The organism is Acidovorax sp. GW835-FHT14G06 (assembly GCF_058793595.1).
This window is the reverse complement of the sequence record NZ_JBXAGA010000003.1, coordinates 1-57,671: the sequence shown is the minus strand read 5'-3', so window position 1 is coordinate 57,671 and position 57,671 is coordinate 1. Positions and strand designations below refer to the sequence as shown.

General features: G+C 64.1%; 42 protein-coding genes and 1 pseudogene (1 of these 43 running past the window's edge). 22 read left to right on the top strand and 21 right to left on the bottom strand.

Going from position 1 to position 57,671, the window contains the following annotated elements; translation table 11 throughout:
* The 3 genes in view from AC1Q64_RS05370 to AC1Q64_RS05360 are tightly spaced (each overlapping or abutting the next) and all read left to right on the top strand, a layout consistent with a single transcriptional unit that may run on beyond the window.
* On the top strand, positions 1 to 305 hold the 3' portion of the coding sequence (locus AC1Q64_RS05370) for a hypothetical protein (RefSeq protein WP_492250710.1). Its footprint begins 280 nt before the window's first position; 305 of the gene's 585 nt are visible here — the last part of the coding sequence; its start codon lies beyond the left edge, outside the window; its stop codon occupies positions 303 to 305.
* Positions 305 to 1,426 (top strand): ImmA/IrrE family metallo-endopeptidase, encoded by a 1,122-nt coding sequence (locus tag AC1Q64_RS05365; RefSeq protein ID WP_288851631.1) that lies wholly within the window; start codon positions 305 to 307, stop codon positions 1,424 to 1,426. The genes AC1Q64_RS05370 and AC1Q64_RS05365 overlap by 1 nt, the downstream gene beginning before the upstream one ends.
* On the top strand, positions 1,423 to 1,902 hold the full coding sequence (locus AC1Q64_RS05360; protein ID WP_288851630.1) for a PIN domain-containing protein: 480 nt from the start codon (positions 1,423 to 1,425) through the stop codon (positions 1,900 to 1,902). Before AC1Q64_RS05365 ends, AC1Q64_RS05360 begins: the two co-directional genes overlap by 4 nt.
* Before the next feature lies 1 nt (position 1,903).
* Here AC1Q64_RS05360 and AC1Q64_RS05355 read toward each other — a convergent pair whose 3' ends face one another.
* The 4 genes from AC1Q64_RS05355 to AC1Q64_RS05340 form a co-directional block, all read right to left on the bottom strand.
* Positions 1,904 to 3,001 carry a hypothetical protein gene (locus tag AC1Q64_RS05355; RefSeq protein ID WP_288851629.1) on the bottom strand — a complete coding sequence of 366 codons (1,098 nt, stop codon included), beginning with the start codon at positions 2,999 to 3,001 and terminating at the stop codon, positions 1,904 to 1,906.
* A 544-nt stretch (positions 3,002 to 3,545) separates the two neighbouring features.
* Positions 3,546 to 5,756: a UvrD-helicase domain-containing protein gene (locus tag AC1Q64_RS05350; RefSeq protein ID WP_288851628.1), complete on the bottom strand. Its 2,211-nt coding sequence runs from the start codon at positions 5,754 to 5,756 to the stop codon at positions 3,546 to 3,548.
* Positions 5,757 to 5,758: 2 nt separating this feature from the next.
* A complete protein-coding gene (locus AC1Q64_RS05345; protein WP_288851627.1) occupies positions 5,759 to 6,619 on the bottom strand; it encodes a hypothetical protein in 861 nt (286 codons plus the stop codon).
* 426 nt (positions 6,620 to 7,045) lie between these two features.
* Positions 7,046 to 7,594, bottom strand: coding sequence for a hypothetical protein (locus AC1Q64_RS05340; protein ID WP_288851626.1), 549 nt, complete (start codon positions 7,592 to 7,594; stop codon positions 7,046 to 7,048).
* Between the two features lie 337 nt (positions 7,595 to 7,931).
* Between AC1Q64_RS05340 and AC1Q64_RS05335 the strand changes: the two genes are divergently transcribed.
* The 6 genes from AC1Q64_RS05335 to AC1Q64_RS05310 all read left to right on the top strand — a co-directional run bounded on the left by AC1Q64_RS05335 (position 7,932) and on the right by AC1Q64_RS05310 (position 20,253).
* On the top strand, positions 7,932 to 9,287 hold the full coding sequence (locus AC1Q64_RS05335; protein WP_288851625.1) for a hypothetical protein: 1,356 nt from the start codon (positions 7,932 to 7,934) through the stop codon (positions 9,285 to 9,287).
* Positions 9,284 to 18,676: a hypothetical protein gene (locus tag AC1Q64_RS05330; protein ID WP_288851624.1), complete on the top strand. Its 9,393-nt coding sequence runs from the start codon at positions 9,284 to 9,286 to the stop codon at positions 18,674 to 18,676. The genes AC1Q64_RS05335 and AC1Q64_RS05330 overlap by 4 nt, the downstream gene beginning before the upstream one ends.
* Positions 18,677 to 18,715: 39 nt before the next feature.
* On the top strand, positions 18,716 to 18,928 hold the full coding sequence (locus AC1Q64_RS05325; protein ID WP_288851623.1) for a hypothetical protein: 213 nt from the start codon (positions 18,716 to 18,718) through the stop codon (positions 18,926 to 18,928).
* A 229-nt stretch (positions 18,929 to 19,157) separates the two neighbouring features.
* A complete protein-coding gene (gene tnpA, locus AC1Q64_RS05320) occupies positions 19,158 to 19,565 on the top strand; it encodes an IS66-like element accessory protein TnpA (protein WP_233250285.1) in 408 nt (135 codons plus the stop codon).
* A 20-nt stretch (positions 19,566 to 19,585) separates the two neighbouring features.
* Positions 19,586 to 19,897 carry an IS66 family insertion sequence element accessory protein TnpB gene (gene tnpB / locus AC1Q64_RS05315; protein ID WP_108497518.1) on the top strand — a complete coding sequence of 104 codons (312 nt, stop codon included), beginning with the start codon at positions 19,586 to 19,588 and terminating at the stop codon, positions 19,895 to 19,897.
* 80 nt (positions 19,898 to 19,977) lie between these two features.
* Entirely contained in the window at positions 19,978 to 20,253 is a 276-nt protein-coding gene (locus AC1Q64_RS05310) for a transposase (RefSeq protein WP_204298269.1), read from the top strand.
* A gap of 138 nt (positions 20,254 to 20,391) precedes the next feature.
* On the opposite strand, the gene AC1Q64_RS05305 is transcribed toward AC1Q64_RS05310, so the two are convergent.
* Positions 20,392 to 21,279 (bottom strand): LysR substrate-binding domain-containing protein, encoded by an 888-nt coding sequence (locus tag AC1Q64_RS05305; RefSeq protein WP_027011074.1) that lies wholly within the window; start codon positions 21,277 to 21,279, stop codon positions 20,392 to 20,394.
* Between the two features lie 171 nt (positions 21,280 to 21,450).
* On the opposite strand from AC1Q64_RS05305, the gene phnC reads away from it, so the two are divergent.
* The 4 genes from phnC to AC1Q64_RS05285 are packed head-to-tail and all read left to right on the top strand — an operon-like array spanning position 21,451 to position 24,951.
* Entirely contained in the window at positions 21,451 to 22,290 is an 840-nt protein-coding gene (phnC, locus tag AC1Q64_RS05300) for a phosphonate ABC transporter ATP-binding protein (protein WP_060984576.1), read from the top strand.
* A complete protein-coding gene (phnD, locus tag AC1Q64_RS05295) occupies positions 22,284 to 23,162 on the top strand; it encodes a phosphate/phosphite/phosphonate ABC transporter substrate-binding protein (RefSeq protein WP_060984577.1) in 879 nt (292 codons plus the stop codon). Before phnC ends, phnD begins: the two co-directional genes overlap by 7 nt.
* Positions 23,159 to 23,959, top strand: a complete 801-nt coding sequence (gene phnE / locus AC1Q64_RS05290; protein WP_003056093.1) for a phosphonate ABC transporter, permease protein PhnE — start codon at positions 23,159 to 23,161, stop codon at positions 23,957 to 23,959. Before phnD ends, phnE begins: the two co-directional genes overlap by 4 nt.
* Before the next feature lie 8 nt (positions 23,960 to 23,967).
* Complete coding sequence (locus AC1Q64_RS05285; RefSeq protein ID WP_060984578.1) at positions 23,968 to 24,951, top strand: NAD(P)-dependent oxidoreductase; 984 nt, start codon at positions 23,968 to 23,970, stop codon at positions 24,949 to 24,951.
* 116 nt (positions 24,952 to 25,067) lie between these two features.
* On the opposite strand, the pseudogene tnpC reads toward AC1Q64_RS05285, so the two are convergent.
* The 5 genes and pseudogenes from tnpC to AC1Q64_RS05260 all read right to left on the bottom strand — a co-directional run bounded on the left by tnpC (position 25,068) and on the right by AC1Q64_RS05260 (position 30,244).
* Positions 25,068 to 26,627, bottom strand: a pseudogene (gene tnpC, locus AC1Q64_RS05280) (IS66 family transposase).
* A gap of 74 nt (positions 26,628 to 26,701) precedes the next feature.
* The gene (gene tnpB, locus AC1Q64_RS05275) at positions 26,702 to 27,034 is read right to left on the bottom strand and encodes an IS66 family insertion sequence element accessory protein TnpB (RefSeq protein WP_015912732.1); all 333 of its coding nucleotides are present in this window, start codon (positions 27,032 to 27,034) and stop codon (positions 26,702 to 26,704) included.
* Positions 27,031 to 27,369, bottom strand: a complete 339-nt coding sequence (tnpA, locus tag AC1Q64_RS05270; RefSeq protein ID WP_288851620.1) for an IS66-like element accessory protein TnpA — start codon at positions 27,367 to 27,369, stop codon at positions 27,031 to 27,033. Before tnpA (AC1Q64_RS05270) ends, tnpB (AC1Q64_RS05275) begins: the two co-directional genes overlap by 4 nt.
* Positions 27,370 to 27,532: 163 nt before the next feature.
* On the bottom strand, positions 27,533 to 28,792 hold the full coding sequence (locus AC1Q64_RS05265) for a tyrosine-type recombinase/integrase (protein ID WP_288851619.1): 1,260 nt from the start codon (positions 28,790 to 28,792) through the stop codon (positions 27,533 to 27,535).
* Between the two features lie 336 nt (positions 28,793 to 29,128).
* Positions 29,129 to 30,244, bottom strand: a complete 1,116-nt coding sequence (locus AC1Q64_RS05260) for a GGDEF domain-containing protein (RefSeq protein WP_492250709.1) — start codon at positions 30,242 to 30,244, stop codon at positions 29,129 to 29,131.
* A 326-nt stretch (positions 30,245 to 30,570) separates the two neighbouring features.
* Between AC1Q64_RS05260 and selD the strand changes: the two genes are divergently transcribed.
* The gene (selD, locus tag AC1Q64_RS05255) at positions 30,571 to 31,626 is read left to right on the top strand and encodes a selenide, water dikinase SelD (protein WP_492250708.1); all 1,056 of its coding nucleotides are present in this window, start codon (positions 30,571 to 30,573) and stop codon (positions 31,624 to 31,626) included.
* The gene (gene mnmH, locus AC1Q64_RS05250) at positions 31,626 to 32,732 is read left to right on the top strand and encodes a tRNA 2-selenouridine(34) synthase MnmH (protein WP_492250707.1); all 1,107 of its coding nucleotides are present in this window, start codon (positions 31,626 to 31,628) and stop codon (positions 32,730 to 32,732) included. Before selD ends, mnmH begins: the two co-directional genes overlap by 1 nt.
* Here the strand turns inward: mnmH and AC1Q64_RS05245 are convergent, their stop codons facing one another.
* The 5 genes from AC1Q64_RS05245 to AC1Q64_RS05225 form a co-directional block, all read right to left on the bottom strand.
* A complete protein-coding gene (locus tag AC1Q64_RS05245; RefSeq protein WP_492250706.1) occupies positions 32,733 to 35,075 on the bottom strand; it encodes a CHASE2 domain-containing protein in 2,343 nt (780 codons plus the stop codon).
* A 100-nt stretch (positions 35,076 to 35,175) separates the two neighbouring features.
* The gene (locus AC1Q64_RS05240) at positions 35,176 to 36,915 is read right to left on the bottom strand and encodes a FecR family protein (RefSeq protein ID WP_492250705.1); all 1,740 of its coding nucleotides are present in this window, start codon (positions 36,913 to 36,915) and stop codon (positions 35,176 to 35,178) included.
* Between the two features lie 75 nt (positions 36,916 to 36,990).
* The gene (locus AC1Q64_RS05235) at positions 36,991 to 37,689 is read right to left on the bottom strand and encodes a response regulator transcription factor (RefSeq protein WP_492250704.1); all 699 of its coding nucleotides are present in this window, start codon (positions 37,687 to 37,689) and stop codon (positions 36,991 to 36,993) included.
* Positions 37,690 to 37,806: 117 nt separating this feature from the next.
* On the bottom strand, positions 37,807 to 38,721 hold the full coding sequence (locus AC1Q64_RS05230) for a formylglycine-generating enzyme family protein (RefSeq protein ID WP_291437572.1): 915 nt from the start codon (positions 38,719 to 38,721) through the stop codon (positions 37,807 to 37,809).
* A 143-nt stretch (positions 38,722 to 38,864) separates the two neighbouring features.
* Entirely contained in the window at positions 38,865 to 39,125 is a 261-nt protein-coding gene (locus AC1Q64_RS05225) for a hypothetical protein (RefSeq protein ID WP_492250703.1), read from the bottom strand.
* A gap of 179 nt (positions 39,126 to 39,304) precedes the next feature.
* Here AC1Q64_RS05225 and AC1Q64_RS05220 point away from each other — a divergent pair, with 179 nt between their 5' ends.
* Positions 39,305 to 41,299, top strand: a complete 1,995-nt coding sequence (locus AC1Q64_RS05220) for a CHASE2 domain-containing protein (RefSeq protein ID WP_492250702.1) — start codon at positions 39,305 to 39,307, stop codon at positions 41,297 to 41,299.
* A gap of 56 nt (positions 41,300 to 41,355) precedes the next feature.
* Entirely contained in the window at positions 41,356 to 44,769 is a 3,414-nt protein-coding gene (locus tag AC1Q64_RS05215; protein WP_492250701.1) for a FecR domain-containing protein, read from the top strand.
* A 200-nt stretch (positions 44,770 to 44,969) separates the two neighbouring features.
* On the opposite strand, the gene AC1Q64_RS05210 is transcribed toward AC1Q64_RS05215, so the two are convergent.
* A complete protein-coding gene (locus tag AC1Q64_RS05210) occupies positions 44,970 to 46,271 on the bottom strand; it encodes a tryptophan--tRNA ligase (RefSeq protein ID WP_492250700.1) in 1,302 nt (433 codons plus the stop codon).
* Between the two features lie 63 nt (positions 46,272 to 46,334).
* Complete coding sequence (locus tag AC1Q64_RS05205) at positions 46,335 to 47,003, bottom strand: site-2 protease family protein (RefSeq protein ID WP_291437563.1); 669 nt, start codon at positions 47,001 to 47,003, stop codon at positions 46,335 to 46,337.
* Between the two features lie 237 nt (positions 47,004 to 47,240).
* Here AC1Q64_RS05205 and AC1Q64_RS05200 point away from each other — a divergent pair, with 237 nt between their 5' ends.
* Entirely contained in the window at positions 47,241 to 48,389 is a 1,149-nt protein-coding gene (locus AC1Q64_RS05200; protein ID WP_291437562.1) for a methyl-accepting chemotaxis protein, read from the top strand.
* 170 nt (positions 48,390 to 48,559) lie between these two features.
* On the opposite strand, the gene AC1Q64_RS05195 is transcribed toward AC1Q64_RS05200, so the two are convergent.
* Positions 48,560 to 49,195, bottom strand: coding sequence for an L-threonylcarbamoyladenylate synthase (locus AC1Q64_RS05195; RefSeq protein ID WP_056060901.1), 636 nt, complete (start codon positions 49,193 to 49,195; stop codon positions 48,560 to 48,562).
* 110 nt (positions 49,196 to 49,305) lie between these two features.
* Complete coding sequence (locus AC1Q64_RS05190; protein WP_492250699.1) at positions 49,306 to 50,163, bottom strand: 3',5'-nucleoside bisphosphate phosphatase; 858 nt, start codon at positions 50,161 to 50,163, stop codon at positions 49,306 to 49,308.
* Between the two features lie 186 nt (positions 50,164 to 50,349).
* Here AC1Q64_RS05190 and AC1Q64_RS05185 point away from each other — a divergent pair, with 186 nt between their 5' ends.
* Together AC1Q64_RS05185 and AC1Q64_RS05180 are read left to right on the top strand one after the other, a co-directional pair.
* Positions 50,350 to 52,098 carry a methyl-accepting chemotaxis protein gene (locus AC1Q64_RS05185; RefSeq protein ID WP_492250698.1) on the top strand — a complete coding sequence of 583 codons (1,749 nt, stop codon included), beginning with the start codon at positions 50,350 to 50,352 and terminating at the stop codon, positions 52,096 to 52,098.
* 134 nt (positions 52,099 to 52,232) lie between these two features.
* Positions 52,233 to 52,688 carry a tautomerase family protein gene (locus tag AC1Q64_RS05180; protein WP_492250697.1) on the top strand — a complete coding sequence of 152 codons (456 nt, stop codon included), beginning with the start codon at positions 52,233 to 52,235 and terminating at the stop codon, positions 52,686 to 52,688.
* A gap of 52 nt (positions 52,689 to 52,740) precedes the next feature.
* Here AC1Q64_RS05180 and recJ read toward each other — a convergent pair whose 3' ends face one another.
* Both recJ and AC1Q64_RS05170 read right to left on the bottom strand, forming a co-directional pair.
* Complete coding sequence (gene recJ, locus AC1Q64_RS05175) at positions 52,741 to 54,465, bottom strand: single-stranded-DNA-specific exonuclease RecJ (RefSeq protein WP_492250696.1); 1,725 nt, start codon at positions 54,463 to 54,465, stop codon at positions 52,741 to 52,743.
* A complete protein-coding gene (locus tag AC1Q64_RS05170) occupies positions 54,462 to 55,424 on the bottom strand; it encodes a phosphoglycerate mutase (protein WP_492250695.1) in 963 nt (320 codons plus the stop codon). Before AC1Q64_RS05170 ends, recJ begins: the two co-directional genes overlap by 4 nt.
* Positions 55,425 to 55,496: 72 nt before the next feature.
* Between AC1Q64_RS05170 and AC1Q64_RS05165 the strand changes: the two genes are divergently transcribed.
* Together AC1Q64_RS05165 and lolD are read left to right on the top strand one after the other, a co-directional pair.
* On the top strand, positions 55,497 to 56,750 hold the full coding sequence (locus tag AC1Q64_RS05165) for a lipoprotein-releasing ABC transporter permease subunit (protein WP_492250694.1): 1,254 nt from the start codon (positions 55,497 to 55,499) through the stop codon (positions 56,748 to 56,750).
* Positions 56,743 to 57,444 (top strand): lipoprotein-releasing ABC transporter ATP-binding protein LolD, encoded by a 702-nt coding sequence (lolD, locus tag AC1Q64_RS05160; RefSeq protein WP_492250693.1) that lies wholly within the window; start codon positions 56,743 to 56,745, stop codon positions 57,442 to 57,444. Before AC1Q64_RS05165 ends, lolD begins: the two co-directional genes overlap by 8 nt.
* Positions 57,445 to 57,671 lie beyond the last annotated feature (227 nt).

The following is a 57,671-nucleotide window of genomic DNA, read 5'->3' as shown; positions in this document are numbered from 1 at the left end:
GCAAGAAGATAGGCAACATCATCGTAACCGCCGACGGCTACCAGCACCCTCGGGACAACCACAAGCCGGAGTCTTTCGAAAACCGAATCAAAAACTACTTAGTGGGACAGAATCCAGTGGTGCTCGAATCCCCGCGCGAGGTTGAATTGGGACGCGAGCGGACCGTCGACATTCTTTCGAGTCTCTTCGACCGCTCGGGGCCACGCGTTGCCCAGATCGTCGGGCGCCACCGCAAGCTGACTGACGAGCAGGCGGACCGGCTGCGTCGGGAGTTGATGGACATTAAGCGCGAGGCGGCGGCGTGATGAATATCGGCGAGCACTTGGTCAGCCGGAAGCTCGCCGCCGACCAGATCGCCACGAAGGCGAATCTATCCTCCGAGCGGTTTGCGCAGATCGCCGCCGGTGCCGACGCGAGTCTGGCGGAGATGCGAGCCATCGCCAAGGCTATGCGCTTGCCTTTGGAGAGCTTGCTGGACGCGGAACCCGCTGAACCAGTTAAGGCGCTATTCCGTCACACCCTAGGGCAGCTCGAGGTTGAGGTTTCCTCGGAGATTGACGTCGTGTCCGCCCAAGTTCGCGACGCGCTGGCGATCGCACGAGGCATGCCCCGCAACACTGCGTGGCTCAATCTGTTCAGGGGCATGGAGCCGAAATTGGAGGCGGCTGAAGAATTTGCGCAACTTTTCCGCAAGGCATTCGCTGGCCTCGACGATAAGGAGCCCTTCCCGCGCCTGCCGCAAGTCGCCCACGAGCTTGGCGTCATCGTTCTCTACTCACGGGACTCGGTCATCGAAGGGGTGTCTGTCATCGTTGAGGGCTATGCGCTGATGATCTTAGGCGCGCGCGCGTTCAAGCCCCGCCTGCTCTTCACCATGGCTCACGAGTTTGGGCACTTGGTCGCGCACCACGACGATCAGGCGAGCGGCTACGCGCACCTTGATCGTCAAGAGGACTTCGATGGCATACCAGGTGGTCCGCGCAAGCTCGAAGAGAAGTTCGCTGATGCGTTTGGTTCGGCCCTCTTGCTGCCGCGTCATGGCGTGCTGCTGGCTATAAAGGCGATTCGAGAACAGCTCGGTGCCAAGGGGCCTCTAGGCGACATCGAGATCTCATGGCTGGCACACCTTTTCCACGTCAGCTTTGAGGTCGCCGCACGCCGATGCGAAGGACTGGGCTTGGTGCCGCCGCAGGGCGCGCGCGCTCTATATCAAAAGCTGCTGGACGACTACAAGAATCCTGAGCGGCGTGCCGCAGTACTGGGCATCCCACCGCGGCCGGACATCCAGGTGGACGCGTCCCCAGCGCTCCTGCAAGCGGCAGCGCGCAAGGTGAGGGCCGGGGAGATTTCGGTGGGGCGCGCTGCGGAGCTCCTCAACATCCCAGTCTCCGCGCTGTTCGTTGCCAACGCTGAAATAGCCGCGTGACCCTGATCCTGGACGCCTCAACCCTCCTGAACCTCGCCAACGGCGAAGTCCTTTCGAAAGTCCTGCGCCTCCCGGGCACATCGTTCCAAGTAAGCGGCGTCGTGCGCGACGAATCGCGCACAGTCGCGCAGGCGATCGACGCGGCTGTCGCGGCCGGGCGTCTCGCACTGGTCGACGACAAGTTGATCAGCGTCTCGCGCTTCCTCCGGGCGAAAGCGGAGTGGCAATTGGACAACGGCGAGACCGAGTGCATCCTAGCCGCATCGGAGTTAGGCTCCTCGGTCGCTTGCGACGACAAAGCGGCGCGCAAGGTAATCGTGAAAGTTCTTGGAGAAGATCGCCTCGCCGGCTCCATTGGCCTGTTGCGCGAGGGAGTGAAGGCGGGGCTACTCACTCAGGCAGAGGCGTTCGCCGCCTACTGCCTAATGCGCGAGCGGGGAGGCTTCCTGCCCGCAATCAACGCAGCCGACTTCTAACTTAGATCGTTTCAGGGCGCAGCCCCAACTTGTCGTTGCGCAAGGGGGTCGGCGCGAACTTCGCGAGAGCCTGACGCACGCCTGCAAAAGGGTTAGCGATCGTCTTCTTCAACTGGCCGCGAGCGCCGAAATAAAGTCCGCACGAGCCGCAACGATGCTCGATGTGTGGCGTGAACGCGTACTCGCCTTCGTCAAAGTGATGATCTCCGCAGCCGGGGCAGACAAGGTCCAGTACTCTGCCCTCCAGGTGCGGCATGGCCGACTGCGCCATGAAGGAGCGCACGTGTGTGGCATTGAGCACCACGCCATCGATCACAACCTCAGTGAACGTATCGTCCAAGCCACTGGGCATCTCTTCGTCGGCTGTTTTGAAAGCGTGCACGTGGATACCATCCTCCTCAGCACGCGTTGAGGTCCACAGGATCGCCGGATTCGAGCCCCAGATCTGCACGCCCCCTGGAAAGTCGCGCTGCTTGAATGTGACCTTCTTCTTCGCCGGTACGAGCTTGGGCTTCTGCGCGCTTAACATATGCCTCACGGTGGCCAAAGGATTGCCCACGCCCGCGCCGCTGTCGGAAAACTGCTTGCCGCAGCCGTGGCATTGGTGGCGACGGTGCGCATGGACGGCGAACCAGTCGCGGTCTAGGTGTGGAAAGCCGCAGTAGGTGCAGTTAACCGTGATCGGCTGGAAGCCGAACACGGCTGAAACCATGTAGTTGATGGCGTCGATTTCGTCGACCTCTGCCCACCCGTCGGAGAGCAAATCCTTCGCGAGAGGGATGCGCAGCTTGCGATACGTCCGGTCAATCACTTTCTCCCCGCCTTTTTCGAGCCGCCCGTGCACGTGAATGCCTCGGTCGATGGGTTTGTTCGTGGTGTCATAGACGGCGGGCACGGATCCCCACAATGCGATGCCACCAGGGTAGGAGCTGAAGTCTAAGTCCAGAGTGTCCTCGGGCGCGATCGGCTCGTCGTCGGCCGCTACGCATTTCTCCGCCGGAGTGCCGTATTTAGCCGTGGCGTTTGCGTGATGCCCAAGGCACCAATACCGAGTGCCGCCGTCTCGGCGCCGGCCAACAGGGACGATGTTGCAACTCATCGAGAAAGCTTACTCCACTAGCGTGTTGGTTAGCCGTCGTGCCATAGAGTGAGCGGAAGGCCCTCAGCCATTGTCGAGGCAGTTTAACCGCTGCTGAGCCGTCTTCGGAGGTTGACCGCCATCGGCTGGTCGGAGTCATTCGCAGAGGGAGGGCTGAGCGGCTGCTGCGGACGTCATCGGAAATTCGCCAGGTGGCAGATCGTACGACAGATGCGCATCCAACGCCGGGCGCTCGACACGGAGCGACCGCGGGGTGGGCATCAACTACCGGGTAGGCGCTGCCCCCCGTGGAGAGATATCCGCCGTGCCGATTCGAATGAGCAACGGCCCATTGTCGAGGACCGCTGCTTGAGCCGAATGATCTCCGCTGCAGTCGGCTCCCTGCGTGAAGCGACGTAGTCTGCGGCTTGGCGCTAATTCGTGCAGAGGGCACCGGGCCTTCGCCGGGGTTGCTTGGGGCCACCGCCAGTGCATTGGCTGCGTGATGGCACCCGGCGACTGTCCTGGTAGGCCTAAACGTCGTCTTGCCGCAGTGCCGCTGGGTTCAGCTGACGCGCCGGAGTGTGGTGTTGGCCAACGGTGCGTCGAGCAATTGGCTGGGCCCGCCGTGTTCCTTGGAACTCGACACCAAGATCGTGTGCGCTGCCCGGCTAGCGCCAAGGTAGACGCGCGACACATAGCGCCGGCGCGTGCCTTGGCCCTGGTCTTTGTCGTAGTCGGCACTATCTGCATGGATAAGGAACACGGTATGGAACTGCAGCCCCGCCACAAATTCCGGCATGCTGAAAACACACTTGTTCTTGGCGTAGCGCAGTTCCTTGAGGTCGTCTCGCGTAGTGATTGGCACGAACTTGTCCTGAACTCGGCCGGCGAGGCGGATTTTGTCGAACAGCGTCTCGCTCAGACACAACACCGCCACCTGACTGCCACCGCCATCGATGTCGCGCGCAATGCGAATGGCCTGCTCAAAGACGCCATCGACCAGCGCGATGTCGGTTTGGTAAACGGTCAGAGTCGGCGTTTCGCCGTTATCCTGCTGCGACTCGGCCACGTATGTCGCGTACTCACCCTCAAGGTCCATGGCAGGGAAAGAAGCGTCGAGATCGCGCAAGAAAGCTGTGATCTGGGGCGTGGAGCGATAGACCTGCTTGAGTTCAGTCAGCACGGATTCGCCCACGCCCGGGTTGCGGAACTTCTCCATGCCGCCGCTAATGGCGACGTCATTAGAGCTCTGCTTTATGTCGTAGGCCATGAGTAACGGCCAGCGGCCGCCGACCTGTGCACGCGTCTTGAAGAGGTTGTGGAGCAGCATGGCCTCGGCGCGCGTGAAGTAGTGGTATTCATCGACGAAAACAAGGTCAAAGCCATCTCGATCTCGTAGAGCTCCCCACTCATGCGTACCAAGATAACCGTCGAAGTCCGCGACCATCTGGTCCATGCCCAGCATCTTCTCCGCCCGCAAACGAGCCCGGTAGACGTCGTGGATTTCTAGAACCACGCGGCGGTGGGCCTCGCTTGGGAGGACCATCTGCCATGACTCCCTCGAGCCACGCGCATAGCGGTTGGCTTCGTGCGTATCCTTCTTTATTGCTTCCAGATCCAGCACACAGGCGAACTCGTTCATGAGTTCGTCAATAAGCGAGAGATCTTCTGCGCGATTCTTCAAGCGCTTCTGAAAATCCGGACAGTTTGGGAACTGATCGAACACAATTTGAGGGTCTTGTAGGACTTGGTCGATGGCTTGTTCGATGAGCATCCGCTGGTATTCGCGTCCATCACGGCCATCCAGCGATAGGGGCCTCAAACCCTTTTTCTCGTACCCCAGCTTCTCTTGCGCTAACTCGTAGATGGTGCCGATCCACAGCTTGGGCTGCCCGGAGGGTGTCTTCAATGAAGTCCAGCGTTCCGTTGGATCCAGTGCATGGAGCATGCCTCGCACACCCGAATGGGCCAATGCTGAGCTATGTGTCAGGAAAGCGAAGGTTTTGTCTCCGTCGGCGTCGGCATAGAGGTCGCGCAGGCACTTCACCACCATCGACTGTGTCTTGCCGGTGCCTGCGGCGCCACGCAGCCGCACGGGCCGGTCATGCGGCTGATCGACAAATTTGCGTTGCTCGCGGTTCAGCCGCTGCTCGTACCAATCTTGCAATGTCCCCGCACTCGCTAGCCGGACGCCTAAGGGTTCTGATAGCAGGACGCCGAAGTTTCCGACTGGTGGTGCGACCGGAGCGTCAGTCAAAAGGGCATCGCAGATGCCTTCCATGGCGCGCAGATAGAGTACCTTGTCCGCCTGCACTTCATCTAAGTTTTCGGGGTTGCTGGTGACAGCAAACGCATAGAGATTGCCGTCGTCATCTGGCGATTGGTCGAAGTAGACCCGCTGCGGGGCGTATCGCGAGGGCTGTGCAAAAACTGAAAGCCGGGAGCCGACATGATACGGCTGCCACTGAATAGGAATCGAAATACCGCGGTCGAAGTGGCGGAGCGCCACGCGGATCACCCGCTCGAAAGTCGTGCGTGGCTTGGAGAGGCTGGCCGCGGCAGCGAACATAGCAGTATTGATGACTAGGTAGCCATCATCCAGGTCGGCATCTTCGGATAGCAGATAGACGATGTCTTTCGACTTCACACGACGCAGCCCGTCGGTATTCTGCGGCACTTCGAATTTCTGCAGCCAGGCATCTTCTACGAATGCCCGATCCAGGATGCCAATGGCCTTCTGGTCGATGACGAGGGCGGATACGGTCGTCGTCATGGTCATGCCTCCTGCACGTTTTTCTTGAAGAATTCCTCGACCATGAGTTCGGCCGCTGTTTCGCAGGCGGATTCGAAGGTCTTGGGCATGCCGATGCGCGAGAACAGGAACGCCAGCTTTTGAGTGATCGAGAAGCGGATGCCGTCGTTGAGGCGCCCGAGGCGATGGAAAGCATCCGGGCGGTCGTGGATGCGGGCGTCCTGCTCGGTGAGGTACAGGTCGGGGGCCATGATGGTCCACATCGAACGCAGCATCACTACAAAGCCGATACCGGTCTGTCGTGGCAACTCCGGAAGCACGAAGTAGTCCTGGAAGCCGCCGCCGTCCTTGAAGGCACTGCGCACGCTGTCCTGCTGGTTCTTCTCTTCGATGCCGAAGAGTGCCCAAGCGGCTTTCAAACGTCTGAAAGCGCTCTCGGTTTTGTCGGCGCTCACGGTGAGCGCGAAGCCCTGGAGATCGCGCAGAGGTTTGTCCTCGGCTGTGGGCACCTTGCCGGTGACGCGCGCCAGGATTTCTTCGGCAGTCTTGCTGCGCAGCCATTTCACTAGTGACTCATGTGTCAGTGGCGCAAGGCCCTGCTGCTGTTTTCGAATCTGACCGTTGAGATACTCGCATATCGCCTTGGAACGCTTCTCGGAGAGTTTGCGCATTTGCTCCTCTGCCCAGGGACCTTCGATATATGCAGCCATGGGCACGATTTCGAGCCAGGTGTAGCGTTCGCTGGCTTTCCTTTGAGCGATATCGCAATCGGCCGTGATTACGATACCCAGCGTTGCTTCGCCGGTCTTGGGATTGAGCTTACGGATGATGTCGCCTTGGCGCACCTCTTCTGTGTCTTCGATTTGCGTAAAAAAGGCCGTCATTTATCCTGTCCCTGGATGGGGCAACAGCACCCATTTGAAAACATCATGTTACATGGCGATGCCCTCATATTGCAGCTAGGGTTGGAGGCGTGCGATGAGCAAATTTTGCGTTGAGAGTTCGAATAGCAGATACGCAGTCGCTGACGTTGCTCGACGCGCTGCGTGATAAAAGCGACTGGCTGCAGTACCTCGCACAACCGCCATTCGGGGCGGCGCATGACGTAGGGTTCAATGACTGATTCGCACCAGGCGGCGTGAATAGGCTCGTTGGCAGCTACCGCTGCCAAACCGACATCGGAGGATTGAGGGCTGCTCCAGGCCGGATTGAGTCGTTCGTGGCTGAAGGCCCGAATGACTGCCGCAGCGAACACCTGTCGTTGGGCACCTCAATGCCCATGCGCTGTGCTGCGGTTCAGCGGGACCCGTCTACCACTTGAAGTATTCATGGGTCCAGGTATCGGTGGGATGGTTCACCTCGAACCACCCGGTGCCATAGAACTTCCATGCGTCGGAGTCGAGGATGACCACGTGACCCTGGCCGTCTCGGGGCCGCAGCTGGTAGACGACGTAGAAGCCGGTGTTTCGCTCGACCGTCGATGTCGGCGCTTGCGGCGCCATGTCCGCAAACCAGCATCGCATGTCGTTGGCCCGGATGGGGCGTTTGCCGCCTGAGCCGCAATTTGGGGAGCCGCACCTAGCGGTGACGCAGTCGTGCGCAGCGGCGAGCTGGTTGTAGCCGGCGCGGATCAATGCGTCCGAAAGGTAGTGGGCACAGTTGTTCTCGTACGTGCTTTGCCGCCCGAGACACGACTTCGCGAACACTTTCGCCGCGCCTTCGATGGTTTTGCCGGCGTTGAGCAATTTCTGGTCGGCTGGCGTTCCTTCTTGGGGGGACCCCGGCAACAGCAGCGAAAGCGGCTGCGCGACGAATTCGAAGGGCTCCATGCCGGCCGGAGCAGGTGCGCTTGACTCCATCGTCTTCTCCTCGTAGATAGCGCGTAATATGACACAAGTACTGGCACAACCGCTCTTCGCGTGGCGGCGACGCCCCCTTATCGATGACCTGTCAATGTTGATAGGGGGTTCCGCCATGGCTGCATGCTACGGGTAAATGCCTAGCTGGCGTACGTCCTTATGTGAGAAAACCGAGCTCGGACGTAAGTCGCCGACTGCACAAAATGGAGTAGCGCCATGGCGATTGAAGTCACTGGTAAGCCGCACGACTCGACAGGCGCGAATTTCCCCAGAACCCGGCGCGGCGAATCCTTCTACGTTTCTCCCCATAGTCACTAGATCCTCTCGAGGAGAGTGCATGTTTTACGTATCGTGTGTCAGGTCGCCGTGCCTGCTCGGCGCCGTGCTTTTGTTGGGAGGCTGTGCGGTGGCACCCAACAGTTTCCGCATCGATGCCGCACAGAGCATCCGGGACAGCGTCCTCTATCCACCGGGTACGTCGCTAACATACGAGAAGCTCGATCTGCATATAGAGCGCACCAACTCGGAGTGCCAAAGCGCGTTGCCGACGCGCACCAGCGGGCATGTCACGGTGTCCAATCCCTACTGGCCTGCGGTGGATGCACGCGTGGTGCGGATCGAGATTGCACGAGCCGGCTTGTCGCAGGTGGTCTTGCCGCCACCCGCGAGTTGTCTGAAAACTTCGGTGCGCCCGGCGCCGCAAGCGTGCGCCCAGGACTGGATCGTCAAGAGCGTCGAAGCGGCCATCGCGAAAGACACGGCGTGGGAAAAGTGCCTGCCCAGCGGGACGCCGGGGTTCGCGGAAGATGTGGTCGAAACGCTTCCGCATCGGGCGAGCGAGTCTGGCGCTTTGCGCCTGGAGAGAACCTACACACGCCCCCTGGTGCCGCCGACCAGTCAATCGCGTGCGGCGGGAGTTGCTGCCGCGACATTTGACGTCGAGTTCGTATCACTCCTGCCTGGCGCAACGGTCTGCGTGAACAAGGACCAAACGCTCGGAACTGGTGCAGCCCCGTGGGTTTCGAGCGCGCAGTCGTGCGTGGGCCTGCTACAGGGGGCCAAGGGACAGGGTAGTGTCGTTTTGTCACGCACCGACACCGAGAACACGTTCCCGCTCGCTCGCCAGGCGTACGACATGGATGAAGCCGTCGTTTTCGACGCGCGCTCATGGCTTGCGGTGCGTGGGGCCGTCGCCGCACTCATGCCTCACGGAGCGTTTCTCTACGTGTACTACCCGGGCGAAGCCACGAACACCGCGCCGGACGGGTCTGCTCACTGGGAGTACGACAAATCCACAGGTGTGCGCAGGTACAAGATCGACAACACGAAGTCGATACTTCCTCTCTCGCCGATTCTTGTGGCGCACTCCCAGCCTTTGCAGCTGACGGCGTCGGGCGCGCCGGACCTCGATGCACTTTGCCACACGGGCGGAAATCCCAAAGTCATCCGGCTGTGCTTCGACTTTCGTGACTTCGCGGCGATCGACGTACTGCATCCGTATGTGGTAAACGGCCGGGCCGTCTACGCACCCTCGGGGACGCTAACGACAGACGTCCCGGGGATTGCCGCAGTGCCTGGTGCGCGCGCCATGCGCGTGTTCCGAGGGCGCAGTGTGCCGCTGGCCTTCGATTGGTCGAACCCGCGTAACGCGATACCGCTCGCAGCCAATGATCAATTCAAGGGAACACGATGATCAAGCTTCTAAGGGTTCACGAGCGGCTCTACGTCGCCGACGCAGCGCCAGTCGATGTGGGCAACGGCCGCGAGAAGTTCCTCTGCTTCATCGCTTCAGCGGACAGCCAGGCTCCTTTCCTCGACCTCGCGAAGGTCTTCGGGCGCGACGGGGCGGTGGCCATCGTCAGCGTGCCGCAGGGAGCGTCGTGGAAGGGCGATCGCTCGTTCATCAACAATATCTTGGGAGCGGCCGGATGCGTTTTCGCGCTCGTCCGGTTCGATCGCAGCCTGGTCCCCCGTGTCGACGTGAAGCTCTTCGCGGTGGAATCCGGCGCGAAATGGGTCGTCACGCAAAAGTGTCTGATGCGCGCCGAGTTCGGCGCCGTAGGCGCCATCATTCCGAACGGCGCAGCCTTGTCGTTGCTGGCGAGCGGCGGCGAGGTGCAGGTCGATGCCGTCGGGGCGCAGGCGATCACGCTCGAAGGCTTCGGCATGTATGGCGCGCAGAAACAGGAGACGCGCCGCGTTTTTCTGGACTTTCTGGCGGCCGATCCCGGGCGGCTGCGGTTCGAGATCGATCTGGCGGTGGTCAGCTACAACAAGGACCAGCCCTCGCTGGGCCTCCAGTATTTTCGCGCGGTCCAGGAATTCTCGGGGTCGTTCGGCTTTCAGCGCTTGCACTATCCACTGTTCTCCACGCCGACGGCAGGCGGCGGATCTGCACTCCAGCTGGCAGCGTCGCTTGACCTGCGCGAGCCGGCCCCTGGACACGTGCCGCGCGCGATGCTGCGCTCCGAAGTGCGGGTGCGCAAGGTCGTTACTCATGGCGTGCAACAGGCCGCAGTAGCCCTCAACAAGTTCGCGGCCGACGGCACGCGCCTTTTCGCCACCGCAAAAAGCGTGAGCGAGACACTGGCGTTCCATTTCGCATCCGCCCCCACGGAGATGGAGTCCGCAACCAGCGTACCCCGCTACGACGGGCTCGTGCTGCTGCCGCATGGTAGCGTGGAGATCAACTCAGCTTCCGGCGCCTTGCTGGGCAGCAGCCTTCTGGAGCGTGTCTCAGAGTTCCGTACCCTAGGTTTCAACCTCGAGCACCCAGCGGATGCGCTCGATGCCACGATGTGGTTCACAGACCCGAAGAAGAACCGGAAGACTTCGGACACCGAGGGGAATCCTCGCGCCTATCTTTCCAGGTACGCAATCACCTCGGCCGCGGAATACGGGGCCGCTCTCTCACCGCAGATAAAGTTCTCGCCCGACCGGCTAGCGCTCTATGCGCTGGGCGGACGGGCCGGGGCGTACCGGGCTATCCAGTGCGGCGTGCCCTCGCGCCTGCCGATCGCTCCGCTCGACTTCGAGGCCTCCGGCGGAACCACCGAGGAGCGGAGCCGGTTCGACGCGACGGTCATCGCGAGGCATCGGGCGGGGCTCTTGGGCGACGCGGCCATCGCGCGCGCTTCCTCACGTCAAATCTTCGCAGTGACGCAACCCGAGGAGTTGTCCACTACGCCGCAAGGCTTCAAGGTGACGGATGCGGGAGCGTCGTGGTCCGAGGTGGAGTTCGCCCGCGGCGACAAATGGCGCATTGCGCTGGCCTTTGGCTCCGACCCAGACGTAGCCAAGACATTGCAGCAAGCCTTCCTCGAGAAGGAAATCTTTATTGTCGCGCGCCGCCTTCCGGCTGCACAGCCGGGTTCCATACGCAACCCGACGCTTGACCTCGCGTTCATCGGGAGTGGATGGGAGTTCCGCACGTCGATCGTCGGGTCGACCTCCCCGGCCGTGGCAGCGCAGACGGACACTTCGCCGCTGGTGCTGATCAAGTTCGGTTCGCGGGCCGTCGCAGAGCTTGTCGGCGATGCCGAGAACTGGACAGGCAAAGAAACTTTCGTGGGCAACGCCGCTGAAGTCTCGGCCGTGAAGGCGCGCCTTAACAAGATCATCAAGGACTTGCAGACTGACCACGCGGACGAACTCGCCGCGGGGAATACGACGGATACGTTCGCCGGCCCCTTCGTGAACACGGACGCGAAGGCCCAGAAGGGAAAACTCTTCGACGCCAACTGGAACGGCGTTGTCGTCCTGTCTGTACCCATGTCGACGGCAAACAGTCCTTTCCCGCCGGACCTGCAGCCGATTCTCGACTCCTACAAGTACCGGCTTCAGGCTACCGTCCTGTGCGCCGACCTGCGGCCTGCAACAGCTAGCAGCGGTGAACAGTCGCAGGTGCTCGCACTCATCCGCTACCTGAATCCGGACAAACCGGTGATCAAGAATGGCAGCGACCCTGACTGCTCAGGCGGTTTCGACCTGCAACTGCTCAAAGTGCGGCTGCGCGCGGCGCTCGTGGAGAAGTTCGAGTGCAGGCTCTCGCTCGGGCTGGGCAAGTTCTTCGGGCAGCAGTTCGATGGCAGCGGCGTCCTCGTCGGCGCCTATGACCGGCGTGTCGAAGCCGGCGTACAGGTCGACGTCTACAGTTTCTCGCTCGTCAGCGAGTTGAAGAAGACCTGGGGCAAAGGCTCTTTCCTCAGCGAGGCCACACTGACGCGCCTGGGCTACGAGCGCGCTGAACCCAAAGCCGGCGAGCCAAGGGGCCGGTTTCTCGTCAAGGGCAGCCTCTCCTTCGACCTTGACAACGTCGGTGTGAACGGACTGGAGTTCGATCGCATGGGTATAGAGTTCGGCGCGGGGGACCGCTCTTTCCTATTCAGTCCCGGCCTGCTCAAGGTGAACGTTGATCGCGAAAAACTCGGCAAGCTGCTCGGCAAGCTGCCGTTCAAGCTCACGTCGTTCGTGTTCGGCCGCCTGTCTCCCATCAAGCTGCTTTCGCTGGGCGATCTCGGCTTCCAGCCGCTGCCCCTGCTGGGCGGCGATTCTGAAGGCGACGGAACCTTCTCGTACGCTTTCACCTTCGACCTCGACCTCGGCAGCTTGGGCGCGCTGTCCAAGAAGCTCGAAGGCTTCAAAGGTGAATTGCTCCTCGGCTGGAAGATGGTTTCGGGAACCCCGGCAATGAGCCTCGGGTTCAAGTTGAAAGGCAATAAGGGCGGCCCGCTGGACTTCTCGCTGCTTGACGTAATCCAGGTTCGCGCCAAGCAATTCGGCTTCGGGCAGCTGCGAAACGGCGAGGCTTACTATGTCTACGCTGCGGGCCTGCAACTGCGCTTGCTGGACCAGACGTTCCCATCCCAGGGCGCGGACCAGAGCATCTTCGTGTTTTATCCCTCCGCTGGCGGGTCGGTGGCTTGGCTCTATGCGCGCGTCGACGGAGACAAGGACTCGGCTGTCCCCCTTTTCGCGATTGGCCAACGCGTGGAGGTCGACAATCTGCTGAAGAGCAAGACCACGCTGGAGGGCATAACGGCTCTCAAGAAGGTCTTCAAGAACACGCTGGAGCCGGACAAGCTGCCGTACGACGGCACTTCGGATGTCAAGTACCACCCGAAGGCCGATTGGCTGCTCGGCCTTGAGGCGAAGGTGTTCGACGTCGCAACACTGCAGGTCCTTGTCGCGGAGCCGTCGCTCTACGGGGCAAGGGTGACCATCTCCAAGGACACTTTCAAGTTCCTGGCGAAGGACTGGTTCTTCGACTTGCTGTACAGGCGGCTCGATGAGGACACCGGCATCTTCTCGATGGAGGTACCGCCGCCGATCGACATGCTCGACTTCGGCGCCGTGCAGGTGATCCTCCCGACGATCCGCGGCGAGGTGGGGACACCTGGCAGCCACCTCCTCGTCGACCTGGGTTATCCGGGCAAGAAGTCGATCGCAGCCTGGCAGCGCACCGGCAAGATCGTCGCGGGCATTTTCGGTGGCGATGGCGGTGGCTACTTGGGGCGCGTGGCTCCGCGTACGTTCCCCGTTCAGTTGAAGCCCGAGTACGCGAAGTACTACGAATTCAAGAAGGACAGCTGCTTCATGGTGGGGATGGCCGGCTCGTTCGGCCTGATGAGGTACTTCAGCTCGGGGCCCATGAGCGGTCATGCTTCGCTAACGGGCTTCTTCATGCTGGAAGGCGCGCTAGCCACTCTGCGGTCGCGGGGCGCGGTGACAAGCCCCGCGCTCGAGAAGCCGCCATCCACCTACCTTATGCTCGAGGGCCAGTTCGGCGTCAAGGGGTGCATCGAAGCCTGCGCGGACTTCAAGCTCATAAAGGCCTACGTCGGCGTCGAGTTCAAGGCCTACTTCGGCTTCGACTACGAGACGTGGAAGGGCATCGTGTTCAGCGCCGGGATCGTCCTGAGCGCCTACGCACGCTTGGTCATAGCCCGCATCCGCATCCCCTTCGACGGATCGTTCGAACTCGCGCTCGAATTCCGGTTCTCGTTCGAAGCCAGATTCGAGCTGCGCCTGTCTGACGACGACCCCAGGTGGAAGCAGGTTTTCGAAAGCAACGCCATCGTGTTGCCCTCCGCCCCGCTGCTCCCCCGGTTTCCCGCGCCGGCTCAGGTCCGCGTGCCAGGGAAGCTGAAGGCGAACTGGACGTGGCCGTCACCGACGCCATCAACCCTAGGGTTGACAAAAAAAGTCCAGATCGAGTACTGGCTCGTCGCGGTTCCGACCCTTGCGGATTCGACTTCCGCCAGCGGTAGGCGGCTACCGGCCGTCGTCGGGCACCTCCTGGCCGGCGAACACCCTGTCTACACGAACCGGCCGAACTCGATCCTGGCCTTGGCCGATGCCATGCTGCGCTGGATGCTGCCGCAAATCATGGGGATGGCAAAGTGGGACGGCAATACGTTGATCGCTCCGCATGACCCATTGCTTCTCGACGCGCATCAGGCCTTACAGCCCGAGGGCAAGGACAGCCGGCTGACGCCGGTAGACATTCCAGCCGATCTGACCGGCCTCGACCCGAACCAGACGAAGAAGGGCGTGCGGCTGATCTCGCGTGAAGCCAATATTGCTAAGCCCAGGCCGGGATTCAAGGGCCTGACCGCGGCGCGCCTGCTGGAGCTCTACTGCCTCTGCTTCGACACTCAGGTGGCGTTGCCGAAGGACGGCGGCGACAAGGAAAAAGACGCGCCGGCGTGCGTGCCGTTCCCCCTGCCGCCACTCTTTGAGCTCTTGTACGTGGTGCAGAAGCCGTCGAGCGCGGGCTGGACGGACGTGAGCAAGAAAGAGCGCGACCTCGCAGTCCACCGCCTACTGTCGGAAACCGAAGTGGATGAACTGCAGCACCAACTGGACGAGTTCCATGCGCTCTTGAAGGCCGAACGTGACATCGCCGCCGCCAAGGACAAGAGCGTGCCACGCCCGATGCAGGAATGGGTATTCCTAAGCTGGCACCAGCTGTTCTGCACCGAGCTGCTTAGGCAGGCGATCGACAAGCTGGAGCAGATCGGCCCGACGACATTCGAGGGCCTGCGCGTGCAGATGGTGGCCGACCCTAAGGGGCCTGCCTACATTGCGGCGCAAGGCGTTTCGAGGTTGTTCGCCGGCGGCTTGAGGTTCAAGCACGAGAAGAAGACACAGGGAAGCTTTGCCCTTGCGGGGACACTGTTTGAAGCCCCCGAACTGGGGCCGAACGAACGGTCGCTCCTGTGCCTGAAGGAAAGTGTCGCTGCGAGCGGATGGAAACTTGACACTAAGCACGTCGCGGATTGCGGCACGGACGGTTTGCCGCAGGATACGTTGGGATTCGTGGTGACGGATCTCACCCGTGAGTCGGTCTTCGTCGTGCCGTCATTCACGCCCTCGGGGCCCAAAGGCTACGAAGACCTGCCAAGGGAGTTTCCCCTGGCGGCGTGCGCGACCCTTGGCGGCGAAGCCGTGCATGCGTTCCCCAAGGAGCTCGTCCTCGCCCTGGTGCCTTCCGAAGGTTTGGCGATCAAGTGGGAAGCACGCATGCGCAATGGGCGCAACGAGCTGGAACCCGCGAATCCGCAGCCTGCGGCACCGAGGCCCCAGAGCATGTTCAAGCTTCGCGGTATCACCGTGGCGACGAATTCCCGGTCGTTCGAGGTCGGTCTGCTGCCGTTGGCGCTGCCCGAGCGCGAACTCGTCCACGCGCTGGCTGCGCGAGTACGGTCAGACCTGCGTATCGGCTATCGCCCGGCAAGCAGTGCGCCCGAGACACCGTACACTGAACTCACGCCCGACAACCTGAAACAGGTCACCGGCTTCCGGGTCGATGTGTCGCAGGAAGAGCGCCCGACGGTGATTGCCTCGTCCGTGCAGTTGCCGTTCTACGCCGAGTCATCTAAGGAGTTGATCGGGCTGTTGTCGGCATGGGCCCGCACCGGCTCGAGGACATGCCGGCTGACCGTGCCGCTGCCGCCCGGTGGCGGGGCCGTGGCCAAGGATGTCGAAGTCGAATTGATCCTGCTGTCGGACGCCGATGCAGGCGCCGGTATATGCGCACCGGTTGGAAATGCCATAGCGGGTGTGCTGCCGGCCGGCGCGACGTGGTACGCCGTCACGACAGACCTGCTCAGGAGGGTTCCTTCTTCTCCTCCGGAAGCCCTGCTTGTCGAAGCGCGGCGCGACGCTATGCGCAACGCGATGGCACGTATGCCGGCGCGACTGCAGCCGCTGTGCGGAGGCGACGAATGGGTGTCAGTGGGCCGGCTGCGCGAACTCCGGGAAGCGATGGCTTTCGGCACATCCAGCGAATGCGCCCAGTTCCGGGAAGACTTCTACGCACAGGCACTGCAGGCGGACGCTGAAGCCAGCCACTTCGACCTTCTCGCCCTGCAGGTGAAGGTCGACGGTATCGAGAAGATTGGGTTCGAACAGGGGCTGCCGCTGATTCCGACGACCGAGAAAGCGGCGCAGAACGAGACGTACCTGAACCAGGCCCACGTGTACAGGGGGTTCGTCCCCACGAAGCTGCTTGTCCCCGGCCAGTCGCCCTACGCGCTGGTCGGCAGGCGCGTCGAGGTTCTGGGTCGCACCCGCGACCACTACGGGCAGCAGGCGCCGCATGACCCGGTGAGGGTACTGGACCGTGTGGAAGAGTATCGCGACGAGATCGTGGGGCCAGATGCATGGGAACACATCAGCGCCTCGCTGAGGTCTTCGTCGGCGGGCATTTCGCTGGTGCTGCGAGCCAACATCCGCGCGTGCTGGCTCGAGAACGCGCGGGCGGACTTTGTCAGGCGCCGCTTGGCGCTCATACGTCACCAGCTCGGCGACACGAACCTACGGGTGGCGGTCCAATGGTGCTTCGGTGACAAGACATCGACGGCCATCGACAAGCAGGCCTTCATCAACAATGTCCTAGAGCCGCTCGAAAAGTCGCTCACGGTCCAGCCGAGCGTCGCGTTCGTCGAGTTCGAGACGCTGCTCGCGTTGCCGAAGATGGCGAAGGACTGGGAAGTGGAGCCCTTCGGCGCCGTGCTGCGCATGTCGCGGCCTGCCGGCACCTGTGCGCTTGTGCGGGAAGCGACCGCGGCGCTTGACCCGGAAGGCCTGTCGATTAAAGGGAGCAGCGACAGCGTCGACAGCCTCATACGGTTTTTCGAACCCATCGTGGCGCTATTCAGCGCTAGCCTGGCGGTTTGCGACCCGACGCCTGCGCACGGCTCGTACTTCCTACTCAATCCCAAGTGCCTGTCGGGTGAGTTCGTGAAGGACGACAACGGCTTCCACTCAATCCCTCCGTTCGCGAACAAGCCCGTGTCGATCAAGAAGGCCGACTCAAGCATCGTCGACCGCGACCTGGATGCAACCCTGGCGGCTGCCTGCGAAGCCCTCGACGGATTACTGGACGAGAAGAAACTGTCATCCGTTCGGAACGCCGTGCCTGCCTTGCTGTCCTTGAAGCGCCAGTTCGCCCTTACCTGCCGCGACCGGCTCATCCCGGTCTTCACGGGGGCGAGGTCGCCCGAGGCTGCCCGGCGCGCCGTCGAAGACGCGGTTTCGCAGCGCGCTACCGAGTGCTGGCGGCTGGCCTCCGTTGCGGACCTCGTGGTCAAACCGAGGCAAGGCGCCACCAGCGGCGCTTTCAAGAAGATCGTAGGTGACTTCAAGGATTCTTCGGCGCTCCCGGCCGCCGGAGTACCCGCGAAGTCCCTTCCGGTCTCCACGATCGGCATCACCTGCGAGAACACGTGGCGCATCCCCGTGCTGGCCTGGATGCAAGCCGAGCCGGGCCTCGTCAGCGTGCCTGCCCTGGACTTCAACGCAAAACATGTACTCGTCGACTTGGCTGTGATGAATGCCCTGGCAGGCGCGGCGGGCACGGTGTGGCTACGCCTAGTGGACGTGGGTGGCGCCAGGCTGCAGTTCACGGTGCCTGCGTTCACCGCGCCCGCGCCCCTACGGCGTGTGTTGGAGACGCCGGTCGCGGCAGGCCATCAGGGTCTTGCCTCCAATCCGAAGCCACGCACAGTGGCCGAAGCAAAACTGTGGCACTACTCCGCCGCTTACCACATGCCGGGGAACGGCTTGCAGAAAGGCACCGACGCGCTTTACGTCACCATGACGTCGCCAGACGGCAGGCGCTCACTGGCCCTTTCCCAAACGCCCGAGCAAAGTCTGCTGCTCGCAGCCGATGCGTTTATCGCCTCTGCTCGCGCAAGCGTCAGCGGCACAGTCGATATCGATGCGCTGCGCAGGGACGCGATCGACTTCGAGGCGAATCTCACGGGCTACGGGTCAAGCCGCTCCTTCGGGCCGACGGCTGCGCCGATCGCGGCGGCGCGGGTTGCACACGATGGCAAAGCCTGGGTCTGCAAGAATACTGGGCAGCTCGCAATGACTGCCGACATCGCCGCCAACGGCGCGTCCGGCGAGTTCGCGCTGAAGGCCATCGACTCCTGCCTGCATCCGTGCGCCACTACCGACCTCTACGCCACGCGCAACGAAAAACTCAAGGCGGGGTTCGGTGCCAATCCGGCGGAGAGGGAGGTGAGTAAACCCTTCATTTATGCAACGCCATTGGTTGGCTTCAAGAGCGAGGTCCTGCCCACGATCGACGTCCCTGGGATGGTCACCGGCGGCATTGCGTCCGCCAAGCCTTCCGCATGGCTCGGGAGCGTACTTCAAGAGCTGCTGGGCAAGGCGAACGGTTCGCAGAAGGCGCAGCTCCTCGTGCAATGTAGGCTGGGCTTCTATCCCAACAACGTCTATTCTCTGATCAAGGAAGACAACGAGCCCGCCGCGGTCGTCATGTTGACATCGGCAGGCGAGTCGGCGGCGACCGAGATCCCGCTGCAGGCCGCCTCGGCTGCCGACGCCTGGCTTGCGGAAATGGGTAGCTCAGGCACGCTGGGATTCTGGTGCGCCGAAGTGGTCGTGTTCCGCGACATCAACGCGCAGGCGCCTGAGCGATTCCTCGCGATGCGGCGCGTGCGGGGTCCGGCCATTGCTGTTCAGTCCGTGGCCGTGAAGTCGTCTCGCCGTGTCAGAGCTGCCAGGTCGGGAAAGCACCAGAACCCGGCAGTTCGCCGACCGCAATGACCTTGTGCGGAGTCAACTTGGCAACTTTTGGAGCGGATCATGAAGCGCATCGACAAGATCGCATCGTTTTCGGCGGCTGCATTCCCGGTCGGCATCTTCCTATCGACGGGCTCGTCGAGCTTTGGTTCAAGGACGTGGAATCGCTTAATGCAGCGTTCCGGATCTGAGGCCGGTCAGGAAACTATGGCCAACGCAAAGATTTGCCTGTCTGAAATAACGGCGTTCGTGGTAGCAGAGAGGCAAGTTGTCTAACCATTAGGACTTCCCATGATGAAGCGCATGACTCTTATTGCCAAAAGGGATGGTCTGGCTACAAGTGATTTCCGTGCTTATTGGGCTCCTTGAGAAGTACATCACCAACGGGGTAGCCTATCTGATTGATCGACTTTGGATTAAGTGATTGGTATCCGTCCGGTGACCCCATATTGAAAGCGCCGTGAGAAGCGGGCATCGTGTCCACGATTGGAGGATCGTGGAGACGATGGAACAGTTTTCAAGCGAAGGCCGGCCGCGCCGGCGTGAATACAGCAAAGCGTTCAAGGCACAGTTGGTGGCAGCGTGCGCGCAGCCCGGAGCCAGTGTCGGTGGTGTGGCCTTGTCGCACGGACTGCACGCGAACATGGTGCACCGATGGATTCGGGAGGCGGGCCCTGTGCGCGCGCAACCGGGCGTCGGTACGGATGCTGAGCCCGGCTTCATCTCGCTGCCGCTCACGGCAATGGCCGCCAGCACCCATGATGAGCAAGCGCTGGCTGCGTTTGCGCCATCCCCGCCTTTACCGCCGCCATCTGCGCCAGTCCAGGTGCGCCTGCAACGCGGCGAACTGGTGGTCAGTCTGCAGTGCCCAATGGGCCAGTGCGGGGCGCTCTTGCGCGAGGTGTTGCGGTGATCCGGGTCGATGCGGTCTGGATGTCCACGCAACCGCTGGACATGCGCACCGGCCCCGAGACGGCCCTGGCCAGAGTGGTGCAAGTCTTTGGCGCGGCCCGCCCGCACCACGCTTATCTCTTTGCCAACGCACGGGCCAACCGCCTGAAGGTACTGGTGCACGATGGTTTTGGCGTCTGGCTGGCCGCAAGGCGCCTGAACCAAGGCAAGTTTGTCTGGGGCGATGAGCGCCTGGGTCCCCAACTGACGCTGAGCGCCGAGCAACTGCAGGCACTGGTCACCGGCTTGTCCTGGCAGCGCCTGGGAGAAGACGCTGTGATCACGGTGCTGTGATGTTGGTCGCCCGTGCTATGGCGTTCAATTCGTGGATATGCCAGTAGGCGGCTGCCCACCCATCGGGGATGATGACGGCCATGAACGAACCGGTGGATCTGCAGAGCATGGACGAGGCGCAAATGCGCCAGATGCTGCAGCACCTCATGAGCGAGCTCAAACACAAGCAGACGCTGCTGGACAAGCTCAGCTACGAGATGGCCATCCTCAAGCGGCTGAAGTTCGCCGCCAAGACTGAGGCATTGAACGCCGATCAGCGCAGTCTGCTGGAAGACGCGCTCGAAGAAGACCTGCAGGGAGTGCGTCCGCAGCGGCCGAAAGGGTCGACAACGGGGTGCGAATCGGCCCTCGAATGACCCGAATCACGCCGCAGTTGCCGCCATCTGAAAACTCGCGCATCTGCACTCGTCGCAACGAGCGTTGTGCAGACCTTCCCTAACGATAGGCTTGGCATGAATGATCCACTCGGGCCCTGTCGCCAAGTTCGTGAATCTTTAGGCCAGGCCTCTTCTCACCTCTTTTGCCAAGTCGAAAATCGTTGCTATCAGCGGAGCGTTCTGTCGTTCGCGACGACAGATGAAGTCGACGTGGGTGGCCATTGCTGTATCCAGAATCTTCAGCTTCACAAGACGCGGATCTGGAACATAGGCTGTCTCGGCAACGACGCCTAGTCCTATTCCTTGTGCGACTGCCTCGCGGACAGCCTCCCGGCTTCCCATCTCCAGCGCAACCTGGATGTTGATATTGCGGGCAATTAGCTCGCTCTCGAAGACTCTTCTTGTCGTTGAACCTTCCTCACGTATGACGAAGCGCTGGCTCTGAAGGTCCTTGAGCACTATCTCACCGCACCGGGCTAGGGCGTGCTCTCGGTTCGCAAAGACCACCAGGCGCTGTGACCTGTATGGCATGCAATGGAGTTCGGGGTGCTCGGCGTGATTGAGGACCACGCCGACATCACCCTGGTAGTCGAGGAGCTTTTCCGTGATTGAGCGGGAGTCGCCTACACGGACAGAGACCTCGACCTGGGGATGGCGGCTCCCGAAGGCCTTCAGAACAGGGACTACGTTGTACGGGCCGATCGCGTGAATCACAAGACGCCCGACGAATCGGTTTTTGGCTGCTGCCAAAAGGGCGTGCGCATCTTCCTCGCCGCTGAATGCCCGCCGCGTGTAGTCCAGCAGAGTCCTGCCAAAGGTAGTCAGCTCAAGCCGGCGGCCTTGACGAAGAAAAAGCTCCACGCCGTACTCATTCTCCAGGCGCTGAATATGCGCTGAGATGGTGGGCTGCTGTAGATCAAGCAGCTTCGCAGCAGCAGTCATGCTTCCGGCCCTTGCCGTCGCATCAAAGGCTTTCAAAGCCGCAAGTAGCGTGAGTCCAGACATAGGTGTTATCTATAGATACCCCTATTTTTCGGGGTGCAAGTTTCATATTGATGACACGTTCCACGAACAAACTGCACGCATGCCTAGCCGTATCGAACTTCTTTCTGCGGCAAATGTGCGTCATAAGCGCTCTCGCGCTGCTCGCAGGCAGAAACTTGCAAAGGTAACAACATGAAGTTGGAGAAAGACCGAGACGTTCTGAGTCTCAAGGGAGTTTCCGTCCGCTACGGTGACTCGACCGTGGCCTTGCACCCGACGAGTCTGGATGTGAAGCAGGGAGAGTTTTTGGTGCTTCTGGGCGCCTCGGGCGCAGGGAAGTCCACCTTGTTACGAAGCATCAATGGACTGGTGCTGCCCACAAAAGGCGAGGTATCGATACCTGGCCTGGCAGGTGGGGTAGTCAACGCAAAGACGCTGAGAGAGCACCGCAAGCGCTGTGGGATGGTTTTCCAGCAGCATCATCTGATTGGACGTCAGTCGGTCCTCAGGAATGTTCTGATGGGAAAGCTCGGTGACAGGGGTGCATTCGCTTCGCTATGGCCGTGGAGCAAGAAGGACAAGCTGGAGGCGCTCACAGTGATTGAGCGTGTCGGGCTGCTCGAAAAGGCGCTCTCCCGGGCTGATGCCTTGTCTGGGGGGCAGCAGCAGCGCGTAGGCATAGCTAGGGCGCTAATACAGAAGCCACGAATCCTGCTGGCCGATGAGCCTGTTGCCAGCCTGGACCCGGCAACCGCACATAGCGTGCTCACCTTGTTGCATGAGATCTGCAAAAAGGACCACCTCACCGCAATCGTAAGTCTTCACCAGGTGGAGCTCGCGCGCTCGTTTGCAGACCGAATCATTGGGCTCCGCCAGGGAGCTGTTGTATTCGAGGGTAGGGCAGAGCAGCTGAGTCCCGATGTTGCGCGGAACCTCTATGCAAAGCAGTCCAACGCTTCCAACACGAGTGCGTCCACTGATAGCCCCCGAACTCTTCAATCCAGTCAAACCAAGGAGCTCTTGCCATGCTGAATCGCCGTAACTTCTCTCTTGTTGTCAGCGCAGCTTCTTTTGCTGCACTCCTTCCTCTGTGGGCTCATGCGCAGGGAAAGGATCCATCAAAGCTTCGTGTCGCCCTTCTTCCAGATGAGAACGCTGCCAGCATCATCCAGAACGCGCAGCCTCTTAAGCGCTATCTTGAACAGCAGCTCAAGAAGGATGTTGAGATTGTGGTGACTACCGATTACTCCTCGATGATCGAGGCAATGCGGTTCGGTCGGATTGAGGTAGCGTACTTTGGACCGTTCTCGTACGTTTTGGCCAAATCTAAGGCGTCCGGGATTGAGCCCTTTGCGGTGGGCGTTGAACGTGGGTCGCCCACATACCAGTCGGTCCTCATCGCAACGGCCGGAGGGCCGGTGAAAACGCTTGAAGACGTGCGCGGCAAGCCCTTCGGATTTGGCGACCAGGCGTCCACATCAAGCCACCTTGCACCACGTGCACACCTGCTCAAGAAGTACAAGCTTGATGGTGAGAAGGACTATCGGCCAGTTCACCTTGGGGCACATGACGCGGTCGCACGTGCGGTGCAGTCGGGTCAGATTCCAGCCGGGGCTCTGTCCAAGCAGATTCTGGACAACCTCATCGCTCGAGGAAGCATTGATGCCACGAAGATTGTTCAGCTTGACCTTTCTGCTCCCATTCCAAACTATCCGATCGTCATGCAGGGGGACCTCAAGCCTGAGCTCAAAGCTGCCATCCGCTCTTCCTTTCTGGACATGAAGGATGCTGAGGTGCTCAAGGCGTTTCGTGTCCAGGCGTTTGCCGCCACTGATGACGCTGCATATGACGTCCTTAGGGATACCGCAACCATCCTGAAGCTTGATTTGGGCCGTATGCAATGACCTCGGCTGCATTCGAGAACATCATCAGTCGCGACAAGCGGGAGCAGTTCATTGGACTGCGCAATACAGCGTTCGTCCTTCTGGTTTGCCTTGTAGCCCTGTACGTCACGGGGTTCTTCGATGCACAGCGGTTCATCGAAGGCGCCCCGGCTGTCAAGCAGCTCTCATCTGAGATGGTCCCTCCCAACTTCGACCGCTGGGAGCACTGGGTCATCCCGCTGAGGGACACCTTGGCGATGTCGATTGCCGGCACAGCACTGACTATCGTGCTTTCACTTCCGCTGGCGCTCCTGGCGGCTCCAAACACCACCCCCAATCCTTTGGTGGGAAGAGTGGCCAGAGTCATCCTGGCGGCATTCCGGTCCGTGCCAGAAATCATTCTTGGCATTCTGTTCGTGGCAGCCGTAGGGTTTGGTGCTCTACCTGGGGTGCTCGCACTGGCGTTGCATTCCACGGGAATGGTCGCAAAGTTTTACGCGGAAGCCATTGAGCACGTGGATCCGAAGCCACTTGAAGCAGCTGCTGCGGTAGGCGCAAGCCGCTTTCAGGTCATCTCGCATGCCGTTATCCCCCAAGTCCTTCCACAGTTGGCAGACATAACCATCTATCGCTGGGAGTACCACTTCAGGGCCTCCGCAGTACTTGGCATTGTCGGTGCAGGTGGCATCGGCTTCGAGCTGATGGCAGCACTTCGCCTTGTCAAGTATGACGAGGTCTCAGCCATCCTTCTGTCGATTCTTGCCTGTGTCCTCGTGGTTGACAGCATTGGATCGATGCTGCGAAAGCGTCTCAAGTAAATCGAAAAATGAATCATCGGAAAATCGTCGTAACGCAGCCAGTTCATGAAGAGGTTCTAAGGAAGCTCCAGGCTGAGGGTGAGGTCATCATGAATCCAGGGCCTGAACCCTGGAGCCCCAGCCAGCTCAGGGAGTACCTCGTGGATGCTGATGCCATGATGGCCTTCATGACAGACAGTGTGACCAAAGAGTCGCTGCTGAACGCTCCCAGGCTCAAGACCATCTCCTGTGCACTCAAGGGGTACGACAACTTCGACCTGAGGGCTTGCGCACAAGCCGGGGTGAGCGTCACCTTTGTTCCTGACCTCCTCACAGAGCCCACAGCCGAGCTGGCCATCGGATTGGCTATTGCTGCTGGCAGGAACGTGCTTCAGGGTGACGCCGCTACAAGAGCAGGCTACTCTGGGTGGAGGCCAGCTCTATACGGAACCGGGCTTCATGGGTCGGTGGCCAGCGTGATCGGTCTCGGAAAAGTTGGGCAGGCCATATTGGCGCGACTCGCGGGCTTTGGCTGCGCGCGGCTGCTTGGTGTAGACCCAAGTGTGCGTCTAGATCAGGTCGAACTGGTCACGCTCGATGAGGCTGTCAGCACATCGGACTATGTGTTCCTGGCAGTGCCTCTTGTTAGCGATACGCGCCACCTGGTTGACTCCAGGATGCTTCAACTATCGAAAAAGGGCCAGATCCTTGTAAACGTGGGTAGGGGGTCTGTGGTCGACGAAAGGGCGGTTGTCGATGCCTTGGCGAATGAGCAACTTGGCGCGTACGCCGCTGACGTCTATGAGATGGAAGATTGGCTACTTCCAGACAGACCTCGCGAAATTCATCCGGGATTGACCAACAACGCCAGAACAGTACTCACTCCCCACATCGGCTCGGCTGTGAGACGCGTACGGTTCGAAATTGAAATGCGGGCTGCTGAGAACCTAGTCCGCTCACTCAGGGGCGAGAGTTTGAGTGATGTTGCTGTCGAGGCCAGCGCGGCAGCATAGGTATGGTTGCTCGGCGGTTTGCACGCCAGCTGAAATGGGCGCGGCTTCAAAGCCTATGTCCTATGGCTGGGTGCAACGTAAGCGTCCGGCAAACCCAGGCCTACCGAGGCCGGTGATCAGGCGTCGGCGGGTTTCCAGCGGTGTGGCAGGAGCTCGACGATGCGGCTGGCCTTGTGCGTGGGCAGTCGCGTGAGCACGTCCTTGAGGTAGGCATACGGGTCGTGCCCGTTCATACGGGCCGACTGGATCAGGCTCATGACGGCGGCCGCTCGCTGGCCCGCACGCAGGCTGCCGGCAAACAGCCAGTTGTTACGACCGATGGCAATGGGCCGGATCTGGTTCTCGATCCAGTTGTTGTCGACCGGCAGTTGTCCGTCATCCACGAATCGGGTCAGCGCATCCCAGCGCCGCAGGCTGTAGTCCAGCGCCTTGGCGGTTGCTGATCCGTCGGGCACCTGGCGCCGTTGCAGCGTCATCCACTCTTTAAGAGCGTCCAGGATCGGCCGGGTCTGCTGCTGCCGAACGGCTTGCCGTTACTCGGTGTCCAGCTCTTTGACGTCCCGCTCGATCTCATAGACCCGGGCGAACTGCTGCAGGGCGAACTCGGCGATCTGGCTCTGGTTGGCCGCGTGCAGGTCGAAGAACTTGCGCCGGGCATGGGCCAGACAGCCCACCTCGGTCACGCCGCTGGCGATCAAGGCCTTGTAGCCGCTGAAGTCGTCGCAGGTCAGGCAGCCCTTCCAGGCCTTGTCGGTGCCGTGGCCCAGGAAGCGCCGGGCGTGTTCGCCCGAGCGGGATTCGCAGAAGTCGTAGACCACAGCCTTGATGCTCTCGAAGGCCCCCGGCGCATAGGCCCAGAGGTAGGCGCGGTGCGTCTTGCCATCGCCGGGCTTGAGCATGGCCACCGGCGTCTCATCGGCGTGTAGCACCCGGTGGCTGAGGATCTCGGTCTTCAGGGCATCGACCAGCGGCTGCAGCCGCACCCCGCAGGTGCCCACCCACTGCGCCAGGGTCGAGCGAGGGATGGCCAGGCCAGCGCGGCCGAAGATCGCCTCCTGCCGGTACAGCGGCAGGTGATCGGCGTACTTGCCCACCAGCACCTGGGCCAGCAGGCCGGTGGTGGGGATACCTTTGTCGATGACGTGCGCCTCGACCGGCGCTTGTTGAATGGTCTCGCACCGGGCGCAGGCCCACTTGCCGCGGATGTGGCGCTCGACACTGAAGACGCCGGGCACATAGTCCAGCTTCTCGGCCACGTCCTCGCCCACGCGTTTCATCTGGCAGCCACACGCGCACGTGGTGGACGTGGGTTCGTGGCGGATCTCGCGGCGTGGCAGGTGCGCCGGCAAGGGCATCCGCTTGGCCTGTCTCTTCTCGGGGGTGGCCGGTGCTTGCGTCTGCGCCAGCGCGTCGATCTCGCTGGCCACGGCCGCCAGGTCCGCTTCGATCTCGTCGTCGAGCAGGCTCTTCTGCTCAGGGCTGAAGCGCTCTGATTGGGCGGCGAACTTCATGCGCTTCAAGAGCGCGTTCTCGTGCGTGAGCTTGTCGATGAGGGTCTGCTTGAAGGCAAGCTCCTGGTCCTTGGCAGCAGCGGCTTGCAGCATGGACAGCAGCGCCGAGCGCAATTGCTCGGGACTCAGACTATCCAGGGATTGCGGCTCTACGACCATGGGCATGACTGTGCCAGCGCCGGTAACGCCACGCCATTGGCACATGCACCGATTGGCAGGCCGCATGTCAGCGATCAGATTCAGAGCACGGTGATGAGGCCACCATCGCCCAGGCGCTGCCAAGGCAACCCGAGCACCAGAGCGTCGAACTGCGAGCGGCTGAGCGTGGTGGTCAACGCACCGTCACGCGGCCAGACGAACTTGCCGCTGTTCAGGCGCCGCGCCGCCAGCCACACCCCAATGCCGTCGTGCACCAACACCTTCATGCGGCTGGCTCTCCGGTTGGCAAACAGGTAGGCGTGATGCGGACGCGCAGCACCGAAGACGGCCACCACACGGGCCAGCGCGGTGTCTGTGCCGGCACGCATGTCCAGCGGCTCGGTAGCCAGCCACAGGGCGTCGATGCGGATCACTTGAGCAGGTCCCGCATCCAGGCCGCGCAGTGCTCGGCCGCGCAGACCGGCCAGGTCAGCGAGATGCTGGTAGCGCCACGGCGCAACTCGATGCGGATGTCTGGGGCCGGCGCACAGCTGGGCGCAGGCAGCGTCACCGGCACGAAGGTGGGAACTTGCATATCTGTGCTGGGGGCATGGGCCAGTCGGCGCCATTTGTGCACGACGTTGGCGTTGATGCCGTGCGAGAGCGCCATGCTGGCCACCGATGCACCGGGCTGGGCGCACTCGGCCAGGATCTGCTGCTTGAGCTCGGCGCTGTGGCGCCGACGGGTCTTGTTCTGGGCTTCGGTCATGGTGTCCACCTATCTGGTTTGGTGGACACCATCGTTGCCGCTTACGCCGCCGCCCTCAAGGGTGGGATGACCGTGCGCTTACAGTGATTGCAGCGCGCGGGCGCTTCCGGAAGCACCTTGCGTGGACATGTTGATGAGGGAAGCACGTCTCTGGGCAAATACTCTAGCTCTTGGATATGTTCAGCATCGTAGATCGTGTATCGCTGAAAGCGCCTGCGAGCGAACGCCTTGTGTCGCCAGCGCAAAACTCTGCCCAGTCTTGCATCATCTTGCGCCGTTTGTCCAATGCATCGCCGCGGCGGTATGCAGCTTCTACCTTGTTGTCCAGAACGTGAGCCAATGCTTGCTCAGCGATATCCCGAGGGTGATTGGTGAGTTCACCTGCCCAATCGCGGAACGTAGAGCGGAATCCGTGGGGCACTGCATCCACCTCCATGCGACGCAGCACAGAAGTCAATGCCATATCCGAGAGAGCTTTCCCGCTTTCGCTTGAAAAAACCAGATCAACATCTGCCTTCTTGGGGAGCTTTTTCAGAATTGCCAGTGCGAAGCTGGACAAGGGTACGCGATGCTCTTTGCCTGCCTTCATGCGTTCAGCGGGAATTGTCCAGACGGAAGCGTCAAGGTCAAACTCATCCCATCGAGCACCTCTCACCTCACCACTGCGTGAAGCGCAAAGAATCGCAAACTCCAGCGCACGCGCAGCGAGACCTTCTCGGCGACGAAGCGCATTCATGAACTCAACCATCTTGGCGACTGGAAGTGCGCGATAGTGTTCAACCTTCTGGATCTTTCCTGGAGCGGGCAGTAGCTTGTCGAGGTGGCCCTTCCAGCGTGCTGGGTTGTCGCCAGTCCGATATTTGCGAACGGTGGCCCAGTCGAGCACGCTCTCGATACGTCCACGCAGGCGCGTGGCGGTCTCGGTCTTTGTTTTCCAGATGGGCTCCAGAACCTTCAATACGTGGTCTTGTCCGACATCCTGGACCAGAAGATCTCCGAGGTGTGGGTATGCATAGGTTTCCAGGGTTGCACCCCACTGGGCTCGGTGCTTGGGGTTCTTCCAACCCTCGCCATGGGCCTCGATATAGGCAAGAGCTGCCTGTTTGAATGTCTTCTGCGTTGCCTGCTGCGCCTTGAGGCTGCTGGCGATTGCCAGACGCTGCACGATGGGATCGATACCTTGGTCAATCTGCTCTTTGGCTGCGCGGGCCTTCTCCTTGGCTTTGGCCAAAGGCACTTCCGGAAAACCGCCAAGACCCATGTGCCTGCGTTTGTTTCCCACCATGGTTCGTAGGACCCAGGACCTTGCGCCCGACTTCACTACATAAAGGTACAGGCCCGCCACGCCGCCCACGGCATGGTGTCCCACCTTCGTCAGGCGCCCAACCTCCAAGGCCGACAGTTCTTTCGCTTTGCGTGCCATCTTTCGAATCCCAAAGTCACATCCTTGATGTCAGCGAGCCCGGCAAAGAGCTCTCTGATGTCAAATTGTGCCGCGTTTTTATCCGCCATGGTATCTACCATAAAAGATCCGATTGAATCAGATTTGGCTGGACTGATTTGGACTTTGAGATCGAGTGATTTTTGGAAAAACTTATATAAATCAGCGGTCTAGGTGTTGCGCTTGGACTGATCTGGACTTCGTCGGAAGTTCGGCGGACGGACACCCTCTCCGCCAGTATCCAAAGGGTTTGCTGCTATGAAAATAGCAGCAAACCCTTTCTGGTTTCTGGGGCTGCCGTTCGGTTCGCGCGGGTTTTCAGCCTACTTGGACCCGGTTGCGGCCTTGGGCCTTGGCCTCATAGAGTGCCGCATCGGCCCTGGCGATCAGGGCATCGATGGTGCGGTCCCCGTGGCGTACTGTGGTCAAGCCGATGCTGACCGTGCAATGCGGCCGGTCTGCCGAGCCGGGCGTTGCATGCAGCGCTGCACGCATGCGTTCGGCCGCCGCTTTTGCAGCGTCGGTGTCGGTTTCGGGCAGGATCACCAAAAACTCTTCACCGCCATAGCGCCCCAGCCGATCGGCTGAGCGCAGGTGGGACTGAATGAGCTGGACAAAGTGCGCCAGCACATGGTCGCCTGCCAAGTGTCCGTGCTCGTCGTTGATGCGCTTGAAGTGGTCGAGGTCCAGGATCAGCAGCGAGAAGGGGTTGCCATAGCGCTCCCACCGCGCCAAGTCGTCGGCACAGGCCGCGAGCACTGCCCTGCGGGTGTAGGCGCCGGTCAGAGAGTCGTGGGTGGCCATGTATTCAAACTCCTCCCGCACGCGCTCACCGGCCATCAGCAGCACGCCAATGCTCACCAGCAGCGCCGAGAAGCTGAAGGTCGCGATGTACAAGGTCTGGATGGGAGACTGCGCAAAGCGCTGGGTGTCTGCCAGGTCCAGCCACAGTGTTGACAGCGCCCTGCAGATCAGCACGGCAGCCTGGCCCCACAACACCATGGCCGTGAAACGGTGTGCGAACCTTTTATTGCCATGGCGGCCCAGCAGCCTGGCATGTTCGACCACCACAGCCGCCAGCGTGCCGCTGAAGACCAGCACGCGAATTCGATAGTCGGGGTACACGTGCATGAAGAACGCCAGCACGAGCAGGGTGGCTGCTATCACAGCGGCCCAGCGGCGCCACGACGATGGCAGGCCGTGTAGCCGCTCACTGCCCCAGAGGAAAAGCGTGACACCCACCAGCAGCAGTCCATTGCCGATCAACGTCACCAGCGGGGCGGGCAGCAGGCCGTCCAGGCCGTAAAACAGTGTGGACGCCGCACAGACCAGCGGCGCCGTGCCCCAGAGCCGCATGCCCCGGATGGATGCAGGGTAGTTGCGGCGCAGTCCCAGCAGGACCAAGCCCATGACGATGCCGATCAGTCCGGCCATGATGGTCAAGGAGCGAAGGTCAAGCTGAAACATGGAATGTCTGGTTCTTTCGGGGAGTGCTGTGAAAGTGGGCGCGGTGTTGCAAAAGAATGCGAAGGCGTGACCACGGAGGTGGACGCCTGGCGCGGTGGGGCAGTGGATGCACCGGTCTGGTGCGATTTTAGGTGGGGATGTGCTCGGACTATGTCCGGTTTTGTATGGTGTTCAGCGGTTTAGACGGACTCTATCGGCTCGGCTGCAGGCCACTGGGTGATGCGCAGGCACTGCGCCTGTAGGCCAAAATGAGTGGTTGCGCAGCTTGCGTCTGCGACCCGAAGGAACCCTGCATGTCCCAAGAATTTCCAACCGATAACCCGGGCATCCGCCTGACCCAGTACAGCCACGGCGCAGGCTGCGGCTGCAAGATCAGCCCCAAGGTGCTGGACGTGATCCTGGCTGGCAGTGGGGCCCAGCACCTGGACCCGAGGCTCTGGGTGGGCAACACTTCGCGGGACGATGCTGCGGTGTATGCCCTGGATGGGGAGCGCGGGGTGGTGTCCACCACCGATTTCTTCATGCCGATCGTGGATGACCCCTATGACTTCGGGCGCATTGCAGCCACCAATGCGATCAGCGACATCTACGCCATGGGCGCCGATCCGCTGATGGCGATTGCCATCCTGGGGTGGCCGGTCAATGTGCTGCCGCCAGAGGTGGCCCGTGAGGTGGTACGCGGCGGGCGCGCCGTGTGTGATGCGGCGGGCATTCCGCTGGCGGGTGGGCACTCCATCGATGCGCCGGAGCCCATCTTCGGACTGGCGGTGACAGGCATCGTAGAAAAGCGCCACCTCAAGCGCAACGACACGGCCACGGCGGGTTGCCGTCTGTATCTGACCAAGCCGCTCGGGATCGGTATCCTGACCACGGCAGAGAAAAAGGCCAAGCTGCGCCCCCAGGACGTGGGTGTGGCGCGGGACCTGATGTGCACGCTCAACCAGCCAGGGAGCCGGTTTGGCCGACTGGCGGGTGTGACGGCGATGACGGATGTCACCGGCTTTGGTCTTTTGGGGCACCTGGTTGAGATGGCGGAAGGCAGCGGCTTGAGCGCCGTGATTGACTATGCGTCCGTGCCCCGCCTGGATGGGGTGGACTATTACATGGACCAGGGCTGTGTGCCCGGCGGCACGCTGCGCAACTTTGACAGCTATGGCGCAAAAATTGCGCCCCTCACCGACGTGCAGAAGCACCTGCTGTGCGACCCTCAGACCAGCGGGGGGCTATTGGTGGCCGTGAGCCCGGAGGGGGAACCTGAGTTTCTGCAGGTGGCCACGGAACTGGGCCTGGCGCTGCAGCCCATTGGTCAGCTCACCCCGCGACAGGCGTTTGCCGTCGAGTTGCGCTGATGCCAACTAACCTGACGGACTACCGGCACATCTTCCTGAACGATGTGCCCATGATGGATGTGCGCGCCCCGGTGGAGTTTGGTCAGGGCGCCTTTCCTGGGGTCGCCAACCTCCCCTTGATGGACGATGGCGAGCGCCAGCAGGTGGGCACCTGCTACAAGCACAAGGGCCAGGAGGCCGCGATTGAACTGGGGCATCAGCTGGTATCGGGCAGCACTAAGCGCCAGCGTATTGAGGCCTGGGCGCAGTTTGCGCGGGCGCACCCGCAGGGCGTGCTGTATTGCTTTCGTGGAGGGCTGCGCTCGCAGATCGTGCAGCAATGGTTGCTGAACGAAGCGGGCATGGACTACCCCCGGGTGGTGGGTGGCTACAAGGCCATGCGTGGGTTCCTCATCGGCACCACGCAGGCTGCGGCGGCGCAATGTGGGTTTGTGGTGCTCAGTGGCCTGACGGGCACTGGCAAGACCGAGGTGATTGCGCAGCTGGCCAACGGCCTCGACCTGGAAGGGCATGCCAACCACCGAGGTTCCAGTTTTGGCCAGCGTGTCAGCGGCCAGCCCACGCAGATCGATTTTGAGAACCGGTTGGCCATCGATGTGCTCAAGAAACGTGCTCGGGGCCACGAAACCTTGGTGCTGGAGGACGAAGGGCGCCATGTGGGCAGTTGCTCTGTGCCCCTGGAGCTGCGGCAGCGGCTGGAACAGGTACCCATCGTCTGTCTGGAGGATTCTTTCGACGCCCGTGTTGAGCGCATCTTGCGAGACTATGTGCAGCAGCAGTGCGCGGATTTTGTGGCGGCCCATGGCGAGGCGGCGGGTGCCGGCCTGTTTGCAATGCGGTTGCTCGACAGCCTTGAAAAACTTGCCAAGCGCCTCGGGGGCGACCGCTACCAGACGCTGCGCACATTGATGCAGGCAGCACTTGCGCAGCAACGGAGTCAGGGCGACTTGTCGTTGCACCGGGGCTGGATTGCGGCACTCATGCGTGACTACTACGACCCGATGTATGTCTACCAGCGGCAAAGCCGGGCTGACCGCATCGTTTTCCAGGGCGACCACCGGGCGGTGCTCGACTTTCTGCAGTCGCAGTCGGCCCCTCGCTGCTAGCTATGCCGCGTCGTCGTCATCGTCCGACGGCGCATTCAGCCGCTGCGGCAGCACCAGCCGGAACTCGGCCCCGCGCCCTACGTCGCTGTCCACCTCCAATGCGCCGCCGTGGCGTAGCACCACGGTCTGCACCAGTGCCAGGCCCAGGCCAACCCCTGCGATGGTGGGGTGGCTGTGGTCGTGCAGCCGCTGGTACGGGGTGAACAGGCGGCCTTGCTGCTCGGGCGCAATGCCGGGGCCATGGTCCCGCACCGACACCACCCATTGCGTGCCGCGCGCCACGATGGCGCATTGCACCGCTCCGCCATCGGGGCTGAACTTGATGGCGTTGTGGATCACATTGGTCAGCGCACGGGACAGCAGGGAGCGGTCGCCCAGGCATGGCGCGGTGTCCGGGGCAGCCACCGTACGCAGGTCCACGTTGCGGTCGCGGGCCAGGGTCCAGAGATCGTCGGTGGTTTCGGAGAGCAGGGCGGCCAGGTCCAGTGGCGCCATCCGGTATTCCTGCGTCTGCGCGCTGGCCAGTTGCACAAAACTCTCGGCCATGCCCAGCGAGGCCTGCGCGTAACGCTCAATGCGCTCCAGCAACTCCTGGTCCGACAGGCGGCCGGGATAGGCGCGCTGCATCTCCAGCAGCGTCAGGATGGATGCGTTGGGCGCGCGGATGTCGTGCGAGATGAAGTGCATGGCCTGGTCGCGTTGCTGCAGCGCACGGCGCATCTCGGTCAGGTCCACCAGGGTCAGCAGCCAGCCTGCGTTGGCCAGGTCGGTGAAAGGCTTGCTCTGCACCAGCAGACTGCGGCCCTGGGCGTCGGTGCCCTCTGCCTGCCCGGGCAGGGCGGCGCTGCGCAGGCTGGCCTGGGTGATGATCGGCTGCTCTGTGCCCACCTGCACCAGGTCGGCCAGCAGGTCCACCACTGACAGGCCCTGCAGGGAGGGCTGGGTGGGCCCGCCCAGGTGCTGGCGGGCTGCCTGGTTGGCCAGCAGGATTTCGCCCTCGGGGGCGCAGACAATGGTGGGCGATGGCAGCTGCTGCAGGCTTTCGCTCACGAAGTGGTGCAGGTCGCGCAGCTGGCGTGAAGCGCGTTCCACGGCATTGATGCGGCGCTCCAGAAAGTCAGCAGAGTCTCCAGGCCGTCTGCGCAATCGCATGGGCAAACCCTGGCGCTGCAGGTTCTCCATCTCCAGCCGCAAGAAGTGCGCGGCCGCGCTCAGTCGCCTCCAGCTCCACAACGGGTAGGCCAGTGTCAGGCCCAGCAAGGCGGCGGCCGGGGCGAACTGCAGGCCCGCCCACCAGGGCAAGGCCATGCTCAGAAGCAACGTGGCCACGGCCAGCCCGGCGCTGGTCAGCAACGCGGCCAGGGGGCCGATGAGCAGCAAGGCCAGCAGCGCGCAGGCCACCGGCACCAGGTTGAAGGCCATGTTCAGTGCCTGCGGTGCGCGCACGATGTGTTCGCCGGCCAGGCGGGCATCCAGCACATGGGCAACCACCTCCACGCCCGGCATCAGGCGCGACTGCTGGCTGACGGGCGTGGCAAACATGTCGCCCAGGCCCGAGGCCGCAGCGCCCACCAGCACATACTTGCCCTCCAGTGCTCCGGCGGGCACCTGGCCACGCAGCACATCGATGTACGAGTAGGTGGTGAAAGGCGACGGCCCGGCCGCATATGCGATGAGTGTGGGGTCGGTGCGCTGCCAGGGGCTGGTGTCAGCCTCGCTGACGGGCGAGGGTGCACAGGTGGTGGCGGGCTGCCGGTCTGCCACGCACTGCAGCGCGCTGCTGAAGTGGTGCCAGGGCGCTGCTGCCGGGCCTTCAAGCAGGTACAGGCTGCGCACCACGCCATCGCTGTCGGGTGCTACATGCACATGTCCCAGGCCGGCTGCAGCGCCCGCAAAGGCTGGCCAGGGCATGTCGGTCTGGTTGTTGACAGGTCCATAGCCGCGTCGCAGCACGGGCAGCACCACACGCGCGCTGCGCCGGATGGCATCGGTCAGCAGCAGGTCGTCTTCGGGGTAGTCCAGGTCGGCTTCGTTGAACAACACGTCCATGCCAATGGCGCGTGGGTTATGGGCGGTCAGCCGTGCGATCAACTCGGCATGCAATGCCCGGCGCCAGGGCCAGCGGCCGATGTCGGCAATGCTGGCATCGTCGATGGCAACGATCACGATGTCGGGGTGCGCGGGCCGTGAGACCAGGCGCATGCCCGCGTCCTGCACCAGGTGGTTGACGCGGCCCAGGCTGTCGGCGGTGCTGAGCCAGGCCACCAGCGCCATGAGAGCACAGGCCAGCAGCACCCATTCCAGGCGTCGGCGTCGGCGGCGCAGGTGGGCAATGGTCAGCATGACAGGGGTGGGCTGCGAAGCGTCTGCTCAGCGCGTGCCAGGGCTGCCGCGCCTGCCGTTGTGATGGACAGGGCTGCGCTGGATGGGCTCCAAGCCCCGCTCAAGGACGCCCCACGGGCGTGCCGCTGCTGGTGGACACCGGCAAACCTGCGCCGGTGCGGATGCCTGTGCCCACGCGGATCTTGCGCGGTGGAGAGAAATCGCTCTCGAGCCCGCTGGCATCCAGCACCTTGATGCGTACCAGGTACTCCCCTGCGGGCAAGTTGCTGGCCGTCCAGGTGGGGGCGTCGAGCACGGTGTCCTCTCCAACCTTGGCAAAGTCCAGATCGGTGGCCTCGGTACGTTGCAGCCGGAAGCGCTGGCCGGCCTGGGCGGGCCAGTGCAGGCGCACGGTAGGGTCGCCGTCCTCGGCCTGCAGCGCCTGCAGTGACAGAGCGGTGGGCCGGTCGGCCACGGTGAAAGGTTGTGGCGGCGCAAACGGCCCCTGGTCTGCCTGTCCATCGGGCAGCGCCAGCAGGCTGGCAATGCGCCAGAAGTAGCTGCCTGCAGGCAAGGCGCCCAGGGGCAGTCGGCATTCGGCCAGGCGCTGTTCATCGCGCAATGGCTGGGTGAACTGGGCGTCGGCCGACACCTGCACGCGGTACCAGCGTACGCCGGGGACTTCCGTGCAGCGCAGCTCGGCCGCGCCGCTGGGCACAACCGCACCGGGCGCAGGATGCTGGTACAGCGGCGCCACCGGGCGGGTCTTGACGATGAATGGTTGCACGGCGGGCAGGCCCGCAATGCCTGCATCGTCCAGCGCCCGCACGGCCAGGTAATAGCGGCCGTCGTCCAGTGCCTTCCAGCGCAGGCGGCCGTCGGAGAAGCTGCCATGGCGCAGCACCTGTGTGAATTCCGGGTCCTGCGCCACCTGTGCCACATACCGGGTGGCGCCAGAGGCCATTGGCAGGTCGATGGCAAGCAGGCCCGCATCGCCCAGTGTGGCGGGCATGCCGGAGGTATCGGGGGCGGGCAGCAAAGGGCGGGGGGCGCCCACCGTGCCATCAGTGGCCACCGCCAGGCCCTGCCCCGGAGCGAGCAGCGCAGTCGGCGCCTTCAGTGCGGCGCCTGGCTCGCTGTCGGTGTCGCGCCGCGATTGCACCGCGACCGAGCCGTGTTCTACCGACGCCGTGGTCTGACCCGACTCGGCCAGGGCCACGCTGAACTGGGTGCCCCGCACGCTGGTCACCGCCAGCGGTGTGCGGATCTCCATGCGGCGCAGGGGCTCGGTACTGGGCGGCACGGTCGATTCCACACCGCCCTTGTGCATCTCCAACACCGACTGCACACTGCCTGCGCGCCCCCGCCGCCGCAACTGGCGCAGCTGAAGCTCGGACTGCGCCTGCACCCGCACCACGGTGCCGTCGGCCAGTTGCACTGCCACGAATGATTCTGGACCCACCTTCAGCTCCGTGCCTTCCTCCAGCTTGCTGCCGGTTGCAATCGGGGCGGCCGTGCCGCCCCGTGCCTGCGCCGTGACCTCGCCCTGCACAAACTGCACGGTGGCCGATTCGCTGGGCTGCAGCCGCACGGGGATGAAGATCAACGAGCCTGGTTGCAGACGCTTGGGGTCGGCCACCTTGTTGCGTGCCTGCAGCAAAGGCCACTGGCGCGGGTTGGCCAGGTAGCTGCGGGCAAGCCCTTCCAAGGTGTCACCTTCCTTCACGGAGTGGGCAATTTCATCGCCTTGCCGGGGTGTTGAAGGGGCAGCGACCGGCTGCGCTGAGACGGCCGTGGTTGCTGCCAGGCACAACAAGGCTGCAGCACTGGAGGGCATGCGAAACGGCAGGGGGGTGATCAAGTCATGTCTCCTTCATGGGGCACGGAACGGGCAGGCTTGCTAGTGGCAGAACCCGCCAGATTCTGTCGCGGCCCTTCAGCTTTTGTGCTGGGCTTCGACGGCTTCAAAACGGTAGCCCACGCCATATACCGCCGTCACGATGAAACCGTTGGCGGGGCGCAGATCGAGCAGGGTGCGCAGGCGCGAGATGTGGGTGTCCAGCGAGCGCGACATCACATCGGCCACCTGGCCCCAGACGACTTCCTTGAGGTGGTCGCGCGACAGCAGCCGACCCATGTTCTGGAACAGGAACAGGGCGAGGTCGTATTCGCGGTTCTTCAGCTCCACCGCCACCCCGTCCATTTCGATGGACCGGGTCTCCGGCAGGAAGCGGTAGCGGCCGAAATCCATCACGCCGCCGGTGTTTTCAGGGTAGGCACGGCGCAGCAGGGCGGCCACGCGGGCATTGAGTTCGCCGATGCGCACGGGTTTGACCATGAAGTCGTCAGCCCCACTGCCCAGGCCTTCAACGATGTCGCGCTCTTCCTGGCGGTGGGTCACGAACAGGATGGGCACGCGGGCAGCCACGTTCTGGCGTACCCAGCGCACTACCTCGGGTCCGGTGGTGTCAGGCAGGTGCCAGTCCACGATCAGCAGATCAAAGGTTTCGCGGCGCAGCGTGCGCATCAGCTCCGCACCGGTCAGGTGGGTGTGGCACACATGGCCCATCGCCTCCGCGGCCTGCTTGATCAGATCCAGCTGAAGCGCATCGTCGTCCAAAGCGGCTATGCGCATGGTTCTCCCCATCCAAAATCGAACTGCGGATTATTGGCGATAACTACCACGGCGCGGGGTCGCGCAGCGCGGGTTGAGAGGGGTTTTGACATTTATTAACCCTTCTGTGCGCAGCTGTCAGTGCGCGGGTGACGCCGCCGCGATCTCGCGCACCAGCCGTATGCCGACCAGCGTGTAACGGGTCTGTGGACTGTTCCAGTTGCGATAGCCGCAGCGTGCATAAAACGACCAGGTGTGCCACGAGCCACCCCGGCGCACGCGCACGCTGCCCTCTGCCGGTCCGGTCGGATCGGTGCGTGGGGACTGGGCGTAGTAGGTGTCGCCGTGCCAGTCGCTCACCCATTCCCAGGCGTTGCCCAGCATGTCTTGCAGCCCGAACGCGTTGGGGGCGTAGCGGCCTACCGGCGCGGTAAAGGCGTGTCCGTCGTTGCTCGCCAGTGCATGCTGGCGCCAGCCTGGCCACAGTGGGGCTGCTGCCTGGTCAAAGGTGTTGGCGGTGGTGGCCAGCTCCTGGGGGTCATCGCCGTGAGGGTACAAGCTGCGGCTGCCTGCGCGGCAGGCGTATTCCCATTCGGCCTCGGTGGGCAGGCGGTATGGGTGGCCTTCGGTGCGGCTGAGCCATTGAGCCAGCGCCTGGGCATCGTTCCAGGTGACGTTGACCACGGGATGGTCCGGGCCCTGCGCAAAGCCGGGGTTGCGCCACGAATAGCGTGGGTCCCTGCCCTCGAAGGCATCGCCGCGCCGCGTGGTGGTGGGGTCGTAGGAGGGGTTGTAGCCATAGCCGCCTGTGCCATCAGCCTCGGATTCGGGCTGGTAGCCAGACGCTTCGACAAAACGCTGGAACTGCCCCACCGTGACCTCATGCTGGCCCAGGTAGAACGCGCGGGTGATGTGTACCTCATGGGCAGGGGACTCGTCCGCCAGGTCGGTGAAGCGCTTGCGCTCCAGCAGCGGAAAGGTTTTCTCCAGCGTCTCGACGGGCGGCACACCGCCCATCCAGAAGGTTCCCGCAGGCACACGGACAAAGGCCATGCCCAGGCTGTTGACCCAGGGTGATGCAGTCGTCGCAGTGCCTTTCGAAGGTAGCTGGTGCTGGCAACCCGCCAGCAGCACCGCCAGTACCAGGAGGCCCCCACAACCCACAGAATCTTGGGGCGCGGGGTGGGTGCGTGGCCTCAAGGCTTGTCCTGCAGCTCGCTCACGCACTCGAACACCAGGCGCGAGCCGTCGTTGCGCAGCAGCTTGGGGTGCAGTGCCATGCGCTGGCATTCGCGGGTGGCAGCAGCATAGGCCTGGGAGGTATCAGGCCCATACACCGGCACGCTGAAGGTGCGGTCGCGGCCCGAGGCCATGGGGCCCGATGGGCCGTAGGGGTTGGTTGCATTGCAGCCCGCCAGCAAGGCCAGCACGGACACGGAGGCACACAGCAGTTTCATAAAAGTCTCCCAAGCCGATCAAAAGGCCAGTTTACGCACATGCCCGGTGGCTGCCCATAGGTGTTGTGCGGGGCGTCCGTGGCGTGGGGCATGCGTGTAAGCCCCCACTGTGCATGCGCAGGCACAGCCACTACAGTGGGCGCTGCATGCACGGCTGCATGCAGCGGTGGAGGGGCGGGATGGCAAGTAAGCGAGCACCGGTCACACAAGACGCCTGGCGGCCCTGGGCGTTGCGGGTACTGCTCGCGCTGGGCTTGCTGGCGCTGCTGCCCGCCTTGCCAGTGTGGACGCCGCTGCAACGGCTGGAGCATGACCTGCTGGCCAGCTGGACCGCTGCGCCGCCGCCCGATGTGGGCGTCCTGGTGGTCGGGCTGGACGAACCCAGTCTGGCGGCGCTGAACCTGAACCCGCCCCTGCCGCGCCGCCTGCACGCGCAACTGGTCCAGGCCTTGTCTGCGGCAGGCGCTTCGGCGCTGGGCATCGACATGCTGTTTGCCGCACCACAGTCCTCTGAGGACGATGCCGCGCTTGCGGCGGCCCTGCAAGGGCGCATGCCAGTGGTGCTGGCGGCAGCCGATGTGGCGGTGAACACCTCGCAGGTAGCCCAGTACCGGCAGACCGTGCCCTCGGTCTTCCCCATGGCACGCCAGGGCATTGTGGCCGTGCAGCCAGACGATGACGGTGTGCTGCGCCTTGCGCCCACCCAGGGCGATAACCTGTGGAAGGAGCTGGCGCGCAGCGGCGGGCGCAGTTTTCAGCCCCCACCGCCGGGTGCACTGCTGCGCTACTACGCCCCAGAAGTCCCGCTGCCCTATGCCCACTACACCCAGGCGCTGGAGGCCGGCCAGGCGCTGCCGGCTGCGGCCGTTCAGGGGCGCCTGGTGCTGCTGGGACAGAACACGCCGGTGGATGGCGTGGATCAGTTCGCCACGCCCCTGCGTGCACTGGGCGCGGGCACGCAGTCCGGCGTGCTGGTGCATGCCACGGCCCTGGTCAACGGCTTGGCGGGGGACTGGGTGGTGCCCGCCCACCCGGCAGGCCCTTGGCTGCAGGCCATTCTGGCCGTGGGCTGTGTGGCCGCTTTGACCCGGCGCTGGCGCGGTGGGCGGGCGGTGCTGTTCAGCGCAGCATTGGCAGTGCTGGCCCTGCTGGGTGGGCTGTGGGCCTACCTGGCAGGGGTGTGGTGGACAGCGCTGCCCACGCTGGCGGGCGTGGCGCTGCATTTGAACGTGGGTGCAGCCGACAGCTACTGGCGCGAGCACCGCCGCCGCGAACAGCTGCGCGCGGACTTTGCCCGCTACGTGCCTGCCGCTGTGGTCGACGCCCTGGTGGCCGACGGTGCCCAGCCGCAACTGCATGGCGAGCGCCGTGTGCTGACGTTGCTGTTCTCTGACCTGGCAGGCTTCACCGCCGCCAGCGAGCACTTGCCGCCCGAGGCAGTGGCGCAGGCGCTGAATGCCTACTTCTCCCGCATGACCCACACGGTGCACCAGCACGGCGGCACGTTGGACAAGTTCATCGGCGATGCCGTCATGGCGTTCTGGAACGCGCCGGTGCCCGATGCCCTGCATGCCGACCGCGCTCTGGCGTGTGCGCTGGCCATGCAGGCCGACATGGTGGACCTGCGGGCCCAGTGGCAGGGCACACCCTTCGCGCAGGTGCACCTGCGCATTGGCCTGCACACCGGCGAGGCCGCTGTGGGCCACCTCGGATCGCATGAGCGGTTTACCTACACCGCCGTGGGCGATGCGGTGAACACGGCTGCGCGGCTGGAGGGTGCCAACAAGGCCTTTGGTACAGGCATTCTGCTGTCGGGCGCCACACACGATGCGCTGCAGGTGGGCAAAGCCCTGGACGTCCCGTTGATGTGGCTGGACACCGTGGTGCTTGCCGGGCGCAGCACCAGTGTGGACGTGTACACGCCGTGTGACGAACCCACGCTGGCATCCATCAGCCACACGCTGCACGGCCACTTGCAGGCAGCGCGCTGGGCGCAGGCACTACAGTGCTGTGCCGATCTCTGCGCCCAGGCGTGCGCGCAGGCACCACAGTGGCGGGAGCAGGCTCTGCGTCTGCAGGCCCGGGTGCAGGCACAGGCAGACAGTGCCCAGACGGGCGGCCCTGCGACCCATGCCGTACCCGGATTTACCGCGCAGGTGCTGGACAAAACCTGAGCACAAGAGACTTTGAACAGGCTCTACGGCGTACGACTCCCCCAAAGAGGCCCACCATGCCCACCCCTCAGCTTTCGTCCCCATCGCGCCTGGCGTGGCTTACGCCTGTAAGTGTGGCCTTGTCGGCGTGGAGCGCTACCGGCGCCAGCGCGCAATGTGCCGGTGTGCCCCTGGCGCCTGAGGCGGTGGCGGCGCAGATCGTGGCGCTCAGCGGTCAAGGTGAAACCCGAGCACCTGGAACCGGGCCCTGGGGGCCTGCCACCCTGGCCCAGCAACTGGGCGCGGGGGCAGACATGCGCACACTGGCGTTGTCATCCGCCGCATTGCTGCTGGTAGACCGCACGCAGATCCGCATGTCGGCCAATGCGCAATTGAGGCTGTGCGAGGCCCAGCCAGCGCGCACCCTGCTGGAACTGGCCGCGGGCCGGCTGTGGGCACGCACCAAGAAGGCCCCGGCCAATCTGCAACTGCAAACGCCTGCAGCGCTGGCCGTGGTGCGGGGTACCGACTGGGACGTGGAGGTGGACGGAGCGGGGCGGACCACGCTCACCGTGCTGTCCGGCGCTGTGGAGTTGCGCAACGACCTGGGCAGCGTGCAACTGGGGCCCGCCGAGCAGGGCGTGGCCGAGCCCGGCCAGGCGCCCGTCAAGCGGCTGCTGGTCAACCCCCGCGAGCGGGTGCAGTGGGTGGCCGCCTACCCAGGCGACCTGGCGCGGTGGGCCGAGTTCCAGCCTGTGCATATTGCACCCGCCTTGGCTGCGGTGCGCACCGCGTTGCAAGCCGGGCAGTGGGCGCAGGCGCGTGCGCTGTTGCTGACGCTGTCTGCGCCGGATGACGGCGTGACGGTGGCGGAGCTTGCCTTGGCGGACCTGGAGGTGCTGGACGGCCAGCCCGACGCTGCGCAGCAGCGCCTGGCCCTGGCCTGGCAGCGCACGCGAGACCCTCGCACCGCTGCAGGCCGCGCCGACCTGCTGATGGCACTGGACCGCCTGCCAGAAGCGCGCACCTGGCTGGACACCACGCGGGCCGCGTCGCCCGGCTTTGCGCCATTACTGCAGGCAGACGCCGACTGGCACCGGCTGCAAGGGCAGGGTGATGCCGCCCTGGCCTTGTACCGGCAGGCGTTGACCCACGCGGAGGGCGATGCACAGCGGGCTGCCGCCCTGGCAGGGCTGGGCCGCGCATTGCAAGAGCGTGGAGACCTGCGCGCGGCCCGCAGTGCCCTGGCCCAGGCCGTGGCCCTGGCGCCAGACCAAGCGGCCTACTGGGGCGAAGCCGCCACGGCGGCCATCGAAGCCCTGCGCTTGGCCGATGCGCGCACCGATCTCGACGCCGCCCTGGCCCGGTCGGGCGACGACTACGTGGCCCTGGCTGCTGCCGGACTGCTGGCCCTGCGGCAGGGCGATGCCGAGACCGCCCGCACCGCGCTGCTCAAGGCTCTGGTGATCGAGCCGCGATACGCCCGCGCACAGGTGTGGCTGGCGGTGGCCGAATACACGCTGGGCGAGCGCGCCCCAGCGCTGGACGCGCTGGACCGTGCACGCCTGGCCGACGCGCGTGACCCGCTGCCCTGGCAGGTGGAGGCCATGCTGCGCAACGACAGCGGTGAACCCGTGGCGGCCATGGCCGCAGCGCGCGAGGCACTCACGCGGCTGCCCTACCTGAAGTCGCTCAACCCGCTGGCCTCGGACAGCCAGGGCTCGGCCAACCTGGGCAAGGCACTGGGCGACTTTGGCATGGAGCACTGGGCGCGGGCCTACGCCAGTGCGTCGTACTACCCGCTGTGGGCAGGCAGCCACTTCTTTCTGGCCGACCGGTACGAGAGCGACTTCAGCCGCCGCTCCGAGCTATTTCAGGGTTACCTCACCGACCCCACCGTGTTTGGCGCCAGCGACAAGCGCGCGCCGCTCCTGCTGTCTGCAGGCAGTGAATGGTCGATGGGCGCAAGTGCTGAACGCAACCCGCTGCGCCACAACGCCACGGCCGATGTGGGCTACCGCGGTTTTGCCGCCAGCAGCGTGCCCGTGGCCTGGCTGGTGCGGGCCAACGACGTGCAGATGTGGCCCCGCGAAGGCCCCGCCCTCACGCAGTACCGTCTGTCGTCGCCCGCAGCGGATCTAGCGCTGGGTGTGCGGCCCAACGAGAGCCTGTCGCTGTTTGCGCTGCATGGCGATACCACCTTGCGCTACCGCTTTCCGCAGGGCCTGGACTTTGGCAACGGCATCGCCTTCACCGGCGGCGCCGAGACGCGCACGCGCCGCACCGACCTGGGCGCCGCGTGGCGATGGTCGGCCGACAGCCAGACCTGGTTCAAGGTGCACAGCGGGCGCCAGACCTCCGGCTTGGTGCTGGACGATGCGCGCTGGGGCCCCCAGGACTACCGCTATGCCAGTGACGAGCAGGGCCTGTTCCTGCGCCACACCATGCTCTGGGGCGTGCACCGCCTGAGCATGGGCTGGGAGCGCGTGGACCGGGACACCGTCAGCGCGATCTCCGACCCCGGCATCACCACGCCGCGCACCAACACCGAGCGCTACCACATGCCCTGGGTGGCGGGCGAATGGCGCAGCGGTGCCTGGACCTGGATGGCCGAGGCGTACTGGCCCCGGTTCACCACCCGGCAGCGCGACCGTTATGCCGACACGGCGACGGGACAAGACCTGCTGCCCGTGCAGGACGACGGCGCGGTGCACCGCCACCGGCTGCTGCCGCGCCTGGGCGCCAGCCTGCGCCTGGGCCCGGGCCGCGCCCTGCACTGGGCCTGGCAGGAGAGCGTGCGAGCGCCCGGCACGCATACCCTGTCGCCCGTCGCCACGGGCGCTATTGCCGTGGACAACCAGTACCTGCTGGCGGGCAGCTACGTCCGCAAGCACGCGGTGCAACTGGACTGGGAGGCCAGCTCCACCACCTTCTGGGGCGCCAGCCTGTCGGGGCAGCGCATCAGCAATCTGGTGGCCGCCAACGGTCGCCTGTTTGCACAGAACACGGGGGCGCTGTTCGACAACGTGGCCACCATCGCCCCCGTGGTGCTCAATGCCCAGACCACGCTCAACACCTATGAGGAAACGCCCGTCTTCGGGCAGGGGCAGCTGGCGCAGGCCACGGTGTCCGTCAACCATTTGCTGGGTCCGCGCTGGAGCGTGCTGGGCAGCTACATCCACACCACATCGCGCAACACCGGGGCGGGTCTGGAGGGGCGTTGGCTGCCCGGCCTTGCCCGCCACGTGGTGCTGGGCCAGACCACATGGCGCCATGAGGCGCGCAGCTTTTCGTTGCTGCGCCTGACATGGCGTGGCATGCGCTACCGTGACGAGGCCAACACCGTGCAACGCGCCCCGGGCTGGAGCCTCGCCCTGGCCCATGGATGGGAGTCGCAGGACCGGCGCTGGAGCTTTACCGGCACGGTGCAGACCGGGCTGCGCACCGGGGAGCGGCCCACGCTGTGGGCCCTGGTGCGGTACCGGGACTAAAGGGGCACCCAGTGTGCAGAGGGGCCTTTACCGGGTGATGGAAGGGTGTTTGAGGCCTTTTTGGCCGGTAGCGCTAGTGCGATATGCCCAGATAGCTATCAAAAATGTAGCGCCTAGGCGTTGAAAGGCGTACAAAAAAAGCCCGCAGCCTTGCGGCTCGGGCTGTGTGTCTTGCACGCGGCGCTCGGTGGCGCGCCGGCTTATGCTGTGGCGGCCTCGGCCAGCGCCTGCAGGGCGGCCGTCACTTCGGCAGCTTCCACGCCGTCCACGGGCGCCAAACGCGGGGCCAGGGTCTGCAGGGCTGCGCTGTCCTTCTGCAATTGGGCAATCGCCTGGCCGGCCTCCTTGGGAGCGTCAAAGCCCGTGCTCTGCAGCAGCAGGCGGCCGTCGGCCGCCACGAGCTTGAAGTAGAACTTGCCGTCGGCCTCGCGGTACTGCTTGAAAGCGGGCAGTGCGGCCTTGGCGGCCTTGGCCGGTTTGGCGGCTGTGCTGGCTTGCACCAGGCTGCGCAGGCCCACGGCGCTGCGCAGTTCGCGGATGAACGGCGTGGCCAGCGCGCGGGCGCGCTCGGCACCGGCCAGCAGGGTCTGTTCGATGCGCGCAGGGTTGTGGATGAGTTCTTCGTACTGCGCGCGCATGGGGGCGATCACCTGGTCCACGCGCTCCAGCAGCAGGTGCTTGGCGTCGCCCCAGGCAATGCCGTCGGCATAGGCCTTGCGCAGGGCCTCGGTCTCTTCGGGCGTGGCAAAGGCCTGGTAGATCTGGAACAGAGCCGAACCCTCGACCTCCTTGGCCTCGCCGGGCGCGCGCGAGTCGGTAAGGATGCCGCCGATGAGCTTCTGCAGCTGGGCACGCGAGCTGAACAGCGGGATGGTGTTGTCGTAGCTCTTGCTCATCTTGCGGCCGTCCAGCCCGGGCAGTGTGGCCACGTGGTCGTCGATGGCCGCCTCGGGCAGCACAAAGTGCTCGCCGTACAGGTGGTTGAAGCTGGCCGCCATGTCGCGGGCCATCTCGATGTGCTGGATCTGGTCGCGGCCCACCGGCACCTTGTGGGCCTTGAACATCAGAATGTCCGCGCCCATCAGCACCGGGTACATGAACAGGCCTGCGGTCACGCCGTCGTCCTGCTCGCGCCCGGCGGCGGTGTTCTTGTCCACGCTGGCCTTGTAGGCGTGGGCACGGTTCAGCACGCCCTTGCCGGTCACGCAGGTCAGCAGCCAGGTCAGCTCCGGGATCTCGGGGATGTCGGACTGGCGGTAGAACGTGACCTTCTCGGGGTTGAGCCCTGCGGCCAGCCAGCTGGCCGCGATCTCCAGCGTGGAGCGCTGGATGCGCACCGGGTCTTCGCACTTGATAAGCGCGTGGTAGTCGGCCAGAAAGTAAAAGCTCTGCACGCCGGGCGTGAGGCTGGCCGCCACCGACGGGCGGATGGAGCCGACGAAGTTGCCCAGGTGGGGGGTGCCGGTGGTGGTGATGCCGGTGAGAAAACGGGTGGTGCTCATGGGAAACAAAAACTCAGCAGATCAAATGAACAGGAAGTGGCGGGCTCACAGGCTGTGCTGCGCTCAGCGCAGCAAGGCCGTCAGCGGGGTGAGCAGCAGGTTGATGGCGGTGTAGCCCACGGCCATCAGGGGGCGCAGCCACAGCGTGCCCACCACCCCGGCGATCACCAGGCCCATCACGATAAAAAAGCCCCAGGGCTCGACGCGCGACACCATATGGGCCTGTTTCCAGGGCAGCAGGCCCACCAGAATGCGCCCGCCATCAAGCGGCGGCAGCGGAAACAGGTTGAAGGCCCACATCACCAGGTTGACCATGACCCCGGCGCGTGCCATTTCCAGGAAGAAGCGCTCCTCGATCCCCGTTCCCACCAGCACCACGAGCAGCACGGCCCAGGCGATGGCCTGGATGAAGTTGGACGCGGGCCCCGCCAGGGCCACCCACACCATGTGCTTCTTGGGGTTGCGCAGATTGCCGAAGTTGACCGGCACCGGCTTGGCGTAGCCAAACAGGAATGCGCCCGAGGTTGCAAAGTACAGCAGCAGCGGCATCAGGATGGTGCCGACCGGGTCGATGTGCTTGAACGGGTTGAGCGTGATGCGCCCCATCATGTACGCGGTGTTGTCGCCAAAGTGGCGCGCCGCGTAGCCATGGGCCGCCTCGTGCACGGTGATGGCAAACAGCACCGGCAGGGCGTAGATCAGAACGGTTTGGATGAGATTGGAGGTGTCCACGCCGGGATTGTCTCAGACGCTCCACTGTCCCCGGCGTTGCCAGGGTGACGCAGCGTGTGTGCGCATACGCTGTGCCCGTGTGCTGTTGTGGGTTGTACGTATGCCGATAGGCCTCCATGCGGGGGTGTTCGTTGCTAGCATCAGCCTTCTTGCCTGCGGCCCGTGCCATTTGGCGCGCAGCGCTGCGCGGCGGTCCCTCCCACAACGACATACAACAGGCCAGGAGACATTGAAGCCATGTGGAACAACTTGAAGATCGGAACGCGCCTGTTGCTGGCGTTTGGCGGCCTCGCACTCGTCGTGCTGCTGCTGATGGTGATGGCGCTGTCCGGCATCGGCGGTGCCGAGCAGGCGCTGCAGGGTGCCACGCCCCCGGCGCAGGCAGCGCTGGCGCAGTTGCAAAGTGCGCGCACCTGGGTCATCGGCTGCAGTGTGGTGGTGTTTGTGCTGGCTTTGGTGGCCACGCTCAGTCTGCGCGCCAGCATTGTGGCGCCGCTCAACCAGGCCATCCTGATTGCGGAAACCGTGGCCTCGGGCGACCTGAGCCAGGAGTTCAGTTCCGACCTGCAGGGCGACTTTGGACGCCTGCTGGGCGCACTGGGAACCATGGAGGACACGCTGACCGACCTGGTTTCCCGCATCAAGCAAAGCACCGATTCCATCACCGCCTCTGCGGCAGACATTGGCCACGGCAATACCGATCTGTCGCGCCGTGCGGAAGATCAGGTGTCGTCCCTGACCGAGACGGCGGCCAGCATGGAGCAGCTGACAGCCACCGTGCGCCAGAACGCCGAACGCGCCCATTCGGCCAGCGGCCTGGCCGTGCAGGCGTCGGCGATTGCCGAGCAAGGTGGCTCGGTGGTGGGCGAAGTGGTGCAGACCATGCAGGCCATCAGTGGCAGCTCGCGCAAGATCGTGGACATCATCCAGGTGATCGAGGGCATTGCCTTTCAGACCAATATCCTGGCGCTCAACGCAGCTGTAGAGGCCGCGCGTGCCGGCGAGCAGGGCCGTGGCTTTGCGGTGGTGGCCAGCGAGGTGCGCAACCTGGCCCAGCGCAGCGCGGTGGCAGCGCGCGAGATCAAGGCGCTGATCAGCGCGTCGGTCGAACAGGTCGAAAGCGGTGCCGGCCAGGTGGGCAAGGCGGGCAAAACCATGGAAGAGATTGTCGGTGCCGTGGGGCAGGTCAGCGCGCTGCTGGGCGAAATCTCCACCGCCCTGCGCGAGCAGAGCGAGGCCATCAGCCATGTCAACGTGGCGGTGTCGCACATGGACGGCAGCACGCAAGAGACGGCCTCGCTGGTGCAGCATGCGGTGACCACGGCGTCGGCGTTGTCGGCGCAGGCCCGGGACCTGGAGCAGGCTGTCGGGGCGTTCAAGCTATAACCCCCTGAGCCGCTGCGCGGCTTCCCCCAAGGGGGCGCCACCGGGGGCCTGGCAAAGCCAGTTCCACGGTGGCGCTGGTTTTGGGCAGCGCCAGTTTTGGCCCTGCTACACAACAGACGGTTCAGCAGGCCCTGGGGCGGGTTTGCACAGCGCGAGGTGCCGAAGCCGGCTTACAAGCCCAGCGCCTGCAGGCTGCCCCGGCCTTCGCGCACCACCACGGGGTCGCCGCCCGTGCCCATGGGGGTCAGGTCCACCACGGTGGTGGGCTCCAGCGGGCAGGCACCTGCGTCCACGATGGCATCCACCAGTTTTTCGTAGCGTTCGCGGATCTCCTGCGGGTCATTCAGGGGCTCGGTTTCGCCCGCAGGTATCAGCGTCGTGGCCAGCAGCGGGGCACCGTGCAGCTCCAGCAACAACTGCAGGCCCTTGCGGTCGGGCACACGCAGGCCAATGGTCTTGCGCGAGGGATGGCTCACCCGGCGGGGCACTTCCTTGGTGGCTTCGAGGATGAAGGTGTAAGGGCCTGGCGTACCCAGCTTGAGCAAGCGGTACTGGCGGTTGTCCACCCGTGCGTAGTTGGCCAGCTCCGACAGGTCACGGCACAGCAGTGTGAGGTGGTGCTTTTCATCCACCTGGCGGATGCGGCGCAGGCGGTCCACCGCGTCCTTGTCGTCCAGGTGGCAGACCAGCGCGTAGCTCGAGTCCGTGGGCACGGCCACGATGCCGCCTTTTTGCAGCAGCAACGCGGCTTGCTTGAGCAGCCGGGGCTGCGGGTTGTCGGGGTGGGCTTCGAAATACTGGGCCATAGGAGCAAGTTCTCAATGATGCAGTGAGCAGCGCTCCAGAGCACGGCAAAGCGGGGCATCCTTCACAGGGCGGTTGCCGGCTGCTGGCGCGCTCGATGCGGCGCGTGGGGTCATCGCAAAATTCGGTCGGACAGCAGTTCCCACACGGGGGTCAAAGCGCCGGGCAGCAAGGGCAGCGTACCCAGGTCGGTGTGGGACTCGTCCGGGCTGTGGAAGTCGCTGCCGCGCGAGGCGGCCAGACCAAACTCCTGCGCCATGGCCGCGTAGGTCACGTATTCGGCGGCGCTATGGCTGCCGGTGACCACTTCTACCGCGCGCCCGCCATGCTGTTTGAACTCGGAGAACAGCGCAAATTCTTCGTTGGCGCTGAATTTGTATCGCGCCGGGTGGGCGATCACCGCCATACCCCCGGCTTCGGTGATCCAGCGCACGGCGTCGCCCAGACTGGCCCAGCGGTGCGGCACATAGCCGGGCTTGCCCTCGGTCAGGTATCTTCGAAACACCTCGGAGGTGTCCTTGCACACGCCGGTTTCCACCAGAAAGCGCGCGAAATGGGTGCGGGAGATGAGCGCCGGGTTGCCCACAAACTGCAGCGCGCCTTCGTAGGCGCCCTTGATGCCGACTTGGGCCAGTTGGGCCGCCATGTCGTGCGCCCGTTCGCCGCGCCCGCCGCGTGTGGCGGCCAGGCCCTGGGCCAGCTGGGCGTCGTCGGGGTCAAAGCCCAGGCCCACGATGTGGACGGTGGTGTCGGCAAAGGTCACCGAAATCTCGGTGCCGGTGAGGTAGGCCATGCCCTGGGCCCGGGCGGCAGCGGCCGCACGGTTCTGGCCTCCGATCTCGTCGTGGTCGGTCAACGCCCACAACTCCACTCCGTTGGCCTTGGCCCGCGCGGCCAGGTCTTCGGGCGTGAGGGTTCCGTCGGAGACGACGGAATGGCAGTGCAGGTCGGCGTTGAGTATGGAGGTCACCGATTCATTTTAGGGCTTGTACTGATAACACGCCCCAAGGAATCCAATAACACTGGTTACACCCGCACTGTGCCTCGCTGGCGGGTGTTCAGCCGGGGTGGACGCCGGTTGCGGGGTGGTGGTTTTCCTCGGGCAAGAAACAACAACGCGGAACCTTGGAGTTTTCGCAGAGCATCAGGAGTAACCATGAAATTCAATGACCTGCGCGTCGCCCACAAGATGTGGAGCGTGATTCTTGGGCTGCTGGCGCTGATGCTGGTGGCCGCTGTCTGGACACAGATGTATGGGCGGCAAGTGACCGCCGCAACTGAAGATGCGGTCAACAAATACGAGTCTGCCATCACCACGGCGGTCAGCTGGCGCGGCTTGGCGGAAGTGGCCGTCACCATGTCGATGGCAGGGTTTGTTACCACCGACCAGGCACTCAAGGCAGATTTCGATACCCGGGTGGCCGCGCTCACCGCGCGCATCACCCCGGTACAGGAAAAAATCAACAAGGCGGCGGTGTCCCCCGAGGACAAGGCTGCATTGGCTGCAGTGGCCGCCGCGCGTGCCGATGTTCGCGGTCAGACAGACAAGCTCAAGGAACTGACCGACGCGGGAGACGCTGCCGCCAAGCAGGCCTATGTGGAGAAAGTCTACCGTCCCAAGGTGGTGGCTTACCTGGAGTCGATTGACAAGTTCGTGGCCGTGCAAGAACGCCAGCGTGACGAAGCAATGCAGGCCGCGCGCGCCACGCGCGGCAACCTCGCGTTGATCGGAGCCGTCGCAGCCATCGCGGTGGTAGCCTTGGGCATGCTGCTGGCGGCGTTGCTGGTGCGCTCCATCACGCTTCCGCTCGATCGAGCAGTTGTGTTGGCTGAAGCCATCTCGGCCGGAGACCTCACGCAGGACATTCACGATGACCGCAAGGATGAGTTGGGCGTGCTCACCAGGTCCCTCTCGGCCATGTCAGCACGGCTGCGTGGTGTGGTGAGTGAAGTGCGCCAGGGGGTGGACTCGGTATCGTCGGCGTCGGTAGAGATTGCCAACGGCAACCACGACCTGTCGGCGCGCACAGAGCAGACGGCCTCGAACCTGGAAGAGACGGCGGCCAGCATGGAACAGCTCACGGCCACCGTGAGCCAGTCGGCCGACACGGCCCGCCAGGCCAACCAGCTGGCCGGCACGGCGGCCCAGGCGGCAGCGCGGGGCGGCGAAGTGGTGGGCCAGGTGGTCACCAGCATGCAGCAGATCACCGACAGCAGCAAAAAGATCAGCGACATCATCGGCACCATCGACGGCATTGCCTTCCAGACCAACATCCTGGCGCTGAACGCAGCGGTGGAGGCGGCCCGTGCAGGCGAGCAAGGCCGTGGGTTTGCGGTGGTGGCCAGCGAAGTGCGCAGCCTGGCGCAGCGCAGCGCCGAAGCGGCCAAAGAGATCAAGACCCTGATCAGCGCCAGCGTGGAAAACGTGGAATCGGGCTCGGCCCAGGTGGCGCAGGCCGGGCAAAGCATGCAAGAGATCGTTGCCAGCGTACAGCGCGTGAGCGACCTCATCGGCGAGATCACGGCCTCCTCGACAGAACAGCGCGACGGCATCGCGCAGGTCAACCAGGCCGTCACACACCTGGATCAGATGACACAACAGAACGCGGCGCTGGTGGAGGAATCGACTGCTGCAGCCGCCTCGATGCGCGACCAGGCCCAGCACTTGGCGCAGGTGGTGTCTGTGTTCAACGTGGGTGCGGTGGCCACCCGGGCGCCGGCAGCGGCACCCGCACCACGGCCTGCCGTGGCCAAGGCAACGGCCAGCGCGCCCCGTGTGGCGTCCGCTGCCGCCCCAAAGGCCCCTGCGCCCGCCCCGGCGCGCCTGCCTCCGGCCAAGGCATTGGCCCCAGTACCCGCTCCCAAGGCGGCGCAGGGTGGCGATGACGATTGGGAAAGCTTCTAAATCGATAGCGGCCAGCGCGCGACTATCAAGCGCTGGCGGCTATTTGGGTGATCGGCCAGTAGGCCGGTTGCACAACAAGGCAGCTTTGGCTGCCTTTTGTTTTTTGTTTGGGTGCATTCAGAACGAACTCTCCGATGCCCTTGGTCAACATCCGCCTTGCGCGCCGCGACCTACCCACTACCGCAGTCCAGAAAGCCGCCTGGATTGCGGGCGTGACCCAGCTCATGCAGCAGGTGCTGGACAAGCGGCCGGAAAGCGTCACCGTCATCCTCGACGAGGTGGATCTGCAGAACCTGTTTGAGGCATTTTCGGGGATCGCATTGGAGTGCAATCGGGATGAGTGGATGCTTCGGGTGCGCCGCATGGGCTCATGCCCATGCAAGCAGCCGGGGCATTCAATCGCCCGATTTCACTCCAACCCTTCGGGCAAGTGCCTTGCCGGGCGGTCTGCGGCGTTGCGGCGCTTGCCAATAGCACGGGCTATTGGCTGCGCACCGCGCCTTGCATCCCATCCCGGCAAGGTACTTGTGCGACCCCGAAAATACCTCAAACAGGTTCTCGTAATTGGGGGCAAGGCGGCGAGCCAGTGACCGTGATCCGCCAGCGAAGCAGGGGGCCGACGCAGGCTTGAGCTGCGGCGCGCTAAACCTGCGCGCCCTCCACCAGAAACTGCACCTTGCGCTCGCCCTTCCACTCATTCACATCCAGGCGGAAGGCCAGCAGCACCCGCGCGGGCAGCTGCTCGGTGTGGCCGAACCAGATCGCGTCCACGGGGCTGCCCTGGTGGATGAGCTTGAGCGAGAGGTGGTTCTTGGCCTCGCCCACCAAGCGCTGGCTCACGATCTGCACTTCTTCGCTGAAGGTGGGGGGCGCAAAGCCCTGGCCCCAGACCTCGCGGTGCAGCGTGTCCACGATGTCGGCGCGGCAGTATTCCGGGGCCAGCGGGCCGTCGGTCTCGATACGGCGGGTGAGTGTGGCGGCGTCCAGCCATTCCTGCGCCACCTGGGCAAACGCCTGCTCGAACACGTCGAACGATTCCTCGGCCACGGTGCAGCCCGCTGCCATGGCGTGGCCGCCGAACTTGAGGATCACGCCCGGGTGGCGCTTGGCCACCAGGTCCAGCGCGTCGCGCAGATGAAAGCCGGGGATGGAGCGGCCCGAGCCCTTGAGCTCATGCTCCTTGCCCGGTGCGCTGCTGGCGGCAAACACAAAAGTGGGGCGGTGCAGCTTGTCCTTGATCCGGCTGGCCACGATGCCCACCACGCCTTCGTGGAAGTCGGGGTCGAACACGCTGATGGCCGGGGGCGGCTCTTCGCTCTCGTCAAACAGGCTCTCGGCCATGAGCATGGCCTGGTCGCGCATGCCGCCCTCGATCTCGCGGCGCTCGCGGTTGATGCCGTCCAGCGTGGCGGCCAGCTCGGCCGCGCGGCCCGCGTCGTCGGTCAGCAGGCATTCGATGCCCAGCGTCATGTCGGCCAGGCGGCCTGCAGCGTTGATGCGCGGGCCTAAAGCAAAGCCAAAGTCAAAGGTGGTGGCCACGGGCGCCTTGCGGCCTGCGACGTGGAACAGGGCGGCAATGCCCGCTGGCATCTGCCCCGCGCGGATGCGCTTCAAGCCCTGGGCGACCAGGCGGCGGTTGTTGGCGTCGAGCTTGACCACGTCGGCCACGGTGCCCAGGGCCACCAGGGTGAGCAAGGGGTCGAGCTTGGGCTGGGTGGCGGCGTCAAACACGCCACGAGCACGCAGCTCGGCGCGCAGGGCCAGCAGCACATAAAACATCACGCCCACCCCGGCCATGGACTTGCTTTCGAACGGGCAGCCGGGCTGGTTGGGGTTGACGATGGCGTCCGCCGCCGGCAGTTCGGGGCCCGGCAGGTGGTGGTCGGTCACCAGCACCTGCAGGCCCAGTGCCTTGGCTTCGGCCACGCCGTCCACGCTGGCGATGCCGTTGTCCACGGTGATGAGCATGTCGGCACCCCGCTCGGCCACGCGGCGGGCGATCGAGGCGGTGAGGCCGTAGCCATCGGTCACGCGGTCGGGCACCAGGTAGTCCACGTTCTGGGCGCCCAGCAGCCGCAGGCCGCGCACACCCACGGCGCAGGCGGTGGCGCCGTCGCAGTCGTAGTCGGCCACGATGATGAGCCGTTGGTTCTGCGCCATGGCATCGGCCAGCAGGCGGGCTGCGGCGTCAATGCCCTTCAAGCCCTGGTCGCCACTGGGCGGCAGCAGGCGGCCCAGGCCATCGTCCAGTTCGTCCTTGGCCCGCACACCGCGCGCGGCATACAGGCGCGCCAGCAGCGGGTGCACGCCGGCTTGCTCCAGCGCCCAGGCGGCGCGGGGTGGAATGTCTCTTGCTATTATTTTCATAGCTGCACCAGCATATTCGACCAGCGCATGGGGCGAAAAAGACCTTGAATCCGCTGTGCAAGGCTGCGTGGAGCGGTGTAGAAGCCCAGCGCATTGCGCTCTCCGCACAGGGTCAGCTGCACGGCGGTGCCGCTTTCGGCCAGGCGCAGAAGGTCGGCCACGGGGCCTGCGTCCAGCGCTGCCCAGGCGCTGGCCCAGGTGCCCCAGTCGTCGTGCAAGGCGGCGTCCCGCAAGGTGGTGGGCATGTGGGGCAGTTGGAGGGATGGGGTGGCGGGCGGTGGATCGGACAGTGCGCCCGTGCCATGCACCCAGAACGAGTTGACGACGGGCAGCCCGCGCGCGGAGCGCTCGTCGTTGAAGGCGTGGGTGTACAGCAGCATCTGCATCTCGCTGTGCAGGCGGTGCAGGGTGCGGGCTTGTTTCACATCGGGCATCCAGGCGCGCACGTCGCGCAGCAGCACGCGCTCCAGCGATGCGGTGGCCAGGTCGGCCAACAGCGGGCCACTGGCCAGCCAGCGGGTGGGCTGGTCGTAGTGCAGGGCGATGCCGTCCTCGGCAAACCAGGGCGCCACGATGGCCAGCAGCGCGCGGGACGCGGCTTCGTCCAGGCCCAGCTGTTCGGGGTCGCGCAGGGTGACGTGGTCGGTGCTGACCTGCCACTGGCAGGGCGTGACGAAGGCCCAGGCCTCGCCGTGGGTCGTCAGGCCCTGCTGTTGGCGGTGCCAGGCGGCCCAGGGGATGCGGCCGTCCTGCGCGGGCAGGCCCAGGGCGCGGGCCAGGGCGCGTTCATGGGGGGCGGAGAAGCTGGTTTCTTCGCCGCTGTCGCTCTGGGCGGGATAGGGGCTGAGCCGGGCCAGCAGCCGGTCCAGGTGGGGCAGGGCCAGGCCCTGTTGGGCTTGCTGGCATCCCTGTGAGGCGCTGGCGGCGTAGGGAACGAGCAAATGGGTGGTGTCCGACATGGGCGTATTGTCCGGGATGCCACAATCGGCCCCGCCCAGCCAGACAACCTGGACTGGCTTATTCGGGTGACTATGCAAATTCCTTACGAACTGGCCCTGGGCTGGCGCTACACGCGCGCGGGCCGCGCCACGCGGCGCAATGGCTTCATCTCGTTCATCTCGGGCGTGTCCATGCTGGGCATTGCGCTGGGGGTGGCGGCGCTGATCATCGTGCTGTCGGTGATGAACGGCTTTCAAAAGGACGTGCGCGACCGCATGCTCAGCGTGGTCTCGCACATCGAGATCTTTGCGCCCCTGGGGGCCTCACTGCCCGACCCGGCGCTCACCCTGGCCGAGGCCAAGAAGAACCCGAACGTGATCGGGGCTGCACCTTTTGTCGCGGCACAGGCCCTGCTGGCGCGTGGCGAAGACATGAAGGGCGCGCTGGTGCGCGGCATCGACCCGGCCCTGGAAGGGGCGGTGACCGACCTGGCTGCCACCAACGAGAAAACGCTGAACCTGCTGGTGCCCGGCGAGTTCCGCGTGGTGCTGGGGGGCGAACTGGCCCGCGCCCTGGGCGTGCGCGTGGGCGACCCGGTGACGCTGATTGCGCCCGCTGGCCAGGTGACGCCGGCTGGCGTGGTGCCACGCCTCAAGCAGATGACGGTGGCGGGTACGTTTGACTCCGGCCACTACGAATACGACTCGGCCCTGGTGCTGCTGCACCATGAGGACGCGCAGCGCATCTTCCGCCTGGAAGGCCCCACGGGCGTGCGCCTCAAGCTCAAGGACCTGCACCAAGCGCGCGAGGTGGCGCAGGAGCTGGCCCGCAGCCTGAGCGGCCAGCTGCTGATCCGCGACTGGACACAACAAAACCGCACCTGGTTCGCTGCCGTGCAGCTGGAAAAACGCATGATGTTCATCATCCTGACGCTCATCGTGGCGGTGGCAGCGTTCAATCTGGTGTCCACCCTCGTGATGACGGTGACCGACAAGCGCGCCGACATCGCCATCCTGCGCACGCTGGGCGCCAGCCCCAAAAGCATCATGGGCATCTTTGTGGTGCAGGGCGCGATGGTGGGCGTGATTGGCACGCTGGTCGGCCTGCTGCTGGGCCTTGGCATCGCGTTCAACATCGACGTGATCGTGCCGGCCATCGAGCGTGCGCTGAATGCGAGCTTTTTGCCCAAGGACATCTACCTCATCAGCAAGATGCCCAGCGAGCCGCAGAGCAGCGACATCGTGCCCATTGCCGTCATCTCGCTGGTGCTGGCCTTTGTCGCCACCCTGTACCCCAGCTGGCGCGCCAGCCGTGTGAACCCTGCCGAGGCGCTGCGCTATGAGTAACCCCACCCCCCATACCAACCACCACCCGGTGGTGCTGGAAGCCAAGGGCCTGACCAAACGCTTTTCCGAAGGCCGTCTGGATGTGACCGTGCTCAAGGGTGTGGACCTGCAGATCCATGCAGGCGAAACGCTGGCGATCGTGGGCGCCTCGGGCTCGGGCAAGAGCACCTTGCTGCACCTGCTGGGCGGGCTGGATGCGCCCACGGCGGGCACGGTGCGCCTCAAGGGCGAGGAGATGTCGTCGCTGTCGGCCGAGCGCCAGGGGCAGCTGCGCAATCAGTACCTGGGTTTTATCTACCAGTTCCATCACCTGCTGCCCGAGTTCAGCGCACTGGACAACGTGGCCATGCCGCTGCGTATCCGCCGCCTGCCGTTGGCGCAGTGCCATGCCGAGGCGGAGCGGGTGCTGACATCGGTCGGTTTGAAGGAGCGGTTGATGCACCGGCCGGCCGAGCTGTCTGGCGGGGAACGCCAGAGGGTGGCGATTGCGCGGGCCTTGGTGACGCGGCCTGCATGCGTGCTGGCCGACGAGCCTACGGGCAATCTGGACCGGAGTACGGCTGATGGGGTGTTCGACCTGATGCTGCAGTTGGCGCGGGACCAGGGCACGGCGTTTGTCATGGTGACGCACGATGAGTCGCTGGCGGCGCGGTGTGACCGGGTGGTGAGGCTGGTGTCTGGGGTTTTGGGGTGATTTTGGCTGGATGCGCTAGTGGAATATGCGCTAGCAGCTATGCTTTTTGAAGCGCTCTACCTCCGCGCAAAGGGCCGTGTGCCTGGTTAACGGCATGCCTTGATGGAGGGCGGAGGCCGGGAGTCGCCCCGGCGGCCGAGGTACTTTTCATTGCTTCGCCAAAGAAAAGTACCCAAAAGAAAGGCGACCCCCAGTCTGCGACCCCTTCGCTGTGCGAAGGGGCAAAC

What these genes read in the sequence shown, in the direction of transcription:
- AC1Q64_RS05310 (WP_204298269.1), top strand. Translation starts at nt 19,978, where the DNA reads ATGAACGAACCGGTGGATCTGCAGAGCATGGACGAGGCGCAAATGCGC.
- AC1Q64_RS05170 (WP_492250695.1), bottom strand. Translation starts at nt 55,424, where the DNA reads ATGTCGGACACCACCCATTTGCTCGTTCCCTACGCCGCCAGCGCCTCA.
- AC1Q64_RS05215 (WP_492250701.1), top strand. Translation starts at nt 41,356, where the DNA reads ATGCCCACCCCTCAGCTTTCGTCCCCATCGCGCCTGGCGTGGCTTACG.
- tnpA (WP_288851620.1), bottom strand. Translation starts at nt 27,369, where the DNA reads ATGACCGAAGCCCAGAACAAGACCCGTCGGCGCCACAGCGCCGAGCTC.
- AC1Q64_RS05335 (WP_288851625.1), top strand. Translation starts at nt 7,932, where the DNA reads ATGTTTTACGTATCGTGTGTCAGGTCGCCGTGCCTGCTCGGCGCCGTG.
- AC1Q64_RS05230 (WP_291437572.1), bottom strand. Translation starts at nt 38,721, where the DNA reads ATGGCCTTTGTCCGTGTGCCTGCGGGAACCTTCTGGATGGGCGGTGTG.
- recJ (WP_492250696.1), bottom strand. Translation starts at nt 54,465, where the DNA reads ATGAAAATAATAGCAAGAGACATTCCACCCCGCGCCGCCTGGGCGCTG.
- AC1Q64_RS05330 (WP_288851624.1), top strand. Translation starts at nt 9,284, where the DNA reads ATGATCAAGCTTCTAAGGGTTCACGAGCGGCTCTACGTCGCCGACGCA.
- AC1Q64_RS05365 (WP_288851631.1), top strand. Translation starts at nt 305, where the DNA reads ATGAATATCGGCGAGCACTTGGTCAGCCGGAAGCTCGCCGCCGACCAG.
- AC1Q64_RS05210 (WP_492250700.1), bottom strand. Translation starts at nt 46,271, where the DNA reads ATGAGCACCACCCGTTTTCTCACCGGCATCACCACCACCGGCACCCCC.
- lolD (WP_492250693.1), top strand. Translation starts at nt 56,743, where the DNA reads ATGAGTAACCCCACCCCCCATACCAACCACCACCCGGTGGTGCTGGAA.
- AC1Q64_RS05345 (WP_288851627.1), bottom strand. Translation starts at nt 6,619, where the DNA reads ATGACGGCCTTTTTTACGCAAATCGAAGACACAGAAGAGGTGCGCCAA.
- AC1Q64_RS05220 (WP_492250702.1), top strand. Translation starts at nt 39,305, where the DNA reads ATGGCAAGTAAGCGAGCACCGGTCACACAAGACGCCTGGCGGCCCTGG.
- AC1Q64_RS05180 (WP_492250697.1), top strand. Translation starts at nt 52,233, where the DNA reads ATGCCCTTGGTCAACATCCGCCTTGCGCGCCGCGACCTACCCACTACC.
- AC1Q64_RS05185 (WP_492250698.1), top strand. Translation starts at nt 50,350, where the DNA reads ATGAAATTCAATGACCTGCGCGTCGCCCACAAGATGTGGAGCGTGATT.
- phnD (WP_060984577.1), top strand. Translation starts at nt 22,284, where the DNA reads ATGCTGAATCGCCGTAACTTCTCTCTTGTTGTCAGCGCAGCTTCTTTT.
- phnE (WP_003056093.1), top strand. Translation starts at nt 23,159, where the DNA reads ATGACCTCGGCTGCATTCGAGAACATCATCAGTCGCGACAAGCGGGAG.
- AC1Q64_RS05355 (WP_288851629.1), bottom strand. Translation starts at nt 3,001, where the DNA reads ATGAGTTGCAACATCGTCCCTGTTGGCCGGCGCCGAGACGGCGGCACT.
- AC1Q64_RS05260 (WP_492250709.1), bottom strand. Translation starts at nt 30,244, where the DNA reads ATGGCCGGACTGATCGGCATCGTCATGGGCTTGGTCCTGCTGGGACTG.
- AC1Q64_RS05165 (WP_492250694.1), top strand. Translation starts at nt 55,497, where the DNA reads ATGCAAATTCCTTACGAACTGGCCCTGGGCTGGCGCTACACGCGCGCG.
- AC1Q64_RS05245 (WP_492250706.1), bottom strand. Translation starts at nt 35,075, where the DNA reads ATGCTGACCATTGCCCACCTGCGCCGCCGACGCCGACGCCTGGAATGG.
- phnC (WP_060984576.1), top strand. Translation starts at nt 21,451, where the DNA reads ATGAAGTTGGAGAAAGACCGAGACGTTCTGAGTCTCAAGGGAGTTTCC.
- AC1Q64_RS05225 (WP_492250703.1), bottom strand. Translation starts at nt 39,125, where the DNA reads ATGAAACTGCTGTGTGCCTCCGTGTCCGTGCTGGCCTTGCTGGCGGGC.
- AC1Q64_RS05305 (WP_027011074.1), bottom strand. Translation starts at nt 21,279, where the DNA reads ATGTCTGGACTCACGCTACTTGCGGCTTTGAAAGCCTTTGATGCGACG.
- AC1Q64_RS05235 (WP_492250704.1), bottom strand. Translation starts at nt 37,689, where the DNA reads ATGCGCATAGCCGCTTTGGACGACGATGCGCTTCAGCTGGATCTGATC.
- AC1Q64_RS05350 (WP_288851628.1), bottom strand. Translation starts at nt 5,756, where the DNA reads ATGACGACGACCGTATCCGCCCTCGTCATCGACCAGAAGGCCATTGGC.
- AC1Q64_RS05285 (WP_060984578.1), top strand. Translation starts at nt 23,968, where the DNA reads ATGAATCATCGGAAAATCGTCGTAACGCAGCCAGTTCATGAAGAGGTT.
- AC1Q64_RS05265 (WP_288851619.1), bottom strand. Translation starts at nt 28,792, where the DNA reads ATGGCACGCAAAGCGAAAGAACTGTCGGCCTTGGAGGTTGGGCGCCTG.
- tnpB (WP_108497518.1), top strand. Translation starts at nt 19,586, where the DNA reads ATGTCCACGCAACCGCTGGACATGCGCACCGGCCCCGAGACGGCCCTG.
- AC1Q64_RS05325 (WP_288851623.1), top strand. Translation starts at nt 18,716, where the DNA reads ATGAAGCGCATCGACAAGATCGCATCGTTTTCGGCGGCTGCATTCCCG.
- AC1Q64_RS05195 (WP_056060901.1), bottom strand. Translation starts at nt 49,195, where the DNA reads ATGGCCCAGTATTTCGAAGCCCACCCCGACAACCCGCAGCCCCGGCTG.
- tnpA (WP_233250285.1), top strand. Translation starts at nt 19,158, where the DNA reads ATGGAACAGTTTTCAAGCGAAGGCCGGCCGCGCCGGCGTGAATACAGC.
- AC1Q64_RS05340 (WP_288851626.1), bottom strand. Translation starts at nt 7,594, where the DNA reads ATGGAGTCAAGCGCACCTGCTCCGGCCGGCATGGAGCCCTTCGAATTC.
- selD (WP_492250708.1), top strand. Translation starts at nt 30,571, where the DNA reads ATGTCCCAAGAATTTCCAACCGATAACCCGGGCATCCGCCTGACCCAG.
- AC1Q64_RS05200 (WP_291437562.1), top strand. Translation starts at nt 47,241, where the DNA reads ATGTGGAACAACTTGAAGATCGGAACGCGCCTGTTGCTGGCGTTTGGC.
- mnmH (WP_492250707.1), top strand. Translation starts at nt 31,626, where the DNA reads ATGCCAACTAACCTGACGGACTACCGGCACATCTTCCTGAACGATGTG.